This is a genomic window from Paenibacillus sp. BGI2013, assembly GCF_002843485.1.
GTDB lineage: Bacteria > Bacillota > Bacilli > Paenibacillales > Paenibacillaceae > Paenibacillus > Paenibacillus amylolyticus.
On the sequence record NZ_PJFA01000024.1, the window covers coordinates 1 to 57,671 of the forward strand.

Genomic DNA, 57,671 nt, shown 5'->3' on the forward strand with positions numbered 1-57,671 from the left:
GCCGGGTGGAATGTCACCACGATGGATCATAATGTCATTTTTACAGCAAGTACGCCAGAAGATAACAATTCTAATGTAAGTATAGTTGTCTATCAGGAGTAAATGAATAAACAAAAAAACCATGTCATACATGGTCATACCCCTGTCAAGTAGACAGATGAAAAAAGCTATGCTGCCAGCGCGCATCGATATTCAATCGGTTCGCGCTGTTTGAGTTTGGCTTGAAATCGTCGGTAGTTGTAATTGTACATGTAATCTTCCACGGCTTGTCGAATCTCTGCTTCTGAATTACACTGGTTAAGGTACAGCTTCTCTGTCTTGAGATGTGAAAAGAAGGATTCGATGCATGCGTTATCCAGGCAGGTTGCTTTGCGAGAGTGGCTGCCCTTGACGCCAAATTCTTCTAATCGTGTGTTGTACGCCTGAGACGTATACTGGAAGCCCTGATCCAAATGGAGCACGGCTTCCGAAACGTCTCTTCTTTGGGTCCATTGTTCTACCGTATCCAATACGAGCTGAACATCGTTCCGTTTAGACAACTGCCAAGCTACAATTTCGTTGTTGAACAAGTCTTGAATCACGGACAGGTAAACAAACGTGTTTCCATCCGAAATATACGTAATATCCGTCACCATTTTTTGCTGAGGTGCTGTGGCATGGAATTTACGCTTCAGGCGATTTGGATAGATGACAGATGGCGTATAGAAAGACTTCTTTCGCTTCCTGCGAATCACCGATTGGATCGATAGTTCCCGCATCATGAGATGTTCGGATTGCCGGATACTGGAACATAAACGGAAATAGGGAAAGAAAATTCAATCCTTATAGAACTCTAGTGATCTATAACAACCCCACAAGAGCGAATGCTAGAGATGACTGAATTAGGGAGGGCACTTTCGTTTTAAGATGCGAGAAGGTGCTCGTTGGCCGGGCAGTTAGCCCGACGAGACAAGCTGGATCTAGACGCAATCCTTTTGATAGCATGTCTTGATAAACGTGATTAAATTTGTCGCTGTGAACGACAAATTTAATCACGTCTTTTTTTGGCAAATGCTCTGGCAAAAGTCTGTGATATAAAAGCTCATTAACGTTTCGTTCCCCGATCCGGTAAACGACAATTACGTTGATATATAAGTCTTTACTAGTGAAAGGTACAATCAGCGCTTATCAATTCGGTATTGCTTAACGCCGGTCACAAAATTCTGGTCTGGCTTCTTCGCCTTTAAAATTGATAAAAAACCTCCCGTCCCGCATGACATCTGGGCTTGGGAGGTTTTGATTATAGTGCTAATTCAACGTTATCGTACAAACCATCCAGTGGGCTGAGGGGCTACGTCTGCGGTATCTCGTAAATCATGGACTTTGACATTACTGCCATAGATCATGGAATCGCTGCTCAGTCGGAATGAAGGGAAACTGTGCTCGGATTGCAGACGCAGAGACGGTTCAAAGTAAATCTGCTGCTGTTTGTTGATTACAAAGGGAAGCGACCCCGCTTCTACGGTAACATCATCGCTATCCGGCTCGTTTAAGATCAGAAGTACCGCAATTCCGTCACAACCGCATCCATCGGTATCATAAAACAATTTGAAATAGCCTGGTCGATCTCCCAGCTTTTCAGTAAGTCTTGCTTCTGCCAGCGGACTGACTTGAATGATCATGACGTTGTTCACACTCCTCTAATCTCCAATGAATTCGCTTACAATTTAATATATGGACCATAAACGCAGATTAGAAGGTGAAATAAAGAAAAGCAAACATGTCCTGTATATATTGACGCTAACGCGTAATACAACGAACAATTTACGTATGAATGTTATACCCGGAATTTCTATGGGTTCAGTGTGAAATCATTCGTCCGTCAATGAAACCCATTTCATCGCCATTCCTTATCTGGTATGATAAGCAGGGAAAATAGGGAAAATTAGAGAAAAAGGAAGGTTCCGCTATGACACCGATCACGATATACGACATCGCCAAAGAAGCAAATGTATCTGTAGCGACGGTCTCCCGGGTACTGAATGATACGGCACCTGTGCGTGCAAGCACCCGAGAGAAGATTATGTCCATCATTGAAAAACACCAGTTTCAGCCGAATGCGCAGGCGCGCAGTCTGATCAAAAAAGAGACGGGCACCATTGCCATCATCCTGCCGGACATTACAAACCCGTTTTTCCCGGAAGTGTTCTGGGGGGCGGAGAATGAGGCTCGCGGATTGGGGTATACGTTCTTTCTGTGCAATACCGCAGGCGACTACAACAGGGAATCTGAATATTTGTCCATCCTGCGAGAGAAGCGGGTAGACGGGATTATTTTTCTCGGCGGGCGTATTAACATGCAGGTCTGTCCGGATGACATGGCTCAGGAATTGATTGATATGGGCAAACGTATGCCGATCGTGCTGGTCAATGGCAATATTGCCAAAGGTGGCTTCCACCGGGTATACACGGATGAAGGTGCAGGGGCAGCCCTTGCAGCTGAGCATTTGCTTGAACTGGGGCATCGCGATATCGCCTTTGTTGGCGGTCTGAAAGAGTTGTCCACCACCATGGTCAAGGTCAGAGCTGTGCAGAAGAAACTTCGGGAGCATGGGCTCGAAATACCAAAAGAACGGCAACTGCTCGGCAGCTTCTCCATCGACGACGGCAAACGGGAGATGTCCAAACTACTGGATCGTGACAATCCACCCACCGCAGTCATCTGCGTCAATGACAACACAGCGATTGGTGCGATCAAGTCGACGATTGAGCATGGGCTCTCGATTCCGAAAGATATATCCATTGTAGGTTATGATGATACACCGCTCGCCAGTGCCGTTATACCGGAACTGACAACTGTATCCCAGAACACGTATCAGCTTGGCAAACAAGCTGTGGATGTGCTGCATGAGTTGATTAACCAAGGCAAACCGAAGAAGCAGATCGTTCTGCAACCGGAGCTAATTGTGCGTCAAAGTACAGGACCTGCTGTAAGATAAAGGGGCCTGTAATTGGAAAAGAAAGCGTTGACATTTCCTCGAAGGGTGAAATATAATGAGTGCGTGAATGAAACCCCTTTCATAAAGTGGAACGGGTTTTATGTTTCAGCTTAATGAAACCCATTTCATGAAACGGGTTTCAGTTTAGTCATCCATTCATTATATCAAGGGGGCGTAACGTATGAGAAGAAGTCTAAAGGTCATTTCGTTATTGATGCTGGTCATGGTAATGGGTCTGACAGCCTGTAGCAGCGGGAGTAAAAACGGTTCTTCCGGCGAGTCCGGTGGCAAGGTTGATTTGAGCATGACGATCTGGGGCTCGGAGGATGAGAAGAAAATTTATCAGGAACGACTCGACATTGTGAAACAGACGTATCCCGATATTAACGTGAAGCTGAACGTGGTTGCAGGGGATTATGACCAGAAGGTACAGACCATGATCGCCGGAGGAACGGCACCGGATATCATGATGATTGCCGAGAACTATCAGGCTTACGCCTCCAAGAATCAGATTATACCGCTGGATGACATGATTCAAGCGAACAATGTGAACATGTCCGAACGTTATTCCGATGATATCGCAAACCTGATGAAGTATGATGGCAAACAATTTGGTTTGCCGGATCGGGCAGGCGCGATGGTCCTCTTTTATAACAAAGATCTGTTCGACAAGGCTGGGGTGGAATATCCAACCAAAGATTGGACGCAGGATGATCTGATGGCGGCAGCTCAGAAGCTGACGGTGAAGGAGAACGGCAAGACGACTCAATGGGGTTACTATCCGGGTAGCTGGTGGCCGCAATGGATGCAGCTGATCTACCAGAACGGTGGCTCACTGTTCGACGAGAGTGGCAAACCAACCTTCAATACAGAGCCTGTGCGGAAAGCATTACAATTCATGAATGATCTGACCTTCACACACGGTGCGGGACCAACGCCAACCGAGATTGCCGACATGGGGAATATCGGAGCTGATCCGCTGTTCGCTCAAGGCAAGATCGCCATGGAAACGACAGGGTTCTGGAACATCGGTTCACTTGCCAAGGTGGAAGGCATTAATTGGGATATCTCTCCGGTATGGGGCGAAACGAACGCATTCTTTAACGGGTTAACGATTACCAACGCTTCCAAACACAAGGAAGAAGCATTCAAAGTCATCGAAGCACTGACCACACCTGAAGCACAGATGCCAATGGTCAAAGCCGGTCAGGATGCTCCTGCAACCAAAGCAGGTCTTTCCAGTGATGAATTCCTCAATGCCGAATATGGCGGCAAAAAAATCAACATGGCTGCGTTCAGTGAATCAACGATCTATGCGGAACCATTCAACCCGCAATGGAACGAAATGATGAAGCTCATTAACGATAAGCTGGGTGTCTACTTCAACAACAAAGCCTCGCTTGATGATACCGTAACCGAAATTCAGAGTGGACTGGAAAGACTCTACAAATAGAGGATTTTTCTGAACATGCACAAATAGCAGCGACAGCAGGACAGGTGGAATCGGCGTGAATGCGGGTTCCATCTGCTCTCTGCGTCATGGGAGGGCTTAACGTGAGAAAAAAGGACGGGAAATGGTTCTACATCTTCATCTCGCCTTGGCTGATCGGGTTTCTGGGGTTGACCCTGGGTCCGATCCTGTTTTCCATCTATATGAGCTTCACGAATTGGGATCTGTTCCAGTCCCCTGAATTCATCGGTATCGACAACTACAAAACGCTACTGACCGATGATCCGATCTTCTGGAAATCCGTCGGCAATACATTCTTCTATGCGCTAATATCCATTCCGCTGGGCATGTCGATCTCGCTCTGGATTGCATATTACCTCAACAAAAAAATCAAAGGGATCACCTTCTTCCGTATTCTGTTCTATCTGCCGTCGGTTGTTCCGGTGGTTGCGAGTTCATTGCTCTTCATCCACTTGCTTGCGCCAACTGAAGGTTTGATCAACCAGGCACTTGCGATCTTCGGTACTCAGGGTCCTGCCTGGCTACTTGATCCCAACTGGGTTAAACCTGCATTGATTCTCATGTCCTTATGGGGTGTGGGTGGTGGCGTGGTATTACTGCTTGCAGGGATGAAAGGCATTCCACAGGAGCTGTACGAGGCCGCTGCCATCGATGGAGCGAAAAGTACACAATCGTTCTTCCATATTACATTCCCAATGCTGACTCCCGTCATTTTCTTCAATCTCGTGACTGGTATGATCGGAGCGCTCCAGACCTTCGCGCAGGTATTCATCGTAACTGCCGGGGGACCTGACAATTCAAGTCAGATGGTTGTTCCCTATTTGTTCCAGAATGCGTTCCAATTCTACAAAATGGGATATGCATCGGCGATTGCTTGGGTATTATTCATCATCATCATGGTGTTGACACTCGTTGTATTCCGTTCATCGGCGCTATGGGTGCACTACGAGGAGGGAAAAGCCAATGAGTAATCCATCCACTGTGGAGAAGACGATATCCTATATTTTTCTGATTCTGGTCGGGGTGCTGCTTGCTTCGCCTTTCCTGTACATGATCTCTATTGCACTGGCAAGTGACGCAACAACCGTCAAATCAGCCTTTACCTTTGTTCCAATGGAGTTCCAATGGTCGAACTTTTATACGATTTTTACGAATAATAATCTTGGAACATATCTCAAAAACTCGGTCATCATTACCGTCTTTACGATTGTCGGATCGGTATTATCAGCTTCGATCGTATCCTACGGCTTTGCCCGAATCAAAGCAAAAGGAAGCCGTTTCCTGTTTATTGTGTTGCTCAGTACGATGATGATTCCGGGTGAGGTTACGATGGTACCGCAGTTCATCATCTTCCGTCATCTGGACTGGATTAATACATTCTACCCGCTGATCGTGCCGAGTTTCTTCGCCGGAGCGTTCAACGTATTTCTGATTCGGCAGTTTGTCATGAGTATTCCAAAATCACTGGATGAAGCCGCCATGATCGATGGAATGGGACACCCGGGAATCTACTGGAAGATCATCATGCCACTGACTTATCCGATACTTGCGGCTATTGCGATCTTCTCGTTCTCCTATAACTGGGGCAACTTCATGGGACCGCTCATCTATATCAATGATCCGGAAAAAATGCCGCTGGCACTCGGAGTGCAGCTGTTGACTACGGTAGGTGGTGGGCAGATGCCACCATGGAACCTTGTGATGATTGCTTCCTTGTTCCTCACCATTCCGATGGTGCTGGTATATCTGTTCGGACAGCGTTATGTCTATGAAGCCAACATTAGCGGCGGAAGTAGCGGAATCAAGTAACCGAGGTGTCTACAGTGGATGTATGTACTGAACCTGATATTCAAGGTCAATGAAGTAATCAACGTACATGGAGAAAGGATTGTATAGCCCATGGCGCATAAAGAACAACGCAGCAGAGGCAAACGGAGTTATATCCTCATGGGTGTCGCTCTGATTGCCCTGCTGGCAGGAGGAGGAATTGTTATCAATCATTTTGCCAATGAATCATCCAAAACACTTGTATTTCAAGGGGAACCGGTACGTCTGAAGCTGGATCAATCCTATGATCATTTTGAAGGCTGGGGCACGTCACTTGCCTGGTGGGCCAACGATCTTGGCGGTTGGAAGGATCAGGCGAAGGTTAGTGAAGTGATGGATTTGGTCTTTGATTCGGAAAAAGGATTAGGTCTGAACATCGTTCGTTACAATATTGGCGGCGAGGAAAATCCGGAGATGAAAGCCCTTCGTCCCGGCGGGGATGTACCTGGCTTCCAGCCTGAACCTGGAGAGTGGGACTGGGATGCTGATGCAGGTCAGCGGGCTATATTACAAGGCTCGATGGAGCGTGGCGTGAACATTACCGAAGCATTCTCCAATTCACCACCTTACTGGATGACGATCAGTGGATCCGTTACCGGAGCTGTGGATGGCAGCAATAATCTGCGTGACGACCAGTATGATGCGTTTGCCGATTATCTGACTGAAGTTGTGAAGCATTATCGGGACGAGTGGGGGATCACCTTCCGCACACTGAATCCACTCAATGAACCTTCCTCCGACTGGTGGAAGAAGGGCAATATGCAGGAAGGTAGTCATTTTACGAATGAGAAACAGGCCGAGATTATCAAAAAAGTTGCTGCATCGTTGAAGAGCAAAGGACTGGACGGAACCGTCATTAGTGCCGCGGACGATAACAGCATTGATGAGACGGTGTTTAATTTCAATCTCTATGATCAGGACACGCTGGACGTAATCGAGCAGATCAATACCCACTCCTATAATGGTAGCAAAATGGAAGAGCTGCGCACGCTGGCAGAACGCCAGGGTAAAAAGCTGTGGATGTCCGAGTACGGAACCGGCGGCAGCGAGCCGCACAGTCATGAGGATATGACCTCGGTGCAAGAATTGGCGGAGCGGATCATGTTTGATCTGAAAATCATGCAGCCATCCGCCTGGGTATACTGGCAGGCCGTTGAAGATGAAGGTGCCAATAATAATTGGGGATTCATTCATGCCAATTTCAACGGAGAAGAGCAGTACGAGATGACCAAACAGTATTACGGCATGGCCCAGTTCACGAAGTTTATTCGTCCCGGCGCGACAATTATCCCAACGGATGGTGGACGCACGCTGGCTGCCTATGACGCGGAACATCAGAGACTGGTGCTGGTGATTCGTAATGAATTGTCAGCGGGAACAACGGCGTTTGAACTGGCAGGGTATACGTATGGAAAATCATCCACCGCTCAGGTGTATCAGACTTCACCGGAACGGAACATGGAACAGCTTGAAGACATTCCGGTGTATGCCAACGGACTGGAAGTACCTACGGCTGACAATTCCATCACAACCGTTGTACTGGAAGGCGTGACGTTGCAGGGGAACTGATAGCAGCACTCGGAAGGTTGTTCGGTCATCTGAGTGCTGGTGTAGATTGTCTTTTAGTTCAACGGATTTTTCGCCTTATATTTTAAAAGAGTTACAGGACATATGAACCTATATAAGTTGAACTAAACATTTACATCAAACGGAGAGGACAGAAAAAACCTGAAAAAGCGAAGCGTTCGCCTACAAGCTTTCTGCAAGAAAGCTACATCGGAAGCATACGCTAACCCCGGATTTTCCCTTTGAGAAAAGGGAATTAAAAAAAATCTGGGGATAACAGCGATCGGAAGGTTGTTCTGTCATCGAAGTGTGCAGTGTAAATAATCTTTAGTTCAATTTATATAAATAAAGAGAAGGAGGGGATAAATTTGACAGAGAAAGCATCCCTTTTGCTGCAGGAACAGGAGAAGAACATCGCCAGGGCTGAGAATGGTGTTCTATCTGAATTAACATACGATGCACGCAGCTTTTTCCTAAACGGAGAGCGTGTATTTCTGAACAGTGCCACGGTCCATTATTTCCGTATGCCAAAGGAGGAATGGCGTGAGGTTCTGCTGAAGGCGAAGCTGGCAGGCATGAATTGCATCGACACCTACTTTGCGTGGAATGTGCATGAACTGGAAGAAGGACAGTGGTCCTTTGAAGGGGACAACGATTGCGGAGCATTTCTGGATTTGTGCGCAGAACTGGGCATGTGGGTCATCGCGCGTCCGGGTCCGTTTATCTGTGCAGAATGGGATTTTGGCGGGTTTCCATACTGGCTTGGTACGAAGGACGGCGTAAAATTCCGGGAAAATAATGAGACGTATCTGCACTATGTGAATTTGTATTTTGACCGGATTGTGCCGATTATTCGGGAACGCCAGCTGTCCGCTGGGGGCACGGTCATTCTGGTTCAGGTGGAAAATGAATACGGGTATCTGATGGATGACGCTGCTGCAAGTGACCATATGAATACGCTGAGAGATGGATTGTTGCAACGTGGCATTGACGCTACGCTGATCACTTGCGTTGGCGGGGCGGAAGGCACAATTGAAGGGGCTAATTTCTGGTCAGGTGCTGACGGGCATTATGAGAAACTCCGAGCCAAACAGCCGGACACCCCGAAGATGGTCACGGAATTCTGGACCGGATGGTTTGAGAATTGGGGAGGACCTTCAGCCATTCAGAAGACAGCCCCTTTACTAGAGAGACGTATCATGGAGATTCTGCGTGCCGGGTATACCGGAATCAGTCACTACATGTTCTATGGTGGCACGAACTTTGGTGGATATGGCGGCAGAACGATGGGTAGCAGTGACATCTTCATGATTACGTCCTATGACTATGATGCACCGCTGAACGAATATGGACGGGTGACACCGAAATATGCAGTAACCAAGAATTTGTCCTATTTCGTCCATGCTTTCGGGGCCCTTCTGATGGAAACAGAGGAAATTCCAGAAGAACAGATCGTTGTACGTCATCCTGAAGGCATATCTGTACGAGGCAGACAAGCTAACAAACAGAAGATTTGGTTCCTGGAGAGTCACAAGGATGAACGCGAAACGATGCACATTACACTGGAAGAAGGCCGTACTCTTCCCGTATCTCTGAATCCAGGACAGATTGTTCCGTTGCTGGATCGAGTACAGGTTGCTGAACACGTATACCTGACTGCGGGTACGATGATTACGGGCAATGAAATGATAAACGGAGAATTGACCCTGTTCATCGTGGCCGCTACGGGACAGCGTTCAGTTGTCGAACTGGAAGCCAGGGCACTATACGTCACGGGCAGTACGGTGCAAGTGCTGGTTGAACATGATTCAGCAAGGAACGTATACCGCTTCGATCTGTTCCATTTCCAAGAGCCGGGAATGATCCAATTGGAAGCAAACGGCACACCGATCCGTTTCGTCATTCTGGATCAAGAATCGATGAATCGAACATGGCGATTGGAAGCAACAGATCAGAAGGGACTACGTTATGTGATCGGGTTTGATGACGTGGACGTGTTACCATCTGGTCAGGTCAAGGGTATGATCACTGATCCGGATCGCACAATTACGCTGCTTGGTGACTGGACCGATGGAGAACAAACGTTAACAGGTCGGGAATTCTATGCCAGCGAGGAGTCTATTGCAGGTATACAGCAGCAGCTTCCATGGACATCACCGAGTGCGCCGACGTTGTCTGATTCTCCTGAGCTGTCACGTGTTACGTTAACTGCGAAGCAACGCTCGGCGAGTGGACAACCGGAAGACTTTTCCCGGTATGGACAAGATTTTGGTTATCTATTGTACGAATGTGATTTCGAGAGTCCAACCGAAGGGGTCACTAACCTCATTTTGCCGGATATCCAGGATACTGCCAGAATCATCGTTAATGGTGTTCAGCAGGCACTGGTTCGTCAGGTAGGGGCAGCAGGTGTGCAGTTGCAGGTGGCCAAAGGGAAGAATACACTTCAGATTCTGGTACAGCATATGGGCAGATTGAACTTCTCCCCGTATTTGGGTGAGAGCAAAGGTCTGGCTGGTGCTGTGTATCTGGATGGCAAGGTTCAGGATATTCGTCGGGATTGGCGTATGGAGCGTGGACTTGTGCATCTCGATGAGGTGAACTCTATACATGGGGCGCCACTTCTGAGCAGAAGTTTTACGCTGGATGGCATGGATCGGGCGATTCTTGTGGGTGCTTTGAGTAAAGGTCTTCGTATCAATGGTATCGAAGTTCCGATGGAAGGATATCAGGATTGGTTTGCCTTCCAGACGTTAGACATCTCCTTGTATATCAAGCCCGGAGAGACGAATACACTGGAAATGCCGTATAGCCGCTCTTCGCTGAATCGACTGGAACTGATCACATATCCGAGTCAGGGAGAACTGAAGGATTGGCGTATGGCGGGGACGGATGCATTGCTTCCGCAACAATGGGAGAGCTACGAGGTAGGACCGGAATCGATCCATCCTGGAGCACAGGGGTCAATCCAGCGTGCAGGACAGCCTGGTATCGCCGCAGGTGGCAATTGTACTGCCAATCTGGTGCCCCACACCACGAATGAATCGGTTAATCGTGCTACATTGAGTGAGAAGTTTCACCCTGTATCCAATCATACTCTAGTCAGAGGATCGTATGGTCAGCCGGTCTGGTACCGCTGGCGTTTCGCGAAACCTACTATTTCCGAGCATCATAAAGTGAACCTGATGCTTCGCCTGACCGGGATGAGCAAAGGAACCATTCACCTGAACGGACATCATCTGGGCCGTTACTGGCAGATTGGTCCGCAAGAGGATTACAAAATTCCAGTAGCTTGGCTACAGGAAGAGAATGAATTACTTTTGTTCGATGAAGAAGGCAGAACACCAGAACGTGTACGATTTCTGTTGGATGCGTTATCCCGTTATCCTTGGGTTGTAGTGGAATAGTTCATGTATGGATCGATAGCTGTCTTACCGATCCAACTATGGTTGAGAACAAGAACTGAATCGAGATAGTTCGAGTTAGACGCAGCATTTCACCTTTTACAACAGTCACACTACCTCATTTTCTTAGTCAAATAACCCGAGCTTGTGAATCTTTGGATTCAGTCTTGTGAGTGAATTAGCTAAGGGAATGGGGGAACTGTGGTGATCAGGTTGGTACAACGAACTAAGGTAACACTTGTAGTATAATTAATTGTAACCGTTTACATATATAAAGAGTGTTCATCCATGATCTGTGAAGGGAGTGATGCTTCATGTAATTGGAATTTGAACAGGTAGTTGTGAGGTATTGCTCATCAGTGGCAGTCCCAGGTACGCTTTGTCATTGGTAATACAGTAAGGTATTCCTCTGTTCATCACTCATGGATAAGGAGATGACCCAATGTTGACGAAGAAGGAAGAGGGAATAGGAGGAGTAGGAGTAGGAGTAGGAGTAGGAGTAGGAGTAGGAGTAGGAGTAGGAGTAGGAAAGTCCAAAGGTTTCAAGGGTGGAATGATTCTGCTGCTCGGAACATTACTTCTATTAACGATGTTATTCCCCAATACAGCCAGAGCAGCGACAAGTGTATATACGATATCCGCTTTTACGAACACAAGTGAGTCCAATATGTACATCTATGAATCGTATAATGCAACCCACTATGGTTTGCTAAAAGGGCCAGCCTATACACCTCCGGCCGATCTGATCCGCGATCCCAGCATCATGAAGCACACAGATGGTCTATATTACGTTGTTTACACCACGAACTGGTCGGGTAACACCATCGGCATCGCCTCCAGCCCGGATAAGGTAAACTGGACATTTGTCCGTAACATTACATTATCCAGACCTACCATAATTGCACACACCTGGGCACCAGAATGGTTCAAAGACAGCAACGGCAGTCTGAACATTATCGTGTCCCTCTCACCAGGCAACTATCAGAATTTCAAACCTTATGTACTCACAGCTTCAGGCAGCAATCTAACATCTACCTCATGGTCTGCACCTACTGAACTGGCAGGCATTACTCCCAATTATATCGACACTTTTATCGTGAAGACAGGCTCAACCTATCATGCTTTTACCAAGAACGAGACCACCAAATACATTGAATATGCGACAGCAACCTCGCTAACGGGTCCTTATACCTTTAAAGGTACAGGGGATTGGGCAGGTTGGGGTTCTTGGGTGGAAGGTCCGGCGCTTGTTCAGCTGGATAATGGTTCATGGCGAATCTACTTTGACGGCTATGCAACACAAAAATATTATTACAGCGACTCTGCTGATAACTTCCAGACTTGGGGTGCCAAACAAGAGATTGCAGGTCTTACCGGACTCGTCCGGCATATGACCGTATTGAAAGAGTCCGGACAACCGGGGGATATCCGCAAGTTGGAGTCATTCAATGTACCAGGCAGCTTCATTCGTCATTACAACTATCAGGCACGGATTGATGCCAATGTCAGTCCGGCGGAAGATGCACAATTCCGTATCGTTCCTGGGCTGTCAAATGCAACAGGCATTTCGTTTGAGTCCATGAATTATCCGGGTTATTTCCTGCGCAATAATAATGGCAGCATCACACTCGTGAAAAATGACGGCAGCACTACATTCCGAAATGACGCCACGTTCAAACGTGTAAATGGACTTGCTAATGCTAGTTGGACATCGTATACCTCGTTTAGTAATCCGAACCTGTACCTGAGACATTATAATAACGTACTGAAATTGGAAGCTGTCGTTACCGCACTCGATAAGTCAGACGCGACCTTCCGAGAGATCGGACAATGATTGGTGTTTGTGTTCCGGAAAATACAAATATACATTTACACGACAACGGAGAAGTCAGAAATAACTTGAAGAAGCGAAGCGTGCGCCTAAAAGCTTTCTGAAAGAAAGCTACATCGGAAGCATACGCTATCCCCGGATTTCCCCTTTTAAGGAATAATTAAAAAATCTGGGGATAACAGCGATCGGAAAGTTGTTCTGACATCGGAGTGCAAGTGTAAAATGATAAGGAGTGAAGCGGATGAAGTGGTTAAAACGAATGAGCTCGCTACTGCTGGCAGGAAGTCTGCTAACAGGCAGTTTGGGTCTGGGAACAGAGGTATCTGCTGCGGGAGCCTACACGGCTGTTGCCGATCCATCGAAGCAATATCAGACGATGGAAGGATGGGGGACATCCCTAGCATGGTGGGGCAAAGTGGTTGGAGAATATTCCAATCGGGATGAGTATGTGGAGAAAATGTTCAATGCAAATACCGGACTGGGTCTGAATATCCTGCGGTACAACATTGGAGGCGGGGATAATCCATCATCCAATATCCTCGAATATCGCAAAGCCGTTCCTGGTTACCAGCCTTCTCCCGGCGTGTATGACTGGAATGCAGATGCAAACCAACGATATATGCTGCAAGCTGCCAAAGCGCAAGGCGTGAATGTCATCGAAGCTTTTGCGAATTCCGCACCTTACTGGATGACGATCAGTGGTAATGTGTCCGGTTCGGCCAATGGTGGTAACAACCTCAAGCCCGATTACTACGATGATTTTGCCGATTACTTAACTGAGGTTGTGAAGCATTTTCGGGATAACTGGGGGATCACATTTGATAGCGTAACTCCGCTGAATGAACCGATCTCGACGTGGTGGAAGCAGGGCAATGACCAGGAGGGCATGCACTTTGACCGGGCGGATCAGAACACAATTCTGAGTCAGGTACAAGCTTCGTTGAATGCAAAGGGCCTGTCCACAAAGCTGAGCGCACCGGAAGAATACAGTATCGATGATACCAATGTGTCGTTCAACAGCTACAGTAATGCGGTTAAATCAGCGATCACTCAGATCAACACTCATACGTATGGCGGAAGCAATCGTACTGCTTTGCGCAACACAGCGACGTCTGCGGGCAAACATCTGTGGACCTCGGAATATGGAGACGGAGATGCAAGCGGACTTACGATGTCACGGACTATCCTCAAGGATATTCGCAATATGGGCGCAAGTGGATGGGTGTATTGGCAAGCCGTGGATAGTGCAGAAGGATGGGGATTTTTCAAGAACGTGTTGAACAATACCCAAACGACTAGTTACACCGTGAACCAAAAATATTATGTCATGGGCAATTACAGCAAATTTATTCGTCCTGGATACAAGATTATTGGCATGAGTGATGCCAATACCCTTGCAGCTTATGATGCAGCTTCCGGCAAAGTTGTACTGGTTACAACAAATTCGGATTCGACGGATACAACAGTAACCTATGATCTCAGTCGTTTTACTAACACAGGCACGTCTGCTCAAGTATATCGGACCTCTTCAACGGAGAAGGTGCAGCAACTGACCAATATTTCGGTGCAAAACAAAACCTTTACCGCTACGGCCAAGGCCAATTCGGTCACAACCTACGTCATTTCCAGTGCAACTTATAATGGCGGTACAGGATATGAATCCGGGGCTATCTACAAATTAATCAACCGCAACAGTGGACTTGCACTCGATGTTAACGGTGCTTCTTCTACGGGTGGGGCAACAATCATTCAGTGGAATGATAATGGAGCAGCCAACCAGCAGTGGAAGCTAGAGTCCGCAGGTAACGGATATTACAACATCCGCAATGTGGGCAGTGGGCTTTTGCTGGATGTGAATTCGGGTTCTACACAAGGCGGAGCCGCTCTGATTCAGTGGCAGGATAACGGGGGCAACAATCAGCAATGGCTGCCAATTGATGTGGGAGGATATGTGGTACTTGCGAATCGAAACAGTGGCCTGACGGTTGACATCAATCAAGGTTCTCTGACCGCAGGTGCCTCCACGATTCAGTGGGCCGACAATGGCGGAGCCAATCAGCAATGGAGCCTCGTCAAAGTTAATTAGTGTGAGTACGCATGAATTAAACGTTATTACGTGTCCTTTTTTCTTGGAGGTGCAGTGCTCTATGCAACACTGTACCCTCAAGAAAAGTAGCTATTTTAGACATACATATATTCATCCACCCAGCTGGTACTTAACAAAAACGGGATAGGGTGAACCTGCTAATATCCTGATCCGTGTGCCCCGTTTGCACCAAGTCGGATAGAATCTGCCCAATGGCACTTGCGAACTTGAAGCCATGACCGGAGAAACCGCCTGCGAGCCACACACGTTCATGGGCAGGGTGTCGGTCGATAATAAAATCTTCATCCGAAGTGAATTCATACTTGCACACACTACCACGTTTCAATGCTCCAGCTGCCTGAGGCATATGAAGTTCGAGCAGCCTGCGCAGATCCCCCTCGTCCGTTTCTTCCGTACCAAAAGCAGCCATTGTACTTCCTGGTGTCCACACCTGACCCGTATCATGACGACCCATCTTCAGACCTGATCCGCCAATGCTTGGAAATCCATAATATGTACCTTCTTTTCCCGCCAGTGTAAAACCGGGGAAGTGTGGCTCGCCGTATAAGGCTTCTGGTGCATCAAACCATCCAACCGTTTTACGCACTGCCTGGATCGGGAGATCCACGAAAGGTTTTAATGTCTGAAACCAGGCGCCAGCGCTCAGGATGATTTGATTTGCATGGTATGTCTCACCACCTGAAGTCTGAACTGCGACGGAATGTGGTCCGTATTCGATATGCTCCACAAGCGTGTGCGTTAACAAGGTGGCACCGTGAGTTTCGGCTGCCTTGCGGAAGGCACGAATACAAGGTTCACTATACAAATAACCCGCATCCGGTTCATACATGCCCTCGTAATGTTCAGGTATTGTAATACCTGGCCAGCGTTTCATCACCTCGGCTGCGTGCAACGTTTCATACCGAATACCTGCATCATCTGCATGGCTCAATCGGTTGTGGAAGGAATGAATCTCCGGATCAACCACATTTATTACACCGGAAGGAACAAACAGTTGGTCTCCGGTCGTTTCCTCCAGCTCGTGCCATAACTTCTGTGCAAGTAATGCCATCGCAATATAGTCAGGCCCACCACTGTACACATGGCGCATCAGTCTGCTATCCCCGTGATGACTTCCTTCCGTATGCGGAGGATCAAAGGCATCGATTAATAAAGTTTTGCATCCACTGCGCGATAGATAATACCCAGCACTCATACCCATGGAGCCGGCTCCAACGATAATAACGTCATATGATTGTGTGATAATAGCACGTCCTCTCCTATGTATCCTTTTCTACAGTAATGCCTTAATAGAACATATTAATAGTAAAAGCTTGATGAAGGCAAGTGTAGTAAAATGGACTTCTACAATGAATGTTGCAAAGGAGACTTCGCATGAGTGAGCAATTTAGGTTTGATCTAGTTCCATTAATTCAGACAGAACGATTCATCCTCCGGTCAGCTGAGGCTGGAGACAGCCATGATCTGCTCGCGTTATATTCCGATGAAGCTGTGGTTCAATATATGCCATTCACTCCCTTTGAATCCGTGGAGGATGCACAGGGTGAGATAAATTGGTATACGAAGATTTTCAAGGAACACACGGGTTTACGCTGGATGATTGAAGACCGTGAAACTCGTAAAGTGATCGGAACCTGTGGGTTCCTGAACTATGAAGATGTACATAACCGTGCAGAGATTGGATACGATTTGTGTTCCTCTTTCTGGGGCCGCGGTGTTATGACTGAAGTGGCCCATGCTGTGTTACATTTTGGATTCACATGCATGCAGCTCAACAAGATCGAAGCAAAGGTTGAACCAGAGAACGAGGCGTCAATTCACCTGTTACATAAACTTGATTTTCAACAGGAAGGTGTACTGCGGCAGCATGAGTTTGAGAAAGGCAGATATATTGACCTTGCGGTGTTCTCTAAGTTACGAAGCGAAATATAGGCAGGCTCGCCCCATAAGGATTCCAATGACTCCATCTCATTCCAGAGCCATGAGGCTTGTCCCTCTGAATGAGCCCATGCTATATTGGAGAGATGTGAGGAGATGAGGATATGAAGCTGGTGTCCTGGAATGTGAATGGCTTAAGGGCATGTGTTACCAAAGGATTCATGGATTATTATCAAGAGACTCAGGCGGATATTTTCTGCCTTCAGGAGACCAAATTACAAGCCGGACAGATTGAGATGGGCCTGGGGGAAGATGTTTATCAATATTGGAATTATGCAATCAAAAAAGGATATTCCGGTACGGCTGTATTTAGCCGAATCAAGCCTTTATCCGTTCGTTACGGGATGGAGGAGGACAGTGAGCCGGAAGGACGGATGATTACACTGGAGTATGATGAGTTTTATCTGGTGAACGTCTATACCCCTAACGCGAAGCGGGATCTGACCCGGCTGCCTTACCGTCTGGAATGGGAGGATCGATTCCGGGGCTACATTCTGCAACTGGAGCAGACTAAACCGGTTATCGTCTGTGGAGACCTGAATGTGGCTCATCAGGAGATTGACCTGAAGAATCCGAAGCCCAATCTGGGCAATTCCGGATTTACCCTTGAAGAGCGTGGCAAGATGACTGATTTGCTTGCTTCCGGGTATGTAGACAGCTTCCGCCATCTGTACCCGGATCGTACGGATGTATACAGCTGGTGGTCCTATATGCCGAAGGTTAGAGAACGGAACGTGGGCTGGCGCATTGATTATTTTCTCGTATCCAATCAATTGGCACCTAAGGTAGCAGATGCGCATATCGACTGCCACGTGATGGGCAGTGATCATTGCCCGGTGGGTCTTACTTTGCAACTATAGGTAAGGATCATCATTAGATAGATTGAGGTAAGAATTTTAGAATACAAGTAGAGATGAACTGCAAGTTTCCTGAATGGGAGATTTGCAGTTTTTTTTGCGTTACAGGTAGGGGAGGGACACTGGACTTTGGTTGGGGAAAGAACTGGACTCGGGATTGTTTCAATCGCGCTATTTCTTGGGTACGATTGAAGCATACATATATAGATGAACCTTTGGGGTAAGGGGTAGAGAAGATGAAGAAGGGGTTACGGAGAGGGTTAAAAGTGCTGGGAGGCATCATGCTTGCCACAGGACTTTTGCTGCTGGCAGGTACAGCGTATGAAGCGTATCAATCCACGCAGGATATGAAGTCCTATCCCCCGCCAGGCAAGTATTATGAAGTGAGTGGTCGCAACATGCACCTCTACACTGCTGGCAAAGGAGAGGTAACCGTGGTGTTTGCCTCAGGCTGGGGTACACCCAATCCGTATGTGGATTTCAGTCCGCTATATGACAAGTTGAAATCACAGGTAAAAATTGCGGTATATGATCGGTTCGGGTACGGATACAGCGACTATACGGATGAACCTCGTGATGTTGATACCATCTCGGAAGAGATCCACCAATTGCTGCGCACATCCGGTCAACGTCCACCTTACATCATGGTTGGTCACTCCCTGGGGGCGCTGGAGACACTGCGGTTTGCGCAAAGGTATCCTGATGAGGTGGCCGGCATGGTCATGATCGATGGCGGAAGCCCGGAATATTACAGTCGTACGGACTTGAATACACCAGAATGGATGATGGATTGGTCCCGTTTTCTGGTGAAAACAGGCATCGCACGAACATTGCTACAATCGGATCGCATGATGGCATCTCTGGTCATTGACCCACATCTGGTAACGGAACCGATGAAAAAAGCCGTAACGATATCCACGCTGAGACATGCGTACAATGACAATGTCATGGAAGAGGTTCGGAATTCCAGAACAAATGCAGCGTGTGTGCTTGAGAACAAAACGAAGTTTGGCTTCCCCCTGACGATCCTCACAGCCGGTTCGGAGGAGTCGGATGAGGACAGTCATGCTTGGCAGGCCGACCAAGCGAATTTTGCTTCATGGTCAAGACACGGAACACAGCTGACGGTTCCACAAGCGACACACAGTATCCATAACAGTCAACCGGATATTGTCGCCGCCGAGATCATGAAATTAGTGACACCGTCCAGTGACCTATGAGTAACATGATTCCACAAACACATGAAGAACAGGAGGAGGAGGGATGGATGAAAAAGTTTAAAGTAATCACCCGCTTCTTGTCCATTCTTGTAGCCAGTTGTCTATTGTCTCTTAGTGTATTATCTGTATCTGTGATATGGGTTAAGAATAACGTTCATGCGGTGCCTGTGATCCAGCCGTTTGAACGTGATTAGCACATGAAACGAAGAAGAAGGAGTGGTAACAGATGGTGAAGAGAAGGAAATATGTATTGGCCTGTGCGGCACTGGCGATGATGGTGGCCTTGAGTGCTTGCAGCAGCGCGGCAGACGAACCGAGTGATACGGAGAAGGTGGACACTGAAGCTTCCTCCGGAACTGGTGAACAGGAGACTAATGAAGGTGCAAGCGAAGCAACAACAAGTACAGTGACCGAAACGGAGGGTACGACTGCACCAACCGACTCGGATTCAGATCGTGGTGAGGAAGCGACTGCTGGAACCAATGAGTTGCCGGAGAACTTGCCAAGTGATTTCCCGTTGCCGGAAGATGCTACGATTCGTTTAGCCAATTCAGGTGAGAATGAAGGCAAGCAATCGGCCATGGTGATTTTCTCCACTGAACAAGATATGAAAACCGTATCCCAGCTGTATAAAGATTACTTCAACGCCAAAAAGTTGACGGATGCAGGTCAGACGATCGATGACAAAAATATTATCATTCAGGGAACCGACCCGGAGACGCAGGATGTCTGGTCCTTGATTGGAGGAACATTGGCGGGACAGGAAGGCGTCATTGAACTGACGTTGACCTGGACAGAATCATAAGCAGAAGATAAGGGCTATTTTTCTTTCCTGCTTTTTTTCTTCCTAAAATAACGAATGAACGCCAAAATACCTTGCATACGGAGCCGCATTATTGCTGCACCGCTGCAAGGTATTTTTATTTCGAACTGGAAACCTGACAGGTTACATGTTATGTTATATCATTATAAACAGAGTAATAGACAACTATAGAAGAAGACAGGAGAGGATTGAACATGATTAGAGTGGGTATTGTTGGTTACGGTAACTTGGGTAAAGGTGTAGAGAAAGCCATTTCCCAGAACGAGGATATGGAACTGATTGCTGTGTTTACACGTCGTAATCCGGAGCAGATGGTCGCTGAAAGCACAGAAGTACGTTTTGAGCATATCTCTGCAGCGGAGCAATACATAGGCAAGGTTGATGTTATGATCCTCTGTGGTGGTTCTGCAACCGACCTTCCAGAGCAGACACCAGCCATCGCCAAGTTGTTCAATACGGTAGACAGCTTCGATACACATGCGAAAATTCCTGAATTCTACAAGGAAGTTAATGCTGCGGCAGAGCAAGGCGGTCACGTAAGTGTCATTTCCACAGGTTGGGACCCAGGCTTGTTCTCCATGAACCGTCTGCTTGCACAGTCCATCCTGCCAGAAGGAAAAGAGTACACGTTCTGGGGCAAAGGTGTGAGCCAAGGCCACTCGGATGCTATTCGTCGTGTTCCAGGCGTTAAGGCGGGTGTACAGTATACTGTACCTGTTGAAGAGGTGATCAACCGCATTCGTGCAGGGGAGACACCAGAGCTGTCTACACGTGAGAAACATCTGCGTCAATGTTATGTGGTAGCAGAAGATGGTGCTAATCAGGATGAGATCCGTGAGACGATTGTGAAGATGCCTAACTACTTTGCAGATTACGATACAACTGTAACGTTCATTAGCGAAGAAGAATTGAAATCCGAGCATGAAGGTATGCCGCATGGTGGATTTGTAATTCGCAGTGGGGTTACAGGTGCTGGTCAAAAGCAAATTATTGAATTTGGTCTGAAACTCGACAGCAATCCTGAATTTACAGCAAGCGTACTTGTGGCGTATGCAAGAGCCGCACAACGTTTGAGCGTGGAAGGACATAAGGGAGCGAAAACGGTATTTGATATTCCGCTCGGTCACTTGTCTCCAAAATCGGCTGAAGATCTTCGCCGCGACTTGTTATAATTCTGATTCGTTCCAGTGATTTTATAGAAACAGCTCGTCCTTGGATGTATAGGACGAGCTGTTTTTTTGCTGTTGCTATATACGATTCATACATTCATATGGATTGGCAGGTACTATATTGCCTGTATCCCTGCTTATGCTCTTGCGGAAATGGCATCCTACACCCAGTGTGAGGGAATGTTAAGATGGTCCGGCAACTTGGTATTCACATTACCTTTGGCTGCATTAATCTGGGATTGCGTCAGGAAGATGCCACCTCTCAGGTCTGCATCGCCCAGATCCGTATCCCGCAAGTCCGCGCCAATCCAATCCGCATTTCGTGTATCTGCATTTCGGAGATCGGCTGCGATCATTAAAGCCCCTCGGAAGCTTGCGCCCCGCAGGTCAGCCCCTTTTAAATTGGCACCAAAAAAGTCACTTCCGGTACGTTTTTTACCATTCTTCGACTTCCCTTGTCCATGAGCGGTGGGTGGCACATTCGCGCGTACCATCTCACTTGCCTGGACCAAGAGTTGATTCACACTGGACCGATAATTGGCGATGTCCAGACGGAGGAGTGCCGCAGGCTCCAGATTGCTCAAGCGCTCAATCTCCTCATATAACTCACCAAATGCCGAGTGAAGGGATGACGTTTCCGGTCTCATCATCATTTCCTTCATATAACTGAGCAACTCGTGAAGTTGTCGCAAGGCAGGCAGACAATCGAACATCTCGTTTGCAGACTCTGGATGATCACGCCAATCTTTGCCCGCGTAGGTCACTTGGGACAGCTTCTGTCCAGCTCCGAAACAGTCGTATACCGTGCAACCTTTGAACCCTTTCTGCCGAAGCTGGGTATGGATACCGCAGCGATTGTCCGTGCGCAGATTGGGACAGGGGGTGCCGCTGGCCTTGTCAAAAGCAAAGTCCGATGACTTGCCATAGGGCAAGGCAACACAGCACAGGCCAAAACATTGCTCACAGTCTGCGCTAAGATGAGGACTCGCAGTGCTGGCAAATGGTTGGTTAGACAATGTAAACACTTCCTTATAATAGTACAAATAGATGGAATTACGTCAGTACCACTTTACCATTGCCTTGCCATTAGAGCAATTGAAGACAAGGAAAAAAGGGCAGTTACCCAAATAGATGGGAACGCCCTTTGATCGTGGAGAATCACGTATTTAAATTAAACTACACCTTGAGCAATCATGGAATCCGCTACCTTGAGGAAACCGGCGATATTCGCTCCGGCTACGAGGTTGCCTTCACAGCCATACTCTTCAGCAGCTTCTACACAGCTGGTGTAGATGTTCTTCATGATGTCATGCAGCTTGGCGTCTACTTCTTCAAATGACCAGGACAACCGCATGCTGTTCTGTGACATTTCAAGAGCAGACACGGCTACACCGCCGGCATTAGCCGCTTTGGCTGGACCGAACAGCACGCCTGCACCGTGGAAGACGTCAATGGCAGCCAGGGTGGAAGGCATATTCGCGCCTTCGCCAATTGCCTTCACGCCACCTTTGATTAGAAGGGCCGCAGCTTCTTCATCGATCTCATTTTGCGTTGCACATGGAAGAGCAATATCACAAGGGATGGACCAGATGCCTTCACAACCTTCGGTATATGTAGCATGCGGGTGTTCTTTGATGTATTCGCTGATGCGAAGACGATCAACCTCTTTCAGACGTTTCACGGTATCCAGGTTGATGCCTTGTGGATCGTGTATGTAGCCACCTGAGTCACTACACGCCACAACTGTAGCTCCAAGCTCCTGTGCCTTCTGAATGGCATAGATGGACACATTACCAGAGCCAGAGACAACGACTGTGCTGTCTTGGAAGCTGAGTCCCTTGGATTGCAGCATCTCCTTCACGAAATACACACAGCCGAAGCCAGTCGCTTCCTTACGTGCCAAGCTTCCTCCGTACAGCAGTCCTTTACCTGTCAAAACGCCTGCCACATGTCCGCCATGGATACGTTTGTATTGGCCGAACATGTAACCAATTTCCCGTGCACCTACACCAATGTCACCTGCTGGTACATCGGTATCGGAACCAATATATTTGTAAAGTTCAGTCATGAAGCTTTGCGTGAAACGCATGACTTCCAGATCTGATTTTCCTTTGGGATCGAAGTCAGAACCGCCTTTACCACCGCCAATGGGCAGACCGGTCAAAGCATTTTTGAAGATCTGTTCGAAGCCAAGGAACTTGATGATGCCCGAGTATACAGAAGGATGGAAGCGAAGTCCGCCTTTGTAAGGGCCAATGGCACTGTTGAATTGCACCCGGAATCCACGGTTAACCTGAACTTTGCCCTGATCATCCACCCATGGGACACGGAATGTGATTACACGTTCGGGTTCAACAAGCTGTTCCAACAGACTATGGTTCTTATACTTAGGGTGTGCTTCAATAACAGGAATAAGGGAATCCAGAATTTCTTTGACAGCCTGATGGAACTCGTCTTCGTGCGGATTTCTGGCAACAACCGACTCATAAACGGAATGAACATATTCTGCGGCAGTAACTTGAACGGACTCTTTAGTTTCTTTTGTTATCGTGGACACTTTTTCGATGCACTCCTTTATTGTGTTAAAGTCTGTAGAGGCTTATTTGCATAAATTGAATAAAAGTTTGTAGTTAAATATACAGGAAAGCAAATAAAAATACGAGATGAAAATTCATAAAATGTTTTTTATGCAGTAATTAAAATGTTCTATGGATCTACCATATGATGTGAAGAATTAAGTTATTAAATGGAAGATATGACCACAAATGATAATAAAAAAGCAAGTTAGACGAATATACTGGATTAAAATATTAGTTTTGGTAAGATGGTAAGAAGGTCTCGTATTCCGGGATCTTTTTAAAATATAAAGGAGGAAAACAAGATGATGAAGAGAAACATGCCAATCAACATGGAGAACAAGGCTTGTATAGGGGGGGAAATCTACTATGAACCATAGGACCTCCCGCCATAATTGCAGAGAGAAGCTGGTGAGCCAGCTATTTACATTCGGTGAAGAGAAAAGAACATTTCTCGACGACTATTTCGACGCGCGTGATCCAGAGCGGATACAATTGGAAAAACAATTGTCCGCATATACAGAGTATGTGGAAAAACTGCTCCTGGGTCCTGATGAAGATCTGGACTCAGCTGTATTGATCGGCAGTCATATTGATTTTGAATATCTCGATTTTCATACGTCAGATTCGTTCATGATTGTCATGCCAGAGGATACTAATCCTGATGAGGGTCGTATTTCTTTCCTCTCTCCAGTAGGGAGTCAATTACTGCTTGGCAGTAAAGGGGAAGTTAGGTCTGTTCATACACCATCAGGTTCCATGAGAATCCGCATTACGGGGATCGAGCTGAGGAGCGAAACCTTGAACGAGCCGGCGCTAGGGGGTGCAGATCATGCACTTTAAAGAGACGGACTTACCCGGGATTGGACGTAAATACTGGCTGCATACCCGTAGTGGTGAGCATTTGGTCATAGTGATTCATAACGACGAGCGACGTGACCTGTTCCATATGGAGTCAGGGGATACACCTGAAGAGGTGGGTGATATGGTATCTCTGGTCACCCTGGACGATGATGAAGCCCGGGCGGTAGCCGCTATTGTTGGTGGTATGACCTATAAACCGAAGTTTCAGGATGAGCGTGAAGTGATGCTTGAAGGGCTGTTAATCGAATGGCTACGGATTGAGCCCCACGCCGCAAGCGTAGGCATGACGATTGGTGAACTGGATATCCGTCAGGCTACGGGCGCCGTAATTCTCGCTGTTGTGACCAAGGATAAGGAGAAGCATTTTAATCCAGGCCCGGATTATGCTTTTACCGCTGGGGCTACAATTGTAGTTGCCGGTGAACGGAATCAGATCAAACATCTCAAACAATTGTTGACTGATGGACGGACTTAGCCTATGGATATGCTCATATTCGAAGTGGGAATTGCCGTTGCGCTGATTACACTTACTGGGCTGATATCTTCACGATTACGATTTTCAGTCATTCCTTTCTATATCCTGATTGGTATGGCTGTTGGACCACATGCACCACAGATTGGCATAGTGGATTTACGTTTTATCGAAAGTTCGACCTTTATTGAATTTATGGGCAGGCTTGGCATTTTGTTTCTGCTATTTTATCTGGGTTTGGAGTTCTCGGTCTCCCGGTTATTAAAGTCTGGCAAAGCCATTCTGACCGGGGGCATGTTCTATGTTGGTCTGAATTTTGTCTCTGGATTGCTGTTGGGGTGGTTCATGGATCTGCCCCTTCAGGAGACACTTGTTGTCTGCGGGATCATGACCAGCTCTTCTACAGCCATTGTAGCTAAAGTGCTCGTTGATCTGAAACGCACGGCAAACCCTGAAACAGAGATTATTATGGGCATGATCATGTTTGATGACTTGTTCATCGCGATTCATATCTCCATCCTGACCGGGCTTGTGCTCAGCGGGGCAACTTCATTCTTAAGTGTTCTGTTAGTATCGCTGTCTGCCCTGCTGTTTATTGTGCTATTCCTGATTATTGGCAGGAAAAGCATCAAATATATTGATAAGGCACTGAATATCAAGTCATCAGAGTTGTTTCTGCTTACCGTCATGACACTGCTCTTCCTGGTGGCTGGTTTCTCGGAGACACTGCATGTAGCAGAAGCCATTGGAGCATTGATGATGGGGCTTGTGTTGGGCGAATCAAGACATGTAAGTCGGATTGAACATCAGATCATGCCTTTCAAAGATTTTTTTGGTGCAATTTTCTTCTTCAGTTTTGGCCTGACCATCGAGCCGGCTTCACTTGGCGGAGCTGTTGGGATGACGATTATTGCCGTTATTCTGACGATTGCCAGTAACTATGGTGCAGGTATGATCGCTGGCAGACTGGCTGGAATGAGCCCTAAGGCCTCATTGAATGTGGGCTTTACCCTGGTCTCGCGGGGCGAGTTCTCCATTATCATGGCGAACATCGGCAAGGCCGGAGGGCTGATGGCATCCATCCAATCGTTTGCCGTGTTGTATGTGTTAATTCTGGCTGTGCTGGGGCCTATACTGACCAAAGAATCTCCGCGGATTTACGCATCGTATGAGCGACTAAGGAAGCGGATGAAACGAAGGGAAACAGGATGAGCCGATGCGGTTGTCGCTGGACAGCCAGGGTATTTTTACCGTAATGCTTAATAAGCGTCACACTGTTTGGAGAGAGAAATCACTCCGGGGTGTGGCGTTTTTTTATTATTGGGAATCGTCCTAATGTCGGCTTGTAATTATGCTCATTCCACCAAATTATGGTATGTATCCATATCTTGTGCGTGGTCGTGAATGTTCAAGTCCACGGGCAGGACTAAAGATGTGATTTAGTTGAGAGGGATTGAAAATAAGGAGTTATTATGTAAAATAATGTTATATTCAAATCTAGCAGTTGAATGGATCATTTACACGAGAACGTAGAGGACAGAAGAAACCTGAAGAAGCGGAGCGTTCGCCTTTATCAACAGATTTTCACCTTTGTAAAATTCAATCAAAAAATCTGGGGATAACAGTGATCGGAAGGTTATTCTGTCATCGGAGTGGCAAGTGTAAATATTCTTTAGTTCAACTTATGTTTCAATGTAACAGAAGTTAGAATGACGAGGAGGAATAGCTCATGAACAAGAAAAGTAGATTTCAACGGTTAAAATGGGCCGGTACAGGGATGTTGCTCAGTCTCGTATTATTTGCTCTACCTGCATCTGCCGCATGGAACGATACATATCAGGGTTACGCGACGTATACAGGCTCAGGCTACTCGGGAGGTGCAGTGTTGCTTGATCCCATCCCGGCGGACATGAAGATTACTGCACTTAATCCGTTCCAACTCAATTATAACGGAGTCAAAGCCGCTTTAGCGGGAGCCTATCTCGAGGTGCAGGGTCCTAAAGGCAAAACAACAGTCTATGTAACAGACCTCTATCCAGAGGGTGCCAGCGGAGCGCTGGATCTCTCACCGAATGCTTTTAACCTGATCGGTGACCCAAAGGCAGGCAAAATCGATATTAGTTGGAAAGTGGTCAAAGCTCCAATTCAAGGCAACGTCTCTTATCGGATCAAGGAAGGCAGCAGTCAGTGGTGGGCAGCCATTCAGGTTCGTAATCACAAATATCCGGTGCTGAAGTTCGAAGTGAAACAGAAGGATGGCACGTGGCTCAATCTTGAAAAGCAAGACTATAATCATTTCCTCGGAACTGGACTGGGCAAAGAAAAATTAAACGTTCGTATTACCGATATTCGCGGTCAGGTATTAAATGACACGATCCCGGCTCTGCCTAATGATGGGTCAGGTGGTGCCTATATCGTACCGGGCAATGTACAGTTTCCCGATTGACAGATATACGGAGTTGTTATAAAAAGAAGTATGGTCATAGACGTATTCTTAACGAAAAGTCGTACACTGTACGGCTTTTTTTTGTATACAAAAAGAGGAGAATGTAACGTATGAAAAAAAGTTTGCCTTCATATCAGACAACACATCCCTATTGGAAACAGTATCAGGCCTTTTTCCCGGAAGAAGTGAGGTTAGGGGAGCATACAGCTCCTGAGGAAGAATGGTGGGAGTCAAATGGGGTTCATCTGCATATCGATCGCTTGCCTGCGCCGGAGTCTTCAATCAAAATTCTGTTCATTCATGGTGCGGGAGGCAATGGCAGGTTGCTCGCTCCGTATGCCCGCATGTTGCAGCGACATGGATACGAGGTGGTATCGCCAGATCTTCCCCCGTATGGGTTAAGTTACGCAATGTCTGGTACACGTATTAACTACGAACTCTGGATAGAGCTGCTTGTGTCACTCATCGAACGGGAATACAAAAATGACGGCAAGCCAATCGTTGTATTGGGAAGTAGCATCGGAGGTATGCTTGCCTATCACACCAGTGCACGCAGCAAGCGTGTTAAGGGTCTGATCGCAACTACATTTGTAGACACGAGTAATCCGAAAATGCGTGACCAACTTGCGCCGAATCGCCTGGTGAGCCGGGTGGGAAAACGGATGATGGATCTGTTCCCTGGTCTGCTGGATCATGTACGTATTTCGGTCAAACAGGTATCCCGAATGCAACTGATTACTAATAACAAGGACTTAACCCGACTTATTATGGATGATCCACAAGCGGCAGCTACACGTATTCCGTTGGAATTATTAAGAACATTCCTTAATAAAAAACCGGAGGTAAGCCCGGAACAGTTCAATCAGTGTCCGGTCCTGTTGGTTCACCCTGAACTGGACCCCATGACACCGATCAGGTTCAGCCAATCTTTTTTTGATCGTCTGGTGGTAGACAAGGAATGTGTGATCTTGGAAGGGGCAGGCCATTTTCCTATAGAGCAGCCAGGGCTGAACCAGTTGGAGGTAGCGGTACTACGATTTTTACAACAAATTCAATGATTTAAGGACATGACATTGCTTCAAGTACATAATTCTCATGTTCTCTATTCTAAGTACGTAAAACACCTCCCGCTAAGTGAGGTGTATTTGAATGTTTTCGATATGAATTGCATTACCGCCAACCTGAATCTGTGTGATTTCATTAGAGCTGTCCAAAGTTAATCTGGCTCGGATCTCAGAGGGGCGGTTCATGGTATACCCTTGTCTGATCGTGTACGTGTGATGATGAGGATCTGTGAGTTGGTTGTACTTGTATAAATAACAGAGCATGGCACCATTGGATGTGCCTGTCGCGCTCTCTTCCGGTATATCATAAAGCGGTGCAAAATTACGGCATTCTGCCAGAACGTCCTCAGCATCTGATTCGAGTGTAAACACATGATAACCTACGGCATGATGAGCCTTGCATATTTCAGTGATACGCTGGAAGTCAGGGTCGATTTTGGTCAGAACATTAACATCTCTAACAGCTATCAGGATATCGGGTAGCCCGGTAGATATGATCTGTACAGGTAGTTCGGCGTTCAAATCCTCCATAGAAATACATAACGAATCGGCAATCTGCTGTCGATCCACGATCTCCCCAAACTCCGGCAACGTCTGAGACAGATAGACTTCTCCATTGACTTCGATATCAACTTTAAGAATTCCGGCCAGTGTCTCCAGTGTATATGTACCAACATTAACGAGATGTTGTGTCTTCATTAGATAAAATAAAGCAATTGTGGCATGTCCACATAGATCGACTTCATCACTTGGGGTGAAATAACGCACTTTGAAATCAGCCTGATCCGATGGCATGACAAACGCAGTCTCTGAAAAACCGACTTGTCTGGCAATCTCCTGCATCTGGGTTTCAGACAAATGCGCTGCTTGTAAAACAACACCTGCGGGGTTTCCGCCATGAGCCTTGTCCGAAAATGAATGTAATGTACTTACTTCTACTTCCATCGTGTTACCTCGCTTGTTCAGTTATTGGGTTAAGATTTAACGTAATCGATAATGGACATTATATCACGATTGTTGAACGGGCTTGTGAATCCCAGATTGCTGTGAATTTTGAATGAATAGGTCAAGTGATCGCCGGGAAAGGGTAATGAAGGGAGAGAGAGTATAACAATAATCAATGGAAAGGCTGGGATTTCTAATGAAAGCAATTGTGATTGAGGAATTTGGTGGAGCGGAACAATTGAAGGAACAAGAAGTAGCCAAGCCAACATGTGGAGTGAATCAGGTATTAATTCGAACACATGCCACGTCGGTGAATCCGGTAGACTTCAAAATCAGACAAGGTTATATGAAAGAAGCAGCGGAGAATTTTCCGTTGATTCTGGGCGGCGATGTTGCCGGTATTGTGGCTGAAGCAGGCTCAAATGTCACGAGGTTCAGAGAAGGTGATCGGGTATTTGCACGTCCGCGTCAATTCGGGACCTATGCAGAATATGTTGCTGTTGATGCAGACATTATTGCCCGTATACCGGAGAACTTGAGCTTTGAGGAAGCGGCAGCGATCCCGCTGGCGGCGATGACGGCATGGCAGGCACTTGTGGATCACGGACGTTTAGGCAAAGGGCAGAAGGTACTCATTCATGCTGGTGCAGGTGGTGTGGGAACGTATGCCATTCAGATCGCCAAGTCCCTCGGCGCTGAAGTGGCTTCCACGGCAAGTGAATCAAACGAAGCGTTGCTTCGTTCGTTGGGTGTGGATCATTTTATCAACTATAAAAAAGAAGATTTCTCGGAGATTCTCTCCGGTTATGATGTTGTGCTGGACACCATGGGCGGTGATATTCAGCGCGATAGCTTCAAGGTGTTAAAGTCTGGCGGGCATCTGGTATCCTTGGTGGAACAACCGGATGAGAAGCTTGCCAAGGAAGCCGGAGTAACGGCCAACGTCTTCATGATGGAGCCCAAAGGGGATCAACTGGATCAATTGGCTGAACTGGCTGCGGAAGGCAAGCTCAAATCGATTATTGATGGAACGTACCCGCTAACTCAACAGGGAGTAAGGGAAGCACATGAGAAGAGTGAAACCCATCATACCCGCGGGAAACTGGTTATTCAGGTGCAATAGAATTCATTAACTCGTAGAAGTATTTGGACTCATGAGTCTGATATAGATTGTACCAGGCCTGTAAGGTTTCTGGTGTATAGACATTCAACAGCTTCAACACATGCATTGTAAATTCTAACGGAGCTATTCCAGATGCAGTAACTAGATTTCCATCGGTTACTGCAGGCTCCGTTACATAATAGGTTTCTCCAGTATAATCTGGGCATATCATCTTCAGGTATTCTAAATCATTGCTTGTATGCTGTCTGGAATCCAGTATTCCTATTTTTGCAAGTGCAACTGTAGCACCGCAAATCGCCGCAATAACCGTACCCTCTTCTATAGAGGTAGCAACTTTTTTCAATAGGGGATCATGGATGGTGTCCATCCAGGTGTTTCCTCCTGGAAGAATGATGAGGTCGTCACCTTTCAATGTACATTCATCAATAGAAATATGAGGAAGGATGTTCAATCCGCCCATGGTAGTTACCGGATGTTTATCCACGCCTACGGTTACGACCTGTAAAGGCTGGATCTCTTTCCTGAAATACCTTCCCGAGTTCAATTCAGCAGTTAGATATCCTACCTCCCAATCTGCCATCGTATCAAATACATATAGATATACGTTCTTCGTTTGCATCATACATGCTCCTTTTGTTTTCATGATTGAATGGATTACTCTTGTATTATAAATTAACTTCACTGACATCTACGGTCAGTGAAGTTTTTAAATTTGAAAATTAACAGCCCTAAGAACCAATATAGGGACTGCTCCCCAATTGTAGTGGAATAAGATATAATAGGAGAAATTTATTCCATTTTGTGCATGAGGTGATTAGAATGTCCAACGAACTCATTCAAGCCATTCAATTGTTAAAAGAAAAGAAATGGGTGGATCTGACCCATACGTTTGGTCCAGGCTCTCCACATTTTTCAGCTTTTGAGGCAGCACAATTCGATACACTGTTTGATCACGATCAAGGTTTCTTTGCCCAGAGCTTCAAGTTCCCGGGTCAATACGGGACACATCTTGATGCGCCGATCCACTTCGTTCGGGATACCCGGTATCTGGATGAACTAGGTTTGAAGGAGCTTGTGCTCCCGCTTGTGGTCATTGACCAGTCTGCCGAAGTAGAGAACAATCCGGATTTCACACTGGATGTAGAGCATATTCTTGAATTTGAAAGAGAGCATGGCGTGATTGAAGCTGGAAGCTTTGTAGCCTTACGTACCGATTGGAGCAAACGCTGGCCTAATCATGAAACATTTGATAACAAGGATGCGGAGGGCAACAGTCATGCACCTGGATGGTCGGTTAGTGCGCTCATGTTTTTATTTGAGGAAAGAAAAGTACAAGCCATTGGGCATGAAACCTTTGACACGGATTCAGCGGTGGATTATCAGAAGAATGGGGCACTTCTGGCAGAATATTATGTACTTGCCCAGGATACATACCAGGTCGAGCTGTTAACAAACCTGGATCAGGTGCCGGCTAAAGGCGCGGTAATCTTCAACATTGTACCCAAAGCGGAGAGAGCTTCTGGTTTTCCAGTCCGGTCCTTTGCCATTCTGCCGTAATACGGGGTAGATCAAAAGCTGAAATAGTTAAATCAGGTACAGAACTCAGAATGATACTCAAGTAGAAAGCCGGCTAAATAGTCGGCTGTTTTTCAGCTAAGGGGCAGGATAGTGGCAAGGTAGCTCTTTGATACGGCTCATCGTAAATCATTCTATAACTTATTGAAATTGCTTGCAGATTTAATATTGACGGTAATTGCAATTTAGCCTCACGTAATGTAAAATTACTTAAAGGAAAAAAATGGAAGGGGTGGGGGTATGAGGTGGAAAAGTAAGACTTATATTCAGTCGACTTGTGTAATTTCATATTTCCATTCCTGTAGGACACTAAAGCATTTATTGCTTTAGTGTTTTTATTTTATGGGGGTGTATTAATTGTCAAGGTATAAAAGAGTTCTCGTTAAGCTAAGTGGCGGAGCAGTAGCCGGAAACTCTGAATTTGGTTTTGAACCGGAAAGATTGGACCAAATCGCTGATGAAATTATGTCAATAGTAAACTTAGGAGTTGAAGTATCATTAGTTATTGGTGGGGGTAATATTTTTCGAGGTAATATGGCGGAAAGCTGGGGGATAGAAAGGGCAGAAGCTGACAACATTGGAACACTTGCGACTGTAGTAAATAGTTTAATGCTTCGTGGAGTTCTTAAAGCCAAGACCAAAAAGGAAGTACGGGTAATGACCGCTATACCTATTACTTCAGTTGCAGAACCATACATCCGTCTAAAAGCAATTCACCACCTAGAAAAAGGCTATATTGTAATTTTTGCAGGAGGAAACGGTCAACCTTACGTTACAACAGACTATCCTTCAGTACAAAGAGCCATCGAGGTTAATTGTGACGCTTTATTAGTTGCAAAGCAAGGTGTTGATGGTGTTCTTAATGCAGACCCTAAATTTGATAAAAATGCAAAGAAATTTCGTTCGCTTCATTACAACGACGTTTTAGAACACAACTTAAAGGTAATGGACCAATCAGCTTTCATTTTGGCAAGAGACTACAATTTGCCAATGCATGTGTTTAACTTCGATAAACCAGGTTCGATGAAAGAAATCTGTGAGGGTAAGAATAATGGTACGATAATTAGTGGCGAATCAATTTTAGAGTTGGAATGAAGTATGTTACAAATACTACTATTCCTTGATTTAGCGGAACGATAGTTCCACAAAAGAGAAGTTCTATTCAAAATCCTACTCGGCCATGGAGTGGGATTTTGTTTATGTTGATATGTATATCTTGTGATCAAAAGATACTTTATGTTTTGATTCATTACGGTGATCCGTATCATAGGTAGAAGTACAGAACGTTACACTAACGGGAAACGATAGCTCAATAAATCCAACAAAGCATCTGACCAACGTGATCGGCTGCTTTTGTTCAACTAACGGGCAGAATAGTTGAAAAAGGTATTTTAATTTAAACCTCGAATATTTAATGTAATCGGATAGCTAAAAATTTGATGATAAACAGGACTTAGATACGATGATAAAGGTTTAGGAGGAGTATTTTGGAGAACTAAGAATCTTGAAGTTATAAAAAAAGGTACAGTCTTTATCGAGAATGACAGTTATTTTCCAACAGAACAACAAGTGATGTTAAATTTCCAAGTACATAATCTAAACGAGACTATGAAGCATCTTGAACAGATTAGTGTACTTCTTGCAAAGAAAAAAGAGATTAGTGAATTTGGAAAGTTTATTTTGAATGAAGTTCCTGAAGGTCGACTGGTCGAGCTTTGGGAGAAATAACGGCATTAATTTTAAGATTAGAACAGGTATTCCATAATTTATATTATATATAAGGGGTAAGTGTATGCAGATTAGAGCTTTTCAAGAGTCCGATAAAGATTTCATTGTAAGTCTGGCTTTACGATTTATGGACTTTGAGCTGATGAGCTGGCGTGATCCAGACAAAATGGTAGAATCACAGCTCAGCCTAGCCCAAGAATCAGTAGACAATCTTTCTCCTGGTACGGAGATTTTTGTGGCGGAAGATGAAACAGGAGAGCTACTGGGTTTCCTTGAAGTACAGCCGCATAAAGATAAATTGAACGATATAGAACAAGGTTATATTGTGGCGATTGCGGTTTCTCCACAAGGAGAAGGAAAAGGGGTCGGCAAGGGACTCATGACCAAAGCAGAAGAGTGGTCAAGGCAAAAAGGCTATCGACAGCTTATACTGAATGTCTTTAACAATAACCTTCGTGCCGTAAATTTCTATAAGCATTTAAATTATGAAATTGAAGTTGTGAAGATGGTAAAAGAGCTATAGAGACCCTTACTTATAAGCTAACGGGAAACGTTAGTTCATAAAGCACGGGGCAGACTGCAGGATGGCAGGCTGCTCTTTTTTCATTTAGCTAACTGGCAAGAGGCAAGTAAGCTTATGAGGAACCAAGTTCAGCTAGGATTTGATTTATTTAGAAGTATAAATGTGTGCTTTGGCAAACTTATGGGTTAAGTCACAACTAATGAATTCTAAATAATTCAAATATGTAAATAGCAAGGGAGGCGTATTCCGCCTCCTTTTTATGTTGTTACTTTTGATCCGAGTGAGGATCTTGATTAAATCTTTGAGAGATTTTTTTCTCTGTTTTCTTACGCCGTATCCAGCGCTTAAGTATGCCTTCTTCTTTGCGTTCTTGCAGTGTTTCCTTCAAACCTTGAATCATAAATTCCGATCTTCGTCTGTCATCCCGACTAATCTCGCGTAATTCCTTAATAAATTTGTCGTCCATATCTGCCTCTCGCTTATTCAGGATAATCCCATTATACCGAACGTACGTTCTTTTATCAAGTTTTTCCATTATGAATGATTTTCGAGATCTATATAGTGAAAAGAAGCACAGGAACAATACGAGGCATGTGTGAGAATGGTACTAAAGGGTTTGAGCATAATCCTCTTGCCAGTTTTTTGTTCCCGGGGATCATCCTATTGCTGGTTCTTGGCGTGATGCCTTCAACGATTGCTATTTCGCTCATCCGCTACGCTCATTGGGGGCTGGGTGAGAGACTGAATCTCTATCCTGACCGCTATTGGGCTTGGACTTTTTCGTTGTATACGGGGTTTGCTCTCATCATCTGGATTATGGCGCAGGTGTACTGGATTCAGGATGTCTCTATCATTCACTTGGTCTATTTTGCATGGGGAGTGGGTATTCAAGTTGTGACCTTATTGCCCGGGGTACAGCGAATATATTCAAAATAAACTGCTTGTATATTGAACAAACGGCTGCCGAAAGAATCGTTGAATGATTCTTTCGGCAGTTATTTTTTTATGGGCATCGAGATAATACGCGTTGTTGTAGTCATGTTGTCCACATCTTCCTTGGACTGAAAAGGGCTCGGATAAATCTAAATCATATTGACAAAGAACTATTATCCTCGCATACTTACGTAATATACTTTATAAAGTTTGTTTATTAACTAGAGGAATAGTCACATGTGGTAAGTATCGCAAAATCATAATCCGCATGAAACAGGGAGGTAAGTATGGATGGTCTACGTTATTATGGCAGTTATAATATGGGCAGGTACCTATGCAAGTATGGTCTTGTCAAAGCAACCGATTGAAGTGAAGCCTGTGAAATCGATGGATGATTTGTTTGAGTGAACAAAGTAGCTCTGCCGATTTCGATCCATTGCCAGCACGATGGAACTCATGTGTTCAAGTAAGGCATTATGTTATGATATGGTGTGAATGACATCCATACCATTGCTTTGGCTCAATTGAACCAGAGTAGAAACGAGAGGGTTATGAAAAAAGCCAACGCTACAATGATGAAATACATCAATTTGAATAATGTGCGTGAAGTCATGCAGCAGATTGAGACGGCGACCAAACCGCAATTAGCTTTATTAACTAATCTTAGTGTTGTTACCATTAATGCGCTGATTCAGGAATTATGTGATGGCGGAGAGTTGTTCCAGGATAAAGTGGTTCCCTCTAACGGCGGTCGTCCTGCTCAGGCATATCGATATAATTATAACTTCAAGCTTGCTTTGGTTCTTTACATCAAAGAGATGAAAGGCCAGGAGTTGATTTCGGCGACGGTCATGAATCTGGAGAATAAGGTTGTGTTGAAGGAAGAGCGCATCTTGCCTGCTTTTGATAAACAGCATATGCTGCAACTTATCGCGCGTTTCATTAAGGAATATCCCTCCATTGATATGATCGGCATCGGTATTCCGGGGCAAGCCGTGGATGGGGACATCACGGTGAGCAGTCATGAAGAGCTTATCCATTCACATCTGATACGGGAGATCGAGAGCGAGTTCCAACTGAACGTTCTCGTGGAGAATGATGTTAATGCAGCGATTAGCGGATACTGTACACAGCATGCGGATATGAAGGAACGGAGTGTAGCGGGAATTTATTTTCCGAACCGATACCCGCCGGGTATGGGCATGATGTTGAATGGACAGATGATCCGTGGGAAAAACGGGATGTTTGGTGAGATCAAGTATCTTCCTTATTCACCTGATTGGAAACGTGACATGAGCAAAGATGATTTTGTAGTGCAGGTATGTCATATCTTGCAAACGATTAATGCCGTCGTTGCCCCGCACCAGATTGTCATTTATCAGGAACGGGTGGAGAGAGAAGAGCTGGATATGGCGTGGAAACAGTACGGGAAGGATCACCCCATGCCGTCGTTGCCCGAGATTGTACATCAGGACTCGTTCCAACATGATTTTGATGCTGGGTTACGAGGAATGGTGCTTCAGGCGTTGAAGTCAGGCATTCTATCAGAAGCCTTATAACCCACAGGCCATATCTGTGGCTTTTATTTTATAAGCTAACCCTTGTAGAGGAGGATTCATGATGCGTGAAGAAGAGAGAATCATGAAAGGCGTGTTGTTCAGTCCAAGTGATCCCGAATTAAAGATCATCAAAAGGCGGGCCCATAATCTCAGTCAGCGTTACAGTCAGACCTTTGAAGAACAGACTGAGGAAAGGAATCAGATATTACAACAGTTACTGGGGCATATCGGTGAAGGTGGATTCATGCAAGGCCCCATCTTTTTTCATTATGGTGTGCATACCCGGATAGGAGAGCATTTCTTCGGTAATTATAATCTGACGATACAAGACGACGCGCAAGTGACGATCGGGGACTATACCAGTTTTGGACCCAACGTTACGATTGTTACCCCCATTCACCCCATGATTGCCAGCGAGCGGAGACAGATGGTGGACCAGAACGGTGATGTGAAGTCGCTATGTTATGCCAAACCGGTCACGATTGGTAACGATGTATGGATCTCGGCAAACGTCACAGTGTGCGGGGGCGTAACGATTGGAGACGGCTGTGTGATTGGAGCAGGTAGCGTGGTGACTCGTGATATTCCACCGCATTCTTTTGCAGCAGGCGTACCGTGCAAAGTTATTCGCAAAATTACTGATGCGGACAGCATGCGAAATTACCCCGATGTTCTGGCAGATTGCCGTGTGCTGGAAGAATAAAAAAGGCTGCCATCAGGATCAAATAGATGATCCTGGTGACAACCTTTTTTTGTTATGCGTTTACTTGGAGGCGTTGTAGTTACTCAAGAATTCTTTTACTTTTGCAGGATCAGCTTTCAATTCATTCCCGGTCTGAACGAGCGGGCTTACTGTAGAGTATGCTTTAAGTTTGTTGTTCTTGTAGAAACTCAAAATCTCATCCTGATTAATGGAGTACAGCACGGCTTTTCTCAGGTCACTGCTCTTGGCAACTTCACGATTGGCCGTGTTGAACAACAGATAGGAGACAGCGTTACTTGGCAGACTTTGCAGTTTCAGTTTGCTGTCATTTTCGATGATGTCATACTTGGTTTCAGGTACACCGTAGTATAAGTGAATTTCACTGCTGCGAAGAGCAGAGAGGGCGCTGTCTGCATCCGCGATGAATCGGACGTTAACCTGAGAAATTTTTGGCTCATCTTCCGTGCCTTTACGGTAAGCCGGATTTTTTAAGAATACACCTTCATAGTCATTTTTATAAGACAAAATATAAGGTCCGCTAGTATAAAGGGTGTTATTGTATGCTGCGCCTTCAGTCACGGTGTTCTGATCACCGTAAGGAATATCTTTGTTGACGTCAAAGGAAGCTACATCATATGTGTTGATGCTCTCCACCTGTTTTTTGGACACGATACCCGCAGATTGGTGAGCTAGGTAGTTCAGAACTTGCGGGAAAGGTTCAGTTGTGGTCAGTTTAACGACCTGATATTTACCTGCGTTATTATCTGCTTTGGTTTTGTCCGTCACGAGTTCTGTAATTTTGCTGCCTAATCCTTGTTCCAATGCTTCGAGGATTGTGCCGTTACCGCTGGATTGTTTGATGGATTGTAATGCACTCAGATCCGTTACAACCTCAGCTTCTTTGATGTGTTCATGCAGACTGTACGTCCGGTGATCTGAAACGGAATCTTTATTTTTAGCACGATCCAGGGAGAAGATCACATCATCTGCACCGACACGTTCTCCTGTATCTACAGCTTTTTTGTTATCAATCTTCGCAAAGTTGATATCGTCTCTGAGAATGAAGTAGTAGTCGGAATTTCCTTCAGCAATACTGAAGTTATGGGACAATGATCCTTCTGCTGTTAGCTGATCGTCATCCGTCAAGTTAACGAGACGTACATACATATTGGTGTTCAATTGGTTGATGGAACCGTCGTTTCCTTTGATCGGATCAAGGGAAGTCAGTACGGATGCACTTTGCGTCAGAATCAACGGATCTTTGGCATTTTTGGAGCTGTCCTTGAACTCAATCGGTTCCCAAGCCATGGCGCGGGATTTGGAGAGACGAACGGTGTCGACATTCAGAATGCCTTGGTTCACAGCCTGACTTTTCAGGGAAATGTACAAAGGAGCGATATACGCCTGATCCGTTACCAAGCGATCTTCCAATTGTTTGTACGTGTCTTTGTACTCATCCGGAGTTTGAGTAGCTGCCTGATCGATGAGTTTATCAAGTTCCCCATCCGCAAGGATACTGTAATCTCCACCTGTTTTGAAAAGGGAACGCACCGCATAATCGGGATTTCCCGTTACCGTTGTCCAGCTGGACAAGGCAATGTCATAATTCCCTGCATCCTGCTGGGATTTGAAGCTACCGTAATCCGGCTGCAGGTTCAGCTTCACATTGAAGCCGTTTTTAGTCAGTTGGTCGCGGACAATGTTTACATCATTTTCGGAAGAACTCATGGCGAGCAGTTCAATGTCTGCCGGTTTTTGTGCAGTTTCTGTTGCGTCCGCTGGTGCGGTCTCCGCCTGGGATTCAGTTTTCGTTTTTACGCTGCAGCCGGAAATCACAATGACGAGAATTAATAGTAATGAGATCAGTGTACGTTTTTTCATGGGATTACCCTCCATATCTTGAATGTGTGATGTGTGATTTCTTTTTTCTATATCATTCATTTCAACGACGAATCAGTTATGCCTTTTCCAGCTTGGGATCAAGCGCATCACGCAGACCGTCACCGAGAAAGTTAAACGAAAGAACCAGCAGAATAATAGCCAAGCCTGGATAAATCGCCAGATAAGAGTGGGTCTCCAGGTATGTACTGCCGAGCTTCAGAATGTTACCCCATTCCGGAATATGCGGCTCCACGCCGAGTCCCAGATAACTCAAACTGCTGGTAGCGATAACCGCTCCACCAATCGTGAGTGTGGACTTGATAATCATGGGCGCAAGGGAGTTGGGAATAATGTGTTTGAAAATAATCGTACGATTGTTGTACCCCAGTGCACGTGCAGCTTCCACAAATTCAAAAGTAGATACATAGAGCACACTGGCTCTCATGGTACGGGCGTAAGTTGGGATCGAACCCAGACTCAGCGCCAGAATAAGATTGACCGTATTGGCTCCAAACGCCGCAATAATGGCAATGGCGAGCAGAATTCCCGGAATCGCATAGAGAATATCCAGCAGCCGCATGATGATGTTATCCGTATGCCTTCCGTAGAAACCGGAGAATGCTCCGAGGACTCCACCGATCAACACAGGAATGATGGTCGACATGCAACCTACGATTAAGGAGATCCGGGCACCAAATACAATCCGGGAAAATAAACATCGTCCGAAGTCGTCCGTTCCCAAGGGATACGCAAGGGAAGGGGGTTGAAGCAGAGCGGAGTAGTTGTTTTCCACAGCCATGCTGTAATCAAAAGTAAAGAAGCTGCAAATCGATATCGAGAACAGAAAAATGATAAAAAACAAACCGGACATGGCAGTCATATTCGGAGCAAGTCGCTCCCACAGATCATTCCAGAAGTTTGATTTTTGTTTCCCCTGTCTGCGAATGCGCCCAATAATGGAAATGCCGAGCAATAGGGCAAATACATTACCTGTGATTGAGGTCAGAATCAGTACTACACTGACACCGATCATCCAGCGAGGGAGGATAGAGGTCGCGTTATATCGGGATACGATAATCAGTACGACCAGGTCGATGACCAGAATAAATATGAGCACCGCCATAGCTGGCAGAAAGTTGTCAGCCACATAGGGTTTGAAAACATTTAACGCAGATACACCGATGACGAACAGCTGGGTTAACAGCATATATACCGCAAAGGTGTACTCCACATTCCTGGCTTTTCGAATCAGATGAAAGGCTGCCGTTACGATAAATATGTTGCCAGAAATGATGGCAAGTAGCTGAACCCAGGCTAACCTGCGGGTCAAAGTAGAGATCGTACCTGTACGGATCAAGTCTTTTCGAATCCGAAGGGTGATGACACTTTGGACCAGTGTGAAGAATACATAGATCCCAAGTATCGTTAGCAGAAATGGTTTGAACGTCTGCCCGCTCCAGTCATAACTGTTGAACAGCAACAAGGCAGTCAAGAGAAGGGACGTGATCCAGGCGAAGCTTGCCTGACTGTATTCTCGAGAAGACTTAAGCCGGAAACGCATTTCTTGTGTTAAGGACGAGTTTGTCATAATACACCTGCTTTAAGAGGTAGTTCAACACACACTTTAATATTGTTTCATCTTGGAGCGCACTCTTGGATCAATAAAAGCGTACAGCAGATCAACCGCTACATTGATAATGGAGATCGTAATTGCTGTGTAGATTACTCCGCCCATGATACTCGGAATATCGGGGATGAATTGTTTATCCACAATATAGCTGCCGAGACCGCTGATATTAAACACTTTCTCCGTCACTGCTGCCCCGCCAAGCATGGCTCCGAATTGAAGTCCAACCACAGTTACGATTGGAATCAATGCATTACGTACAGCGTGTTTCAGCATGACCTGACGTTCGCTTAACCCCTTGGCGCGGGCGGTCATCACATAATCCTCATGAATGACTTCCAGTGTAGAAGACCGGGTCATCCGTGCCACCGCAGCCGTAAGTCCTGTGCCCAGCACAATGATTGGCATAATGATCGACAGCCAGTTCTGCGGGTTGAAGGTGGCGGGAAGCCACTGTAATTTGATCGAAAAGTTCAGAATGAAAATAAGTCCTTGCCAGAAATTCGGGATCGATAATCCAATCAGAGCGATGAACATAAACGTATAATCGAACCATGAATTAGGCTTAATCGCTGAGATGATACCGATGGGCAATGCGATGACGAGTGCTAGCAGCAGGGAGATAACCGCCAGCGTCAATGTAATTGGAAACTTCCTTGCAATCGTTGCTGTTACGTCTTCATTTCCTGCAAAAGACTTGCCAAGGTCGAAGAGAGCAACTCCCTTAATATTGTTCCAGAGCTGTGTAAGATAAGGCTGATCCAAGCCATACACCTGATTGAATGCTGCAATCTGTTCCTGCGTTGCTGTCTCTCCGAGAATGTTAGCTGCCGGGTTGAACGGAGACAGATACAAAATCGTAAATACGAGTGTGGCTACGCCCAGAATGACAAATACCGTCATCAGTATTCTTTCAAATATGTACTTTAGATAAGGATTTCCATACAAAAAGAGGATGCCATACATCAAACAGCCAGGAATAATGGATATCGCGAAAAACCACGGTTTGTCGATAAGGGTGTGGAATGTATCGGCCATTGTAAGACGTTGACTTCCCTGTTCCTGAAGTATGCGAGAAGTCCGCTCCTTCAACTCTTTCTGAACCGTTTCTTCCAACCATTCCTCGGTCTGACGTCTGAATTCTTCCTCACTGACCTGCTGCTGGAAAAAACGATGTTTGCGTCGCAGCTGATCTTCCACTTCCAACTTCAGCTTGTTCCTGTAGGAAGAAGTGAGTAGTTCTTGCTCAGCCGCCTGCCTGGCAGCTACCCAGCCGTCATTTTTTCGATTCGAACGCCATATTAGAAACACGACCAGATTGATCGGTAATCCAAGAATGAACAGAACATATCGGTAGGAAGGATGAAGCAGCATTTTGCCATAAATAAAACTTAAATTGTGCACCAACCGCGAGAGTCTGCTGCTTTCTGCAAGATTCAAACCAAGCGTGCCTCCTTTCATTCAGGTTTAAATTGCATTATTCCGATTGATATAGTATATATTATTTAGGGTCTAAACAATTGTCAAGGAATTAAATGGTATACATATGAGATGAGTAAATGGGAAAAACGGATGAGAGCTGGTGATGATATGGAACCTTTATTGAAAGTTAATGATCTATCGGTCTCTTTTCATTCTGGAGAGAGTGAGTTTCATGCAGTGCGAGGAGTGAGTTTTGAAGTGCGCAAAGGCGAGACGCTGGGTATTGTAGGCGAATCGGGCAGCGGAAAAAGTGTAACAGCACGTTCCATTATGAGGCTGCTTGCATCGCCGCCTTCGCAGATGAAAAAGGGAGAGATTCTGTTCAAAGGGGTCGATCTGGCGAATAAAACGCAGAAAGAGATGGAGAGCATACGTGGGCGTGATATTGGTATGATCTTTCAGGACCCGATGAGTTCTCTTAATCCGACTATTAAAGTGGGTAAACAGATCTCAGAGAGTCTCATCAAACACCAGAAGGTGTCCAAAAGGGAAGCCAAGAAACAGGCAATTGCCATGATGGAGCGGGTGGGGATAACTCGTAGTGAAATACGCTACAACCAATATCCACACGAATTCTCCGGAGGCATGCGTCAGCGGGTCATGATCGGTATTGCACTTGCTTGTCGTCCTGAATTGCTCATTGCCGATGAGCCGACAACCGCACTTGACGTTACGATTCAGGCACAAATTCTTAATTTGATGAAAGATATGCAGGACCAACTGGGCACATCGATTATCCTGATCACGCATGATTTGGGCGTAGTAGCAGGCATGTGTGATCGGGTTGTTGTTATGAAAGAAGGACAGATTGTGGAAACCGGGACAACAACAGAGATTTTTGCTAATCCCAAACACCCGTATACGATTAGGCTTCTGAATGCATTACCACGCTTGGATCAGAAGAAAAAGCCGAAACCGGTATCGTTGGTCCAGAGAGATCTCGAGGATGATCAGCCGTTGCTTGAGGTGAAATCACTCAGACAACATTTTAATCTGGGGAAAGGCAATACCTTAAAGGCTGTTAATGATATCAGTTTTCATATTCGTCAAGGAGAGACGCTTGGCGTTGTAGGGGAATCCGGTAGCGGAAAATCAACCACGGGGCGAGCCATTCTGCGGTTGCATGAGCCAACAGGTGGAGATGTACTGTTTAAAGGAGTCCCGCTCAATCGCTTGTCAGCTTCGGAGATGAAAACGATGCGCAGACATATGCAGATTATTTTCCAGGACCCTTATGCATCTCTGAATCCCAAAATGAGGATTATGGATATCATTGGAGAAGCCCTTGATATTCATCAACTTGCAGGTACAGCATCTCAGCGGGAGAAGCGGGTAGAGGAACTACTGGAGATGGTGGGTCTTGATCCTACCCATGCGCAGCGTTATCCACATGAATTCTCGGGTGGACAGAGACAGCGGATCGGTATTGCACGAGCTCTGGCTGTGGAACCTGAATTCATCGTATGTGATGAGCCGTTGTCTGCACTGGATGTGTCGATACAGGCTCAAATCGTACAATTGCTTGAAGAGTTGCAGCAGCGACTCGGATTGACGTATCTCTTCATCGCGCATGACTTGTCCATGGTTAAACATATCAGTGACCGAGTGGCTGTGATGTATAATGGGAAAATTGTGGAGCTGGCAGAGAGTGAAGAACTCTATTCCAACCCGCAACATGCCTACACCAAGGCTTTGCTATCTGCTATTCCCGTGCCTGATCCGGCGGTAGAAGCGAAGAAGAAAAAGAGACATGTTGTGAAAGAAACAACAAGAGAGAATGTTGAAGTAGAGGACCGTTATAATCTCGAACATTCCAAGTGGGTAGAAGTCACGGAAGGGCACTGGGTAGCCATATCTAGTTAGATAGTGAAATATATAGTCTGTTTCAACGACAAAAGAACCCCGACGATGATCTCCACAGATCGTTATCGGGGTTGAGTTATATGTTCTTCGTACAATGGCAGTAATCAAAAGCGATTATTTGAATTGAACCGATTTCTTGATGGTATCAATCTCGGCTTTGGTCTTATCATCCACGTAAGTGAATATGAAGTTGAAAGCATATCCTTCAATAATTGTACTATAGTAATCTTGAGTAACGGTTGAACCGTCACCTGGATCCATCGTGATTTGCATCAGATCCATCTCTTTACCACCGATGGTTTCCGTTGTCATTTCCTTATAATCGTAAGGGAACTGGCTATCCACCATGAATTTTTTGGTTGCTTCCAGGTAGTCTTTACCTGTACGAATGCCTTGCAACAAGCTTACTTTCTCAGCAACCGCAATTGTGGAAGGACCAACTTGGCCTGCATCTAATGGATACTTTGAAGCCATAAGCAGATTCAATGTTTTGGTCTGAGACAGTTCAATTTGTTTTTTCTTTGTTTCATCATCACCAGCAATCGCTTCGGATGAAGCACTTGTCAGCTCATTCATGCCTGCAGCATCCTGGAACTCCCAAGCTTCCGGAAATTTCAGAGATACGCCAAAATAGTCATTGGTGTAAGAACCTTTTTTCGTAGTCCCCAACTCAACGTCTTGTGAATTATCAGTTTCCTTGGACTCTTCGCTTGCTGGTTCTGTGTTCTCTGTTTCTTCTGTATTGGCTGTATCAGAATCAGTACCTGTCGTTGTTTCTGTCGGGGTAGGCTCTTCTGTTGCGGCTGTGTTATCTGCTTTGTCACCGCAAGCGGCTGCAACCAGCATAATCATAATGAGCATGGCGAATAAAGAAGCTTTTTTTGGAATTGTCATATTACCCTCCTGAAATGTGTGTGTTTGTTTCTCTCTCTACATGTTGCCTGCTTCCTAAATTGTAGCACAAACGTTCTCATATACTACCTATAGGAATCTATAGGGGTCTTCTATACATAAGACATTCGGCTGGCAATTGAAACAGCTTCTGTGCTGGATTGCACACCTAATTTGTTAAAAATCACTTTTTTGTGATGATTCACGGTGCATTCCTTGATCTTTAATTTCAAAGCAATGGCTTTTACCGTGAGGCCTCCGGCTATCATCTCCAGAATGGTTAACTGACGCTCGGTGAACTCCACCGCCGGTTTGTCGCACACTTCAGCAGTCTGTTGACTCTGGCAACAGTTCTGCATGTACGCTGGAATTAACTTGGCAATGGCAATCAGTTCACCTTGCATATCTGCATTAATGGTGGACACATCCAGATAACCGACATGTTGGGATCCCATGAACAGAGGTGCGGCGTAACAATGCCAGCTTTGAAAATAAGGACTTTCATGCTGCTCGGGCAACAGCACTACAGGCTCGTTGCTGTCCATCGTTACAGATATGGCGTTAACTCCACAGCTCTGTGCAGTGAAGAACATGCCCGGACGAATGGGGGAATGTTCTACTACAGCTTTAAGATCTGAACTATAATTCATCGAGAGGAGCACACCGTTGCTATCTGTGAGTAGAAAAAGATAAGTGCCCGTTAAATTCTCTTGAATAACCGAGATACTGTTTTGGAATGCATGAATCAGGAAATGATTGATTTTACGAAGCCTGTCCAGACTGGATTTTGGTAAATAGTCGAACGGAGCCGTTCCTGCTGCGTGCGAGCAAGTCGGGGACTCTTCGTGTCGTGTGGCAAATGTAATGGCAGGCATGTTGTTTCCTCCTTGCTGCACAGTTCTCATCCAATCGTTTGAATTACGTGTCCTTCCTGGTCCTTGATTTCTGTTCTAACAATCTGAACGAGAATATGATCCAATGAAGTTATCTCAAATGTCCCTTCAACCGGACGAAGATTCTCTGCCAGCTCCTTAACAATTTGTTTGTTCACCGTCAGGGTAACTTGTCTGTCCGACTCCAATACGGCTGGATGTTCTCCTGCTTCGAACAGAATATTAGTATCCGGTCCGATCAAGGATAGAGAGGCACCTTTCGAAATTCGGCTACGAAGGATGGTGCCAACTAATACGGCTTGTTTGGCTCCAAGCTGGAGTTTGGCAGGAACCGATTTTTGCAGCAATTTTTTGCGAGGAGATTCCCAAGCCAGTTGTTGTATGAATAAAAACGCTGTGCTGGACCCGTCCTGTTCCATTCCATCCTCAACCGCTTGTATAACCGAAGGAATATCTGCGTACGAATTTCTCATCAGATCCGTCACATATTTGGGCATGAACATGGAGGAGGCAGACAGGAAGCCATGAGCATTCCAACTTTGAATCATTTCCAGTTCCCGACCTGTAATGCCAACCATCTGAATAAATTGCACTGAACCATTAGGCGTTGAGACCGCGGGTAGGTCCGGATCTTCAATAAACGAGAGAGCAGTCAGCAAAGTATCGGATTCCAGACAGATGGGGCCATTGGCGTCCATGTAATCTCCTGGCTGAAAGATATTTCCGCTGTTGAACACGTAACGTCCTACATTCTGTAGCAGATTCAGCGCCCAGGCTGGCGGATCAGTCTCTGCTTCACTGCGTGTAAGACGAAAGGTGAGCTCAAAACCATACCCGCTCTTGGATGCATCCTGCATCTCTTTTTCATACAATTCAGAGAAACCGTAGGTAACAAAATGCCAGTGAGGCATAGGGTCATCGACAGCATAAACGCTAATGCCATCGAGTGGATCGGGACCTCCAAGAATATACGGAAGGGCAGTGCCGTAGTGTTTTGGCTCTTGTTCCCCATACAATTCACGCATGGATTGATCAATCGCATCCCAACCAGATGTGTTTTCTTCCTGAGTCATTATTGAATCCTCCTTGACTGTTCTTTCCCCCGAAAAACATTTAAAATTAAGTCTACCTGTTACAGAAACGGATTCAAGCGGCTTAAGGATGAATTGTGTCAGATAGGACTTGGGTGTTATTAATTGCAATTCAGGGAGTGAAATTACATGAGTATGAAAGGTATCTATTTAAAGTGGGGGAGTACGTTTTTGAATGGATAGCGAAAGATATCCCGGCTTTAGGGGACCAAAGTCCCGCTGTTTACCTGGAAACGGAGGAAGGAGCGCAGGCATTAAGGGCGGCCATTATGCGTATGCCACGTTAATTTTTTCGATGGTGAGAGTGTGCGAACGATCATATGATCCAGTGAAGTTGATTTTGCAAAATAGATATGTTACGCTTACATTACAAGAGCAAACACAACAGAATATGCAATAACATCTTTTGATGGATTGTAACTGTGAAGACAGGCAAAACCTAAACTGATGGTGAAATGAAAGCTCCTTTTTTTGGTGCTATTTTACCTTGAGTTTAGGTTTTTCTTGTTTTCTGCTCTAAATCACACCATTTTTTACCTGGAAAAACCAAAATAAATTTCGAAAAGAGGTTGTTGTTCATGACCACGGCAAAAAAAGGATTCCCCGAAAACTTCCTATGGGGCGGCGCTACGGCTGCCAATCAATTGGAGGGTGCATTCGATAAGGACGGCAAAGGCCTCTCCACAGCGGACATGATCGCTCATGTTCCCAAAGAGAAGCGTACAGGCGGACATGCTATGGAAATTTCCTCTTCCCGAATCGAAGAGATCCTCTCCGGCAAATTTGAAGAACGTTTCCCGAAACGTTTTGGTATCGATTTCTACCATCACTTTAGAGAAGATATTGCATTGTTCGCTGAAATGGGCTTCAAAGTATTCCGTTTGTCCATTCACTGGGCACGTATTTTCCCGAACGGTTATGATCAAGAGCCAAATGAAGCAGGCTTGAAATTCTATGATGAAGTATTTGACGAATTGTTGAAATATGGCATCGAGCCGCTCGTTACATTGTCTCACTATGAGACACCGCTTGGCTTGACGCAAAAATATAACGGCTGGGCTGGCCGTGAAGTAATCCAGCACTATGTTCGGTATGCAGAAACGGTGTTCAACCGTTATAAAAATAAAGTGAAATACTGGCTGACGTTTAATGAAATTAACGTCATGCTGTTCAGCCCATACACTGGCGGCGGCATTCTGATCGATAAAGTGGACAACAAACTGCAAACCACTTATCAAGCGCTGCATCACCAATTTGTAGCAAGTGCATTGGTAACGAAGCTTGCTCACGAGATTATGCCTGGTTCCCAAGTGGGTTGTATGCTTGCTCGTATGGAAACTTATGCAGCAACATGTAATCCGGTAGATGTTCGTCTGGCTCAACACGAGAATCAGATTAACCTCTTCTTCACGGACATGCATGCTCGTGGTAAATACCCGAACTACATGGCTCGTTATTTTGAAGAAAACGACATCGTGATCCAAAAAGAAGCAGGCGATGACGAGATCTTGCTGAACAATACCGTTGATTTCATCTCCTTCAGCTACTACATGTCCGTAACCAAATCTGCATCTGCAGACAAGGAAGAAACATCGGGTAACCTGACTGGCGGCGTGAAAAACCCTTATCTGGAAGCATCCGACTGGGGCTGGGAGATCGATCCGATCGGTCTGCGCGTAACCTTGAACAACTTCTGGGATCGTTACCAGAAACCATTGTTCATCGTAGAAAATGGTCTGGGTGCATATGACCGTGTTGAAGAAGACGGTTCGATCCATGACTCCTATCGTGTGGATTACCTGAAAAAACACATTGAACAAATGAAAGAAGCCATCAAAGATGGCGTCGATCTGATTGGATTTACAGCATGGGGCCCGATTGACCTTGTGAGCATGTCCACTTCCGAAATGTCCAAACGTTATGGTTTCATCTACGTGGATCTGGATGACGAAGGTAACGGAACACTCAAACGTTCCAAAAAGGATTCATTCGACTGGTACAAAAACGTAATCTCCAGTAATGGTGAGCAACTGTAGTTCTCACGTTTTCTGAGCGGGCAAACCTGATATAACAGTTAGTGTTTAATGGAATTTAATGTTCCTGAGGGCCTGCTGATTAGCGTTTGTCCGCTTTTTTATGTGCTGCAAACATTACATATGGAGGGATATCTTTTGAAAAGATGGAACATGAACACAAAAAGTATGGGATGGATGCTTGCCCTGACACTAAGTCTGAGTGTGATCTGGCCAGCAACCGTTGGTGCGGAAAGCAACCAGGTTACTCGAATCCAGGCCAATACCTATGTTGGTGATCCTGGAGAGATGGTAGAATCCTTTGACATTACTATAGCGAATCCGGAGAAATATCAGAATCTGAAAGCCTCAGACTTCGAAATTACTGGCAATTATGATGGCTATCCTTTAAATGAAGCGGAAGAGATCATACAGAATGAGTATGAAGATGACGGAATAAAATTGACAATTACGGATCATACCATCCATATGGCGGTAAAGCCTTTTAAATATCCAGGTGGATTTAAGTCAGCATTTGCAGTCACAAGCAAGGCGTATCCTGAACTTTCTTTTGACGATAAAAATGTAAATGTAGTCAAAACGCGTACGGTCGATGAGTTTGAAAAAGGACAATTTACAGGCAGTAATGGTGCGAACTTGTCCTATCAACTGAAACGAAGCACGTCCGAAGAACCGAAGCCGCTCATGGTATGGCTCCATGGTGGTGGCGAAGTTGGTACGGACGGGCGCAGCCATCTTACTGCAAATCGTGGAGCTGTAGTCTGGACGGAATCGGGGTATGATACTTCCGTACTGGCCGTACAGTATCCTGAGAATTACAGCTTCAAAATCTATGATAACCCGGAGCAACTGGCCCAGATGCAGGCGTACTTCGTGGCGCAGTATGAGTTGATTCAGAAGCTGGTTGCTGAAGGTGAAGTTGATCCGAATCGGATCTATCTGTCTGGTGTTTCCAGTGGCGGTGGTGGTGCCTTCCGTTTCTTGACACAATATCCCGATCTGTTTGCTGGAGCGATTATTGTAGCGGCCAAGGATACGGTAGCGGATTACACCGGATCTGTAGAAGCATTCAAAAAAGAACTGAAAGATATTGTGGATGTCCCAGTATGGATTATGCATGCCAAAAATGATCCAACCACTGATAGCCGGACAAGCTCTTTGGCTTATCAGGCTTTGACTGAGCTTGGAGCCAAGCATGTCAATATGACGCTGTATGACGATGCATACATGGATAGCCAAAGACTGTACGGTGGCATGAAGCATTGGTCGTGGGTACCGGCTTTTGACAACAAAGAAGTACTTGCCGACCTGTTCCAACTAAGCAAAGGTACTTCAGGGGAACAGGATGGAGGTAACATAGAACATGGAACAAAACCAACTGAGCCTGTGACAAGAGCGCAGATCGCCCTCGTGCTTGCCGACAAGTTAAATCTTCCTGAAGTATCCGAATCTGCTTACCCGTACACAGATTCTGCTCCTGAATGGGCTCGTCAGGCCATCGCAACAGTGACCAAGGCAGGATTGATGAAAGGTGTCAGCAATCAGATATTTGCCTCGGGAGAGGAAGTAACACGTGCACAGATGGCAGTGATCGTAGACCATATTTTGACGAGTCGCGGCTGGAATGATGCAGACGAGTCAACTGTAGTATTGTTCAAGGATTTGAATGATAAGCATTGGGCTTATGAAGCCGTTCAAAATAGTGCCAAAGCCGGTATTATGTCTGGTATGTCCAAAGATCAATTTGATTCATCGAAGTCGGTTACAGGTGCTCAGCTGGAGCTGATTCTGCAACGATTGGAACAATTGCCAACAAACTAAGTTCAATAACCAACTTAATAATGATAAATAATGAGAGGAATGATTGATATGACTACACCATTTCCGAAAGACTTCCTATGGGGCGGCGCTGTAGCAGCCAACCAACTTGAAGGAGCTTATAATACAGATGGCAAAGGTCTGTCTGTTCAAGATGTAATGCCACACGGGATTACAACGCCTAGAACGGAAGCACCTACAGAAGATAACCTGAAACTGATCGGTATCGATTTCTACAACCGCTACAAAGAGGATGTTAAACTGTTTGCTGAAATGGGCTTCAAAGTGTTCCGTACATCAATCGCTTGGTCCCGTATCTTCCCTAAAGGTGATGAATTGGAGCCAAATGAGAAGGGTCTGCAATTCTACGATGACCTGTTCGATGAGTGTCACAAATACGGGATTGAACCACTCGTAACGATCTCTCACTATGAGACACCGCTGCATTTGTCCAAAACATATGATGGCTGGGTTAACCGTAAAATGATCGATTTCTACGAGCGTTATGTAACAGTTCTTTTCAACCGTTTCAAAGGCAAAGTTAAATACTGGCTGACGTTCAACGAAATCAACTCCATTCTGGAAGAGCCATTCATGAGTGGCGGCATCTATACGCCAAAAGCAGAACTGTCCAAACAGGATCTGTACCAAGCGATCCATCATGAATTGGTAGCCAGTGCGTTAGCTGTAAAACTGGGACATGAAATTATGCCTGAAGCCAAAATCGGCTGTATGGTACTGAGTATGCCTACGTATCCGTTGACTCCGAATCCGGATGATGTGGTTGCAGCGATGCATGCGGAACAACGCAATGATATCTTTGCTGATATCCATGCACGTGGTTATTATCCGAAATACATTAATCGTTATTTCAAAGCGAATAATATCAATATTAAGTTTGAAGATGGCGATGCTGAAATTCTGAAGCATACCGTAGACTTTATCTCGTTCAGTTATTATGTAAGTATCTGTGAGACTGGTGATCCCGAGAAACGTATCGAAGGCAAAGGAAACCTGTTCGCAGGTGTGCAAAACCCTTATCTGAAAGCGAGTGAGTGGGGCTGGCAGATCGATCCGCAAGGACTGCGCGTAACCTTGAACAAATACTGGGACCGTTATCAAAAACCATTGTTTATTGTCGAAAATGGTCTGGGCGCAGTCGATGAGCTGATTACGGACGAAAATGGAAATAAAACGGTGAACGATGATTACCGTATTCAATACTTGAATGACCATCTGGTACAGGTTGGCGAAGCTCTTGAGGATGGCGTAGAAGTGATGGGTTATACGTCATGGGGCTGTATTGACCTGGTAAGTGCTTCAACAGCAGAGATGAAGAAACGTTATGGTTTCATCTATGTAGACCGCAACAATGACGGTTCAGGAACATTGGATCGTTACAAGAAAAAATCATTCCATTGGTACAAGGAAGTTATTAGTACAAATGGCACAAGTCTTAAGAACAACAACGAGTAAATACTAGTTCTATAAGCATAGTTGTGCAAGCACCTTTTGATGTCACATTAACGCACATTAACCGCTTTCACAAAAACATTGTCATATGGATAATTATATGGTAAGATTGGCCTAAGGCTAATGAATACTGGATTGTTACTGTTCAATCAGGCAAAACCAGAGGCGGGGCATATTTCGTGACCTGCTTTGGTTTTGCCTTTTACTACTTTGACGGTGCAAGGTGATGTGGAGAAATGAAAATTGAGAAGGTGCTGAACAACAACGTAGTTACCGTAATTGATCCGGGAGGAAACGAACTGGTCGTTATGGGACGTGGAATTGCCTTCAAAAAGCATACTGGTGAATCGATTGACGAGAGTCTCGTCGAAAAAATATTCTCGCTTGAAAGTAAGGAAGTATCACAGAAACTCAAAACGCTTCTGTCTGATATCCCGGTTGAATATGTCGAGTGCTCGGATGAGATTATCCGTTATGCCGAGACGGTGTTAGGTGAGAAGCTGCATGAGAGCATCTACATTTCACTGACGGATCATATTCATTTTGCCATTGATCGACATCGTCAAGGATTGCAGATCCGTAACGCATTGTTCTGGGAGATCAAGCGCATGTACCGGAAGGAATATGCCATTGGACTCAAGGCGCTACAGATTATTGAGGAAACGTTAGGTGTCCTGCTACCCGAAGACGAATGCGCATTCATTGCAATGCATCTGGTTAACGCCCAGATGAACGGTGAGATGAGGGAAACGATTAGTATTACGAACATCGTTAAGGACATACTTAACATCGTAAGACGTAGCTTTGTGATTGAACTTGATGAAGATTCATTGAGTTATTATCGATTTTTAACTCATCTGAAGTTCTTTGCTCAACGTGTGTTGCAAGGAACGGCGATTGAAGATAAAGAAGTAGATAATCCGCTTCATGACTTAGTGAGCAAGCAGTATCCGGAAGCACATGCATGTGCTGTAAGGATCAGTGACTATACGCGTAAGATCTATAATCGGGTATTGTCCAAGGAAGAAATACTGTATCTGACCATTCATATTGAACGGATTGTCAGAAATGAACAAACAATTGAATAAAGTTGGGATTGTTACTGCTAAAAAGGCAAAACCTAAACGTTGAATAATGATAAGCTTTTCTGCTTTGTCATTATTCAGTGTTTAGGTTTTTTTTTAACCTTCATTACACATAAAAGGAGCAAAACACAATGGATAAACAACAATTGTCCAAGGACATTTTGAAGCTTGTTGGTGGGGAAGAGAATATCGATCAAGTCACTCACTGTATGACAAGACTCAGATTTAACCTGAATGACAACCAAAAAGCGGACAAAGCGACGCTGAAAAATACACCAGGCGTTATGGGCGTGATGGAGAATGGTGGACAGTTCCAGGTTATCATCGGTAACGATGTGCCTATCGTGTATAACGCACTCGTTGGCAACATGTCCAAATCACCAAACGCAGATAATGCAACCTCAAGCGCTTCAACTGGGGAGAAGAAAAAGAGAAATCCAATAAGTGCGCTGTTCGACTTCATCTCAGGTATGTTTACACCAATCCTGCCTGCAATTACGGGTGCAGGTATGATCAAAGGGATCGTGGCTATCCTTGTCGCACTTGGATGGTTGTCCGATACTAGTTCAACCTATATCATTTTGTCGGCAATTGGTGACGGTGCCTTCTACTTCCTGCCAATCATTCTGGCGATCAGTGCTGCACGTAAGCTGGGTAGTAATATGTATATTGCCGCGGCGCTTGCTGCGGGCATTATGCACCCGACCATTACAGCATTGCTGGCCGATGGTCACAATTCATCCTTTATGGGGATTACAGTCATAGCGGCAACGTATTCTTCTACAGTTATTCCGATTGTTCTGGCCGTTTGGATTGCTTCATATGTAGAGAAAGCCGTTGATCGTGTTATACATGCTTCACTTAAGTTACTCATTGTTCCAACAGTTACCTTGTTAATTATGGTTCCACTGACGTTGATGACAGTAGGTCCATTGGGTACGGTTCTTGGTAATGGTTTGTCCGGTGGTATTTCATGGTTGTTCGACAACATGTCCATCTTCGCAAGTATCCTGATTGGTGGTACGATGTCACTGCTGATCATTACAGGTATGCACTATGCGTTGCTGCCAATCGTTGTTGGTTCAATGACAACACTGGGTTACGACTTTATTATTCCACTGATGTTTGCAGCTAACTTGGCACAAGGTGGTGCAGCATTTGGTGTAGGTCTCAGATCGAGAAATAGCAAAACCAAATCCCTGGCCTATTCCACAGGTCTTACGGCTATTATGGGGATCACGGAACCAGCGATGTATGGTATCAACATGAAGTTCAAAAAACCATTTATCGCAGCTCTCAGCGGGGGTGCTATTGCTGGTGCATTCATGGGAATCTTCAATGTTAAATCGTATGTTATTACAGGACTTGCAGGTCTGCCGAGTATTGCGGCATTTGTCAGTCCAGCAATTAGCACATTGATTTATGCTTTGGTTGGTGGTTTGATTGCCATCGTAGCGGCAGCAATCATTACGTATATCTTGGGCTTCCAAGAAGAAAATGCATCGGAGCCAGTAGCTGCACCAGCAGCAGAGCCGGCAACACCAGCAGCAACAACTTCTGCTGCTGTAACTGAAGAAGCAAAAGCACAAGATGAGCAAGTATTCAGCCCGATCACAGGTGAAGTTAAACCGCTGAGCGAAGTGCCAGACCCTGCGTTCTCTGAAGAGATTATGGGTAAAGGATTCGCGATTCAACCATCTGAAGGTCGCGTCGTATCTCCGATCAACGGAACCGTGTTCTCGTTATCGAAGAGTGGACATGCCATTGGTCTGGTAAGTGATACAGGCGCAGAGATGTTGATTCATATCGGGATTGATACCGTGAAGCTGAAAGGTCAATTCTTCTCTCCTAAAGTTCAAGCAGGTGCGAAGGTTGCTGTAGGTGATGTACTGATGGAGTTTGACCGGGAACAGATCGAAAAAGCCGGTTACACAACGATTACACCAGTCATTATTACAAATATGCATCAGTATGAGTCGATCGAGTCTGCTGGTCGCACTACGATCAAAGAAAAAGACTTGTTGTTCACAGCTAAAGCTTAACCATAAAAATGAAACAGCAGCTTCACTGGAATGTAATCCGGTAAAGCTGCTGTTTTTTTGCTTATAGCCTTTTACACGGAAAGCATCCCCTGAACCAATTGCACAAAATGTTGTGCAGGCTTGGACAGATAGCGGTTCTGCAGCCAGACCAGCGCCGAGCCAACCGTGGAATGCTGGTCCTGAATGCGATATACGTGAAATGGGTGCTCGTGATATAGCTGTAGTACCGTGTGAGGCACGATGGAACTGGCAAAGCCGAGTCGGACCAGCTCGAGCAACATATTAATGTCTGAGCACTCACCCATGATGGAGGGGGTAACCTGATGCTCCCGAAACTTGTCCAAAATTAGCTCGAACATACCGAGTCCTTCTGTGCTTGGAAGCAGTAGAGGGATACCTGTAAGCTGCTCAAAATAAGTCCCCATCTCCACTCCTGGTCCCATCTCTGTCGGACTATCAAGCGGTGTTGAAGAAATGTAGAAAAGGGGTTCCTGTGGCAGATGCAGAACCTCATAACGTTCAGTCTGGACAGGCATGCGTACACAGGCAAGTTCAACTTTGCCATCTTCCAGCAATCGGCATAATTGCGCAGATTCATTTTGTTGAATTTTATAGGTAACCTGTGGGTGGGTGGTGCGAAACTGTTGCAGTGCTTGCGGGATCAGGCGATCCGATATGGTATTGATGCCGATGGCGAGTTTGCCCCGTATGCCGTGACGGAAACTTTGCATCTCCATTACAGCTTCCTCCATATATTTGGTCAAGGTAACCGCATAATCATAGAAGCTGCGACCCGCCTGCGTTAGTTCCATCATACGTCCTTTGCGTTCAAACAAAATTACGCCAAGCTCTTCCTCCATTAACTTTAGTTGCTGACTTAAGGGTGGCTGAGCCATGTGCAGTCTTCGAGCTGCGGCTGTAATCTGTTTCTCCTCAGCAATGGCAATGAAATAGCGACATTGTTTGATATCCAAGTGGTTGTTCTCCTTCGCCTGCAATGTATATGTAATTCATATGGAAAGGCAACAAAACATGTATTTTTAATATACTACGATCTTATGTTACCATACATTAGATTTGCATACCTGACTAACAGGGTTTGGTTTCTATATGAATATTACTGCATGAGAAAGACCTTGAATTGGAGGATAAAACAACGTGGTTAGAACAATACATGATGCTGCTCAAGCGGGCCATACCGATGAGGTCATTCGATTTATCACACAACAGGGTAGCCGGTTGAATGAACGGGATGCATTGGGGCGAACACCTCTGCTGGCTGCGGTGCACGGTAACAAGATAGACACGGCAAGGATGTTAGTGGACGCCGGAGCCGACATTAATCTTCGGGATGCACGATTGGACAACCTGCTGTTATACGCGAGTGCTGAGGGTATGTATGACATGGTCGAATTGGCGATCACAGCAGGTGCAGATACGAGGTTAACGAATCGTTTTGGCGGCACAGCCCTTATCCCAGCAGCGGATCGGGGCCACGTGGACATTGTGGAGCTTCTGCTGACACGCAGTGATGTGGATGTGAACCATATCAACAACCTGGGGTGGACAGCCTTGCTGGAAGCGGTCATTTTGGGAGATGGTGGGCCGCGTCACCAGCAGATTGTTGCCTTGCTTTTACAATATGGTGCAGATCCAAAGATTGCGGATCGGGACGGGATTACACCGCTTGCACATGCGAACCGGCATCGGTATACCGAGATGGAACGACTATTAACCCAAGTCTGAAAAGGCTATACATTTATGATACAGAACAGTGAAAGGATATTCCAA

At 45.6% G+C, this 57,671-nt stretch carries 50 protein-coding genes; 35 read left to right on the top strand and 15 right to left on the bottom strand.

Going from position 1 to position 57,671, the window contains the following annotated elements:
- Positions 1-167: 167 nt before the first annotated feature.
- Complete coding sequence (locus CXK86_RS30615; protein WP_101315049.1) at positions 168-761, bottom strand: IS3 family transposase; 594 nt, start codon at positions 759-761, stop codon at positions 168-170.
- 537 nt (positions 762-1,298) lie between these two features.
- Positions 1,299-1,661, bottom strand: a complete 363-nt coding sequence (locus CXK86_RS30620; protein WP_017687018.1) for an iron-sulfur cluster biosynthesis family protein — start codon at positions 1,659-1,661, stop codon at positions 1,299-1,301.
- 287 nt (positions 1,662-1,948) lie between these two features.
- Between CXK86_RS30620 and CXK86_RS30625 the strand changes: the two genes are divergently transcribed.
- The 8 genes from CXK86_RS30625 (at position 1,949) to CXK86_RS30660 (ending at position 15,162) form a co-directional block, all read left to right on the top strand.
- Positions 1,949-2,977, top strand: a complete 1,029-nt coding sequence (locus CXK86_RS30625) for a LacI family DNA-binding transcriptional regulator (protein WP_101315050.1) — start codon at positions 1,949-1,951, stop codon at positions 2,975-2,977.
- Between the two features lie 181 nt (positions 2,978-3,158).
- On the top strand, positions 3,159-4,430 hold the full coding sequence (locus tag CXK86_RS30630) for an ABC transporter substrate-binding protein (protein WP_076252824.1): 1,272 nt from the start codon (positions 3,159-3,161) through the stop codon (positions 4,428-4,430).
- 101 nt (positions 4,431-4,531) lie between these two features.
- On the top strand, positions 4,532-5,419 hold the full coding sequence (locus tag CXK86_RS30635) for a carbohydrate ABC transporter permease (protein ID WP_101315051.1): 888 nt from the start codon (positions 4,532-4,534) through the stop codon (positions 5,417-5,419).
- On the top strand, positions 5,412-6,257 hold the full coding sequence (locus tag CXK86_RS30640; RefSeq protein ID WP_017687022.1) for a carbohydrate ABC transporter permease: 846 nt from the start codon (positions 5,412-5,414) through the stop codon (positions 6,255-6,257). Before CXK86_RS30635 ends, CXK86_RS30640 begins: the two co-directional genes overlap by 8 nt.
- Positions 6,258-6,347: 90 nt before the next feature.
- The gene (locus CXK86_RS30645; RefSeq protein WP_101315052.1) at positions 6,348-7,844 is read left to right on the top strand and encodes a glycoside hydrolase family 30 protein; all 1,497 of its coding nucleotides are present in this window, start codon (positions 6,348-6,350) and stop codon (positions 7,842-7,844) included.
- A 365-nt stretch (positions 7,845-8,209) separates the two neighbouring features.
- Complete coding sequence (locus CXK86_RS30650; RefSeq protein WP_101315053.1) at positions 8,210-11,248, top strand: beta-galactosidase; 3,039 nt, start codon at positions 8,210-8,212, stop codon at positions 11,246-11,248.
- A gap of 439 nt (positions 11,249-11,687) precedes the next feature.
- Entirely contained in the window at positions 11,688-13,079 is a 1,392-nt protein-coding gene (locus CXK86_RS30655; RefSeq protein WP_257468251.1) for a glycoside hydrolase family 43 protein, read from the top strand.
- Between the two features lie 238 nt (positions 13,080-13,317).
- On the top strand, positions 13,318-15,162 hold the full coding sequence (locus tag CXK86_RS30660) for an RICIN domain-containing protein (RefSeq protein ID WP_101315054.1): 1,845 nt from the start codon (positions 13,318-13,320) through the stop codon (positions 15,160-15,162).
- A 130-nt stretch (positions 15,163-15,292) separates the two neighbouring features.
- Here CXK86_RS30660 and solA read toward each other — a convergent pair whose 3' ends face one another.
- Positions 15,293-16,426: an N-methyl-L-tryptophan oxidase gene (gene solA / locus CXK86_RS30665; RefSeq protein ID WP_373888086.1), complete on the bottom strand. Its 1,134-nt coding sequence runs from the start codon at positions 16,424-16,426 to the stop codon at positions 15,293-15,295.
- Positions 16,427-16,557: 131 nt separating this feature from the next.
- Between solA and CXK86_RS30670 the strand changes: the two genes are divergently transcribed.
- From CXK86_RS30670 to CXK86_RS30690, 6 genes are all read left to right on the top strand, one after another.
- Positions 16,558-17,115, top strand: a complete 558-nt coding sequence (locus CXK86_RS30670) for a GNAT family N-acetyltransferase (RefSeq protein WP_101315056.1) — start codon at positions 16,558-16,560, stop codon at positions 17,113-17,115.
- Positions 17,116-17,225: 110 nt separating this feature from the next.
- The gene (locus tag CXK86_RS30675) at positions 17,226-17,981 is read left to right on the top strand and encodes an exodeoxyribonuclease III (RefSeq protein WP_101315057.1); all 756 of its coding nucleotides are present in this window, start codon (positions 17,226-17,228) and stop codon (positions 17,979-17,981) included.
- Positions 17,982-18,214: 233 nt separating this feature from the next.
- Positions 18,215-19,198: an alpha/beta hydrolase gene (locus tag CXK86_RS30680; protein WP_101315058.1), complete on the top strand. Its 984-nt coding sequence runs from the start codon at positions 18,215-18,217 to the stop codon at positions 19,196-19,198.
- Between the two features lie 47 nt (positions 19,199-19,245).
- Positions 19,246-19,392 carry a hypothetical protein gene (locus CXK86_RS32370; RefSeq protein ID WP_017687030.1) on the top strand — a complete coding sequence of 49 codons (147 nt, stop codon included), beginning with the start codon at positions 19,246-19,248 and terminating at the stop codon, positions 19,390-19,392.
- A gap of 32 nt (positions 19,393-19,424) precedes the next feature.
- A complete protein-coding gene (locus CXK86_RS30685; RefSeq protein WP_101315059.1) occupies positions 19,425-20,003 on the top strand; it encodes a hypothetical protein in 579 nt (192 codons plus the stop codon).
- Positions 20,004-20,215: 212 nt separating this feature from the next.
- Positions 20,216-21,193 (top strand): diaminopimelate dehydrogenase, encoded by a 978-nt coding sequence (locus CXK86_RS30690; protein WP_373888085.1) that lies wholly within the window; start codon positions 20,216-20,218, stop codon positions 21,191-21,193.
- Between the two features lie 158 nt (positions 21,194-21,351).
- Here the strand turns inward: CXK86_RS30690 and CXK86_RS30695 are convergent, their stop codons facing one another.
- Positions 21,352-22,206 carry a pentapeptide repeat-containing protein gene (locus CXK86_RS30695; RefSeq protein ID WP_101315061.1) on the bottom strand — a complete coding sequence of 285 codons (855 nt, stop codon included), beginning with the start codon at positions 22,204-22,206 and terminating at the stop codon, positions 21,352-21,354.
- A 155-nt stretch (positions 22,207-22,361) separates the two neighbouring features.
- Positions 22,362-23,747, bottom strand: a complete 1,386-nt coding sequence (gene gdhA / locus CXK86_RS30700) for an NADP-specific glutamate dehydrogenase (protein WP_179087907.1) — start codon at positions 23,745-23,747, stop codon at positions 22,362-22,364.
- Between the two features lie 388 nt (positions 23,748-24,135).
- On the opposite strand from gdhA, the gene CXK86_RS30705 reads away from it, so the two are divergent.
- The 5 genes from CXK86_RS30705 to CXK86_RS30725 all read left to right on the top strand — a co-directional run bounded on the left by CXK86_RS30705 (position 24,136) and on the right by CXK86_RS30725 (position 28,606).
- On the top strand, positions 24,136-24,609 hold the full coding sequence (locus tag CXK86_RS30705; protein WP_051449595.1) for a GreA/GreB family elongation factor: 474 nt from the start codon (positions 24,136-24,138) through the stop codon (positions 24,607-24,609).
- Positions 24,599-25,105 (top strand): cation:proton antiporter regulatory subunit, encoded by a 507-nt coding sequence (locus CXK86_RS30710; RefSeq protein WP_036617317.1) that lies wholly within the window; start codon positions 24,599-24,601, stop codon positions 25,103-25,105. Before CXK86_RS30705 ends, CXK86_RS30710 begins: the two co-directional genes overlap by 11 nt.
- Positions 25,106-25,108: 3 nt before the next feature.
- The gene (locus CXK86_RS30715) at positions 25,109-26,314 is read left to right on the top strand and encodes a cation:proton antiporter (RefSeq protein WP_076216431.1); all 1,206 of its coding nucleotides are present in this window, start codon (positions 25,109-25,111) and stop codon (positions 26,312-26,314) included.
- 517 nt (positions 26,315-26,831) lie between these two features.
- A complete protein-coding gene (gene exlX, locus CXK86_RS30720; RefSeq protein WP_036668609.1) occupies positions 26,832-27,548 on the top strand; it encodes an expansin ExlX in 717 nt (238 codons plus the stop codon).
- Between the two features lie 110 nt (positions 27,549-27,658).
- Positions 27,659-28,606 carry an alpha/beta hydrolase gene (locus CXK86_RS30725; protein WP_101315062.1) on the top strand — a complete coding sequence of 316 codons (948 nt, stop codon included), beginning with the start codon at positions 27,659-27,661 and terminating at the stop codon, positions 28,604-28,606.
- Between the two features lie 72 nt (positions 28,607-28,678).
- On the opposite strand, the gene CXK86_RS30730 is transcribed toward CXK86_RS30725, so the two are convergent.
- Positions 28,679-29,557 (bottom strand): PhzF family phenazine biosynthesis protein, encoded by an 879-nt coding sequence (locus tag CXK86_RS30730; protein WP_101315063.1) that lies wholly within the window; start codon positions 29,555-29,557, stop codon positions 28,679-28,681.
- A 196-nt stretch (positions 29,558-29,753) separates the two neighbouring features.
- Here CXK86_RS30730 and CXK86_RS30735 point away from each other — a divergent pair, with 196 nt between their 5' ends.
- A complete protein-coding gene (locus CXK86_RS30735; RefSeq protein WP_036668743.1) occupies positions 29,754-30,680 on the top strand; it encodes an NADP-dependent oxidoreductase in 927 nt (308 codons plus the stop codon).
- Here CXK86_RS30735 and CXK86_RS30740 read toward each other — a convergent pair.
- Positions 30,664-31,299, bottom strand: coding sequence for a type 1 glutamine amidotransferase family protein (locus CXK86_RS30740; RefSeq protein ID WP_101315065.1), 636 nt, complete (start codon positions 31,297-31,299; stop codon positions 30,664-30,666). The genes CXK86_RS30735 and CXK86_RS30740 overlap by 17 nt on opposite strands.
- A 200-nt stretch (positions 31,300-31,499) precedes the next feature.
- Here CXK86_RS30740 and CXK86_RS30745 point away from each other — a divergent pair, with 200 nt between their 5' ends.
- From CXK86_RS30745 to CXK86_RS30760, 4 genes are all read left to right on the top strand, one after another.
- Positions 31,500-32,237 (top strand): cyclase family protein, encoded by a 738-nt coding sequence (locus tag CXK86_RS30745; protein ID WP_101315066.1) that lies wholly within the window; start codon positions 31,500-31,502, stop codon positions 32,235-32,237.
- 375 nt (positions 32,238-32,612) lie between these two features.
- The gene (gene pyrH / locus CXK86_RS30750; protein WP_036617332.1) at positions 32,613-33,350 is read left to right on the top strand and encodes a UMP kinase; all 738 of its coding nucleotides are present in this window, start codon (positions 32,613-32,615) and stop codon (positions 33,348-33,350) included.
- A gap of 417 nt (positions 33,351-33,767) precedes the next feature.
- Positions 33,768-33,983, top strand: a complete 216-nt coding sequence (locus CXK86_RS30755) for a hypothetical protein (protein WP_051447475.1) — start codon at positions 33,768-33,770, stop codon at positions 33,981-33,983.
- 64 nt (positions 33,984-34,047) lie between these two features.
- The gene (locus CXK86_RS30760) at positions 34,048-34,506 is read left to right on the top strand and encodes a GNAT family N-acetyltransferase (RefSeq protein WP_101315067.1); all 459 of its coding nucleotides are present in this window, start codon (positions 34,048-34,050) and stop codon (positions 34,504-34,506) included.
- 265 nt (positions 34,507-34,771) lie between these two features.
- On the opposite strand, the gene CXK86_RS30765 is transcribed toward CXK86_RS30760, so the two are convergent.
- On the bottom strand, positions 34,772-34,972 hold the full coding sequence (locus tag CXK86_RS30765) for a hypothetical protein (RefSeq protein WP_026080945.1): 201 nt from the start codon (positions 34,970-34,972) through the stop codon (positions 34,772-34,774).
- 95 nt (positions 34,973-35,067) lie between these two features.
- Between CXK86_RS30765 and CXK86_RS30770 the strand changes: the two genes are divergently transcribed.
- The 3 genes from CXK86_RS30770 (at position 35,068) to CXK86_RS30780 (ending at position 37,701) form a co-directional block, all read left to right on the top strand.
- Positions 35,068-35,442, top strand: coding sequence for a hypothetical protein (locus CXK86_RS30770; protein ID WP_144029847.1), 375 nt, complete (start codon positions 35,068-35,070; stop codon positions 35,440-35,442).
- Positions 35,443-36,014: 572 nt separating this feature from the next.
- Entirely contained in the window at positions 36,015-36,998 is a 984-nt protein-coding gene (locus CXK86_RS30775; RefSeq protein WP_257468252.1) for an ROK family protein, read from the top strand.
- 61 nt (positions 36,999-37,059) lie between these two features.
- The gene (locus CXK86_RS30780; RefSeq protein WP_101315069.1) at positions 37,060-37,701 is read left to right on the top strand and encodes a sugar O-acetyltransferase; all 642 of its coding nucleotides are present in this window, start codon (positions 37,060-37,062) and stop codon (positions 37,699-37,701) included.
- Positions 37,702-37,761: 60 nt separating this feature from the next.
- Here CXK86_RS30780 and CXK86_RS30785 read toward each other — a convergent pair whose 3' ends face one another.
- From CXK86_RS30785 to CXK86_RS30795, 3 genes are all read right to left on the bottom strand, one after another.
- The gene (locus tag CXK86_RS30785) at positions 37,762-39,582 is read right to left on the bottom strand and encodes an ABC transporter substrate-binding protein (RefSeq protein WP_101315070.1); all 1,821 of its coding nucleotides are present in this window, start codon (positions 39,580-39,582) and stop codon (positions 37,762-37,764) included.
- A gap of 76 nt (positions 39,583-39,658) precedes the next feature.
- Positions 39,659-41,170: an ABC transporter permease gene (locus CXK86_RS30790; RefSeq protein WP_076328215.1), complete on the bottom strand. Its 1,512-nt coding sequence runs from the start codon at positions 41,168-41,170 to the stop codon at positions 39,659-39,661.
- Between the two features lie 36 nt (positions 41,171-41,206).
- Complete coding sequence (locus tag CXK86_RS30795; RefSeq protein ID WP_257468253.1) at positions 41,207-42,649, bottom strand: ABC transporter permease; 1,443 nt, start codon at positions 42,647-42,649, stop codon at positions 41,207-41,209.
- Between the two features lie 150 nt (positions 42,650-42,799).
- Here CXK86_RS30795 and CXK86_RS30800 point away from each other — a divergent pair, with 150 nt between their 5' ends.
- A complete protein-coding gene (locus tag CXK86_RS30800) occupies positions 42,800-44,554 on the top strand; it encodes an ABC transporter ATP-binding protein (protein WP_306821967.1) in 1,755 nt (584 codons plus the stop codon).
- A gap of 114 nt (positions 44,555-44,668) precedes the next feature.
- On the opposite strand, the gene CXK86_RS30805 is transcribed toward CXK86_RS30800, so the two are convergent.
- From CXK86_RS30805 to CXK86_RS30815, 3 genes are all read right to left on the bottom strand, one after another.
- Positions 44,669-45,448 (bottom strand): hypothetical protein, encoded by a 780-nt coding sequence (locus tag CXK86_RS30805; protein ID WP_101315073.1) that lies wholly within the window; start codon positions 45,446-45,448, stop codon positions 44,669-44,671.
- A gap of 110 nt (positions 45,449-45,558) precedes the next feature.
- Positions 45,559-46,320 carry a LuxR C-terminal-related transcriptional regulator gene (locus tag CXK86_RS30810; RefSeq protein ID WP_101315074.1) on the bottom strand — a complete coding sequence of 254 codons (762 nt, stop codon included), beginning with the start codon at positions 46,318-46,320 and terminating at the stop codon, positions 45,559-45,561.
- 26 nt (positions 46,321-46,346) lie between these two features.
- Positions 46,347-47,411, bottom strand: coding sequence for a suppressor of fused domain protein (locus tag CXK86_RS30815; protein WP_101315075.1), 1,065 nt, complete (start codon positions 47,409-47,411; stop codon positions 46,347-46,349).
- A gap of 173 nt (positions 47,412-47,584) precedes the next feature.
- Here CXK86_RS30815 and CXK86_RS33100 point away from each other — a divergent pair, with 173 nt between their 5' ends.
- The 6 genes from CXK86_RS33100 to CXK86_RS30845 all read left to right on the top strand — a co-directional run bounded on the left by CXK86_RS33100 (position 47,585) and on the right by CXK86_RS30845 (position 55,880).
- Positions 47,585-47,716, top strand: coding sequence for an antitoxin Xre/MbcA/ParS toxin-binding domain-containing protein (locus tag CXK86_RS33100; protein WP_373888087.1), 132 nt, complete (start codon positions 47,585-47,587; stop codon positions 47,714-47,716).
- Between the two features lie 291 nt (positions 47,717-48,007).
- Positions 48,008-49,465, top strand: coding sequence for a glycoside hydrolase family 1 protein (locus CXK86_RS30825; RefSeq protein WP_036668687.1), 1,458 nt, complete (start codon positions 48,008-48,010; stop codon positions 49,463-49,465).
- Positions 49,466-49,600: 135 nt separating this feature from the next.
- Positions 49,601-51,283 carry an S-layer homology domain-containing protein gene (locus CXK86_RS30830; protein WP_180361904.1) on the top strand — a complete coding sequence of 561 codons (1,683 nt, stop codon included), beginning with the start codon at positions 49,601-49,603 and terminating at the stop codon, positions 51,281-51,283.
- 48 nt (positions 51,284-51,331) lie between these two features.
- Entirely contained in the window at positions 51,332-52,756 is a 1,425-nt protein-coding gene (locus CXK86_RS30835) for a glycoside hydrolase family 1 protein (protein ID WP_076252802.1), read from the top strand.
- 233 nt (positions 52,757-52,989) lie between these two features.
- A complete protein-coding gene (gene licT, locus CXK86_RS30840; RefSeq protein ID WP_036617363.1) occupies positions 52,990-53,841 on the top strand; it encodes a BglG family transcription antiterminator LicT in 852 nt (283 codons plus the stop codon).
- A gap of 128 nt (positions 53,842-53,969) precedes the next feature.
- Entirely contained in the window at positions 53,970-55,880 is a 1,911-nt protein-coding gene (locus tag CXK86_RS30845; RefSeq protein WP_076252801.1) for a beta-glucoside-specific PTS transporter subunit IIABC, read from the top strand.
- A 71-nt stretch (positions 55,881-55,951) separates the two neighbouring features.
- Here CXK86_RS30845 and CXK86_RS30850 read toward each other — a convergent pair whose 3' ends face one another.
- The gene (locus tag CXK86_RS30850) at positions 55,952-56,854 is read right to left on the bottom strand and encodes a LysR family transcriptional regulator (protein ID WP_101315078.1); all 903 of its coding nucleotides are present in this window, start codon (positions 56,852-56,854) and stop codon (positions 55,952-55,954) included.
- A 184-nt stretch (positions 56,855-57,038) separates the two neighbouring features.
- Here CXK86_RS30850 and CXK86_RS30855 point away from each other — a divergent pair, with 184 nt between their 5' ends.
- Positions 57,039-57,626: an ankyrin repeat domain-containing protein gene (locus tag CXK86_RS30855; RefSeq protein WP_101315079.1), complete on the top strand. Its 588-nt coding sequence runs from the start codon at positions 57,039-57,041 to the stop codon at positions 57,624-57,626.
- The last annotated feature ends 45 nt before the right edge of the window (positions 57,627-57,671 follow it).

Bases quoted from the DNA above. Each gene is read 5' to 3' on its own strand.
- CXK86_RS30740 (WP_101315065.1), bottom strand. From the start codon at position 31,299: ATGCAAACGAAGAACGTATATCTATATGTATTTGATACGATGGCAGAT.
- CXK86_RS30705 (WP_051449595.1), top strand. From the start codon at position 24,136: ATGAACCATAGGACCTCCCGCCATAATTGCAGAGAGAAGCTGGTGAGC.
- CXK86_RS30730 (WP_101315063.1), bottom strand. From the start codon at position 29,557: ATGGAAGTAGAAGTAAGTACATTACATTCATTTTCGGACAAGGCTCAT.
- CXK86_RS30690 (WP_373888085.1), top strand. From the start codon at position 20,216: ATGATTAGAGTGGGTATTGTTGGTTACGGTAACTTGGGTAAAGGTGTA.
- licT (WP_036617363.1), top strand. From the start codon at position 52,990: ATGAAAATTGAGAAGGTGCTGAACAACAACGTAGTTACCGTAATTGAT.
- CXK86_RS30810 (WP_101315074.1), bottom strand. From the start codon at position 46,320: ATGCCTGCCATTACATTTGCCACACGACACGAAGAGTCCCCGACTTGC.
- CXK86_RS30670 (WP_101315056.1), top strand. From the start codon at position 16,558: ATGAGTGAGCAATTTAGGTTTGATCTAGTTCCATTAATTCAGACAGAA.
- CXK86_RS30645 (WP_101315052.1), top strand. From the start codon at position 6,348: ATGGCGCATAAAGAACAACGCAGCAGAGGCAAACGGAGTTATATCCTC.
- CXK86_RS30710 (WP_036617317.1), top strand. From the start codon at position 24,599: ATGCACTTTAAAGAGACGGACTTACCCGGGATTGGACGTAAATACTGG.
- CXK86_RS30620 (WP_017687018.1), bottom strand. From the start codon at position 1,661: ATGATCATTCAAGTCAGTCCGCTGGCAGAAGCAAGACTTACTGAAAAG.
- CXK86_RS30685 (WP_101315059.1), top strand. From the start codon at position 19,425: ATGGTGAAGAGAAGGAAATATGTATTGGCCTGTGCGGCACTGGCGATG.
- CXK86_RS30765 (WP_026080945.1), bottom strand. From the start codon at position 34,972: ATGGACGACAAATTTATTAAGGAATTACGCGAGATTAGTCGGGATGAC.
- CXK86_RS30640 (WP_017687022.1), top strand. From the start codon at position 5,412: ATGAGTAATCCATCCACTGTGGAGAAGACGATATCCTATATTTTTCTG.
- CXK86_RS30800 (WP_306821967.1), top strand. From the start codon at position 42,800: ATGGAACCTTTATTGAAAGTTAATGATCTATCGGTCTCTTTTCATTCT.
- CXK86_RS30715 (WP_076216431.1), top strand. From the start codon at position 25,109: ATGGATATGCTCATATTCGAAGTGGGAATTGCCGTTGCGCTGATTACA.
- CXK86_RS30745 (WP_101315066.1), top strand. From the start codon at position 31,500: ATGTCCAACGAACTCATTCAAGCCATTCAATTGTTAAAAGAAAAGAAA.
- CXK86_RS30625 (WP_101315050.1), top strand. From the start codon at position 1,949: ATGACACCGATCACGATATACGACATCGCCAAAGAAGCAAATGTATCT.
- CXK86_RS30805 (WP_101315073.1), bottom strand. From the start codon at position 45,448: ATGACAATTCCAAAAAAAGCTTCTTTATTCGCCATGCTCATTATGATT.
- exlX (WP_036668609.1), top strand. From the start codon at position 26,832: ATGAACAAGAAAAGTAGATTTCAACGGTTAAAATGGGCCGGTACAGGG.
- CXK86_RS30815 (WP_101315075.1), bottom strand. From the start codon at position 47,411: ATGACTCAGGAAGAAAACACATCTGGTTGGGATGCGATTGATCAATCC.
- CXK86_RS30735 (WP_036668743.1), top strand. From the start codon at position 29,754: ATGAAAGCAATTGTGATTGAGGAATTTGGTGGAGCGGAACAATTGAAG.
- CXK86_RS32370 (WP_017687030.1), top strand. From the start codon at position 19,246: ATGAAAAAGTTTAAAGTAATCACCCGCTTCTTGTCCATTCTTGTAGCC.
- CXK86_RS30780 (WP_101315069.1), top strand. From the start codon at position 37,060: ATGCGTGAAGAAGAGAGAATCATGAAAGGCGTGTTGTTCAGTCCAAGT.
- CXK86_RS30825 (WP_036668687.1), top strand. From the start codon at position 48,008: ATGACCACGGCAAAAAAAGGATTCCCCGAAAACTTCCTATGGGGCGGC.
- CXK86_RS30775 (WP_257468252.1), top strand. From the start codon at position 36,015: ATGAAATACATCAATTTGAATAATGTGCGTGAAGTCATGCAGCAGATT.
- CXK86_RS30615 (WP_101315049.1), bottom strand. From the start codon at position 761: ATGATGCGGGAACTATCGATCCAATCGGTGATTCGCAGGAAGCGAAAG.
- CXK86_RS30630 (WP_076252824.1), top strand. From the start codon at position 3,159: ATGAGAAGAAGTCTAAAGGTCATTTCGTTATTGATGCTGGTCATGGTA.
- CXK86_RS30790 (WP_076328215.1), bottom strand. From the start codon at position 41,170: ATGACAAACTCGTCCTTAACACAAGAAATGCGTTTCCGGCTTAAGTCT.
- CXK86_RS30785 (WP_101315070.1), bottom strand. From the start codon at position 39,582: ATGAAAAAACGTACACTGATCTCATTACTATTAATTCTCGTCATTGTG.
- CXK86_RS30760 (WP_101315067.1), top strand. From the start codon at position 34,048: ATGCAGATTAGAGCTTTTCAAGAGTCCGATAAAGATTTCATTGTAAGT.
- CXK86_RS30675 (WP_101315057.1), top strand. From the start codon at position 17,226: ATGAAGCTGGTGTCCTGGAATGTGAATGGCTTAAGGGCATGTGTTACC.
- CXK86_RS30660 (WP_101315054.1), top strand. From the start codon at position 13,318: ATGAAGTGGTTAAAACGAATGAGCTCGCTACTGCTGGCAGGAAGTCTG.
- CXK86_RS30835 (WP_076252802.1), top strand. From the start codon at position 51,332: ATGACTACACCATTTCCGAAAGACTTCCTATGGGGCGGCGCTGTAGCA.
- CXK86_RS30845 (WP_076252801.1), top strand. From the start codon at position 53,970: ATGGATAAACAACAATTGTCCAAGGACATTTTGAAGCTTGTTGGTGGG.
- CXK86_RS30725 (WP_101315062.1), top strand. From the start codon at position 27,659: ATGAAAAAAAGTTTGCCTTCATATCAGACAACACATCCCTATTGGAAA.
- CXK86_RS30680 (WP_101315058.1), top strand. From the start codon at position 18,215: ATGAAGAAGGGGTTACGGAGAGGGTTAAAAGTGCTGGGAGGCATCATG.
- CXK86_RS30655 (WP_257468251.1), top strand. From the start codon at position 11,688: ATGTTGACGAAGAAGGAAGAGGGAATAGGAGGAGTAGGAGTAGGAGTA.